This window comes from Sphingopyxis sp. HIX, from assembly GCF_001468285.1.
GTDB lineage: Bacteria > Pseudomonadota > Alphaproteobacteria > Sphingomonadales > Sphingomonadaceae > Sphingopyxis.
The window spans coordinates 1-57,671 of the sequence record NZ_LNSB01000032.1 but is presented as its reverse complement, the minus strand read 5'-3'; the positions used below and the strand labels follow the sequence as shown (position 1 = coordinate 57,671).

At 68.2% G+C, this 57,671-nt stretch carries 47 protein-coding genes (1 of these 47 running past the window's edge); 19 read left to right on the top strand and 28 right to left on the bottom strand.

The genetic code is table 11. The features are described 5' to 3' along the window. Together prfA and hisS are read right to left on the bottom strand one after the other, a co-directional pair. Positions 1-41 carry the 5' end (the start) of a peptide chain release factor 1 gene (gene prfA / locus ATE62_RS15465; RefSeq protein WP_058808229.1) on the bottom strand. It extends 1,027 nt beyond the left edge of the window, so only the first 41 of its 1,068 coding nucleotides appear in the window; the start codon lies at positions 39-41; its stop codon lies off the left edge, out of view. Beyond that, positions 41-1,288, bottom strand: a complete 1,248-nt coding sequence (gene hisS, locus ATE62_RS15460) for a histidine--tRNA ligase (RefSeq protein ID WP_058808230.1) — start codon at positions 1,286-1,288, stop codon at positions 41-43. The genes prfA and hisS overlap by 1 nt, the downstream gene beginning before the upstream one ends. Before the next feature lie 93 nt (positions 1,289-1,381). Between hisS and ATE62_RS15455 the strand changes: the two genes are divergently transcribed. Both ATE62_RS15455 and ppa read left to right on the top strand, forming a co-directional pair. After that, positions 1,382-3,307, top strand: a complete 1,926-nt coding sequence (locus ATE62_RS15455) for a M61 family metallopeptidase (protein ID WP_058808231.1) — start codon at positions 1,382-1,384, stop codon at positions 3,305-3,307. Positions 3,308-3,395: 88 nt separating this feature from the next. Then, complete coding sequence (gene ppa / locus ATE62_RS15450; protein WP_058808232.1) at positions 3,396-3,932, top strand: inorganic diphosphatase; 537 nt, start codon at positions 3,396-3,398, stop codon at positions 3,930-3,932. A gap of 34 nt (positions 3,933-3,966) precedes the next feature. Here ppa and ATE62_RS15445 read toward each other — a convergent pair whose 3' ends face one another. The 5 genes from ATE62_RS15445 to ATE62_RS15425 form a co-directional block, all read right to left on the bottom strand. Further along, the gene (locus tag ATE62_RS15445) at positions 3,967-4,896 is read right to left on the bottom strand and encodes a mechanosensitive ion channel family protein (RefSeq protein WP_058808233.1); all 930 of its coding nucleotides are present in this window, start codon (positions 4,894-4,896) and stop codon (positions 3,967-3,969) included. Continuing rightward, the gene (metC, locus tag ATE62_RS15440; protein WP_058808234.1) at positions 4,893-6,101 is read right to left on the bottom strand and encodes a cystathionine beta-lyase; all 1,209 of its coding nucleotides are present in this window, start codon (positions 6,099-6,101) and stop codon (positions 4,893-4,895) included. Before metC ends, ATE62_RS15445 begins: the two co-directional genes overlap by 4 nt. Positions 6,102-6,291: 190 nt before the next feature. After that, positions 6,292-7,623, bottom strand: a complete 1,332-nt coding sequence (chrA, locus tag ATE62_RS15435; RefSeq protein ID WP_058808235.1) for a chromate efflux transporter — start codon at positions 7,621-7,623, stop codon at positions 6,292-6,294. Between the two features lie 427 nt (positions 7,624-8,050). Beyond that, positions 8,051-8,890, bottom strand: coding sequence for a 3-mercaptopyruvate sulfurtransferase (sseA, locus tag ATE62_RS15430; RefSeq protein WP_058808236.1), 840 nt, complete (start codon positions 8,888-8,890; stop codon positions 8,051-8,053). Positions 8,891-9,065: 175 nt separating this feature from the next. Then, positions 9,066-10,409, bottom strand: coding sequence for a hypothetical protein (locus ATE62_RS15425; protein ID WP_058808237.1), 1,344 nt, complete (start codon positions 10,407-10,409; stop codon positions 9,066-9,068). A gap of 129 nt (positions 10,410-10,538) precedes the next feature. On the opposite strand from ATE62_RS15425, the gene queF reads away from it, so the two are divergent. Beyond that, complete coding sequence (queF, locus tag ATE62_RS15420; RefSeq protein WP_058808238.1) at positions 10,539-11,009, top strand: preQ(1) synthase; 471 nt, start codon at positions 10,539-10,541, stop codon at positions 11,007-11,009. A gap of 15 nt (positions 11,010-11,024) precedes the next feature. Here queF and ATE62_RS15415 read toward each other — a convergent pair whose 3' ends face one another. Then, positions 11,025-11,711: an N-acetylmuramoyl-L-alanine amidase gene (locus tag ATE62_RS15415; RefSeq protein WP_058808239.1), complete on the bottom strand. Its 687-nt coding sequence runs from the start codon at positions 11,709-11,711 to the stop codon at positions 11,025-11,027. 172 nt (positions 11,712-11,883) lie between these two features. Here ATE62_RS15415 and ATE62_RS15410 point away from each other — a divergent pair, with 172 nt between their 5' ends. Then, complete coding sequence (locus tag ATE62_RS15410; protein WP_058808240.1) at positions 11,884-12,294, top strand: acyl-CoA thioesterase; 411 nt, start codon at positions 11,884-11,886, stop codon at positions 12,292-12,294. On the opposite strand, the gene ATE62_RS15405 is transcribed toward ATE62_RS15410, so the two are convergent. The 9 genes from ATE62_RS15405 to hflK all read right to left on the bottom strand — a co-directional run bounded on the left by ATE62_RS15405 (position 12,291) and on the right by hflK (position 21,477). Next, positions 12,291-12,686, bottom strand: coding sequence for a hypothetical protein (locus tag ATE62_RS15405; protein WP_058808241.1), 396 nt, complete (start codon positions 12,684-12,686; stop codon positions 12,291-12,293). The two genes, ATE62_RS15410 and ATE62_RS15405, sit on opposite strands and share 4 nt — an antisense overlap. 97 nt (positions 12,687-12,783) lie before the next feature. Further along, positions 12,784-14,070: a cytochrome P450 gene (locus tag ATE62_RS15400; RefSeq protein ID WP_058808242.1), complete on the bottom strand. Its 1,287-nt coding sequence runs from the start codon at positions 14,068-14,070 to the stop codon at positions 12,784-12,786. 265 nt (positions 14,071-14,335) lie between these two features. Then, the gene (locus tag ATE62_RS15395) at positions 14,336-14,785 is read right to left on the bottom strand and encodes a hypothetical protein (RefSeq protein ID WP_058808243.1); all 450 of its coding nucleotides are present in this window, start codon (positions 14,783-14,785) and stop codon (positions 14,336-14,338) included. Between the two features lie 59 nt (positions 14,786-14,844). Then, positions 14,845-16,440: a helicase HerA-like domain-containing protein gene (locus tag ATE62_RS15390; RefSeq protein WP_058808272.1), complete on the bottom strand. Its 1,596-nt coding sequence runs from the start codon at positions 16,438-16,440 to the stop codon at positions 14,845-14,847. A 190-nt stretch (positions 16,441-16,630) separates the two neighbouring features. Beyond that, the gene (locus ATE62_RS15385) at positions 16,631-17,188 is read right to left on the bottom strand and encodes a methylated-DNA--[protein]-cysteine S-methyltransferase (protein ID WP_058808244.1); all 558 of its coding nucleotides are present in this window, start codon (positions 17,186-17,188) and stop codon (positions 16,631-16,633) included. Between the two features lie 58 nt (positions 17,189-17,246). Then, entirely contained in the window at positions 17,247-17,612 is a 366-nt protein-coding gene (locus ATE62_RS15380; protein ID WP_058808245.1) for a VOC family protein, read from the bottom strand. A gap of 230 nt (positions 17,613-17,842) precedes the next feature. Then, entirely contained in the window at positions 17,843-19,342 is a 1,500-nt protein-coding gene (locus ATE62_RS15375; RefSeq protein WP_058808246.1) for a trypsin-like peptidase domain-containing protein, read from the bottom strand. A 120-nt stretch (positions 19,343-19,462) separates the two neighbouring features. Continuing rightward, on the bottom strand, positions 19,463-20,311 hold the full coding sequence (hflC, locus tag ATE62_RS15370; RefSeq protein ID WP_058808247.1) for a protease modulator HflC: 849 nt from the start codon (positions 20,309-20,311) through the stop codon (positions 19,463-19,465). Continuing rightward, a complete protein-coding gene (hflK, locus tag ATE62_RS15365) occupies positions 20,311-21,477 on the bottom strand; it encodes a protease modulator HflK (RefSeq protein ID WP_058808248.1) in 1,167 nt (388 codons plus the stop codon). Before hflK ends, hflC begins: the two co-directional genes overlap by 1 nt. A 115-nt stretch (positions 21,478-21,592) precedes the next feature. Here hflK and ATE62_RS15360 point away from each other — a divergent pair, with 115 nt between their 5' ends. The 7 genes from ATE62_RS15360 (at position 21,593) to phbB (ending at position 30,153) form a co-directional block, all read left to right on the top strand. Further along, positions 21,593-22,567 (top strand): Mrp/NBP35 family ATP-binding protein, encoded by a 975-nt coding sequence (locus ATE62_RS15360; protein ID WP_058808249.1) that lies wholly within the window; start codon positions 21,593-21,595, stop codon positions 22,565-22,567. A gap of 35 nt (positions 22,568-22,602) precedes the next feature. Continuing rightward, positions 22,603-23,025 carry a CoA-binding protein gene (locus ATE62_RS15355; RefSeq protein ID WP_058808250.1) on the top strand — a complete coding sequence of 141 codons (423 nt, stop codon included), beginning with the start codon at positions 22,603-22,605 and terminating at the stop codon, positions 23,023-23,025. A 397-nt stretch (positions 23,026-23,422) separates the two neighbouring features. After that, on the top strand, positions 23,423-24,022 hold the full coding sequence (locus ATE62_RS15350; protein WP_058808273.1) for a hypothetical protein: 600 nt from the start codon (positions 23,423-23,425) through the stop codon (positions 24,020-24,022). A gap of 220 nt (positions 24,023-24,242) precedes the next feature. After that, a complete protein-coding gene (locus ATE62_RS15345) occupies positions 24,243-26,531 on the top strand; it encodes a xanthine dehydrogenase family protein molybdopterin-binding subunit (protein WP_058808251.1) in 2,289 nt (762 codons plus the stop codon). After that, the gene (gene hemH, locus ATE62_RS15340; RefSeq protein ID WP_058808252.1) at positions 26,528-27,523 is read left to right on the top strand and encodes a ferrochelatase; all 996 of its coding nucleotides are present in this window, start codon (positions 26,528-26,530) and stop codon (positions 27,521-27,523) included. Before ATE62_RS15345 ends, hemH begins: the two co-directional genes overlap by 4 nt. Positions 27,524-27,594: 71 nt before the next feature. Continuing rightward, on the top strand, positions 27,595-29,337 hold the full coding sequence (locus tag ATE62_RS15335; protein WP_058818554.1) for a DUF1963 domain-containing protein: 1,743 nt from the start codon (positions 27,595-27,597) through the stop codon (positions 29,335-29,337). Between the two features lie 93 nt (positions 29,338-29,430). Further along, complete coding sequence (gene phbB, locus ATE62_RS15330; RefSeq protein ID WP_058808254.1) at positions 29,431-30,153, top strand: acetoacetyl-CoA reductase; 723 nt, start codon at positions 29,431-29,433, stop codon at positions 30,151-30,153. Positions 30,154-30,398: 245 nt separating this feature from the next. Here the strand turns inward: phbB and ATE62_RS15325 are convergent, their stop codons facing one another. Continuing rightward, the gene (locus ATE62_RS15325; protein ID WP_058808255.1) at positions 30,399-31,148 is read right to left on the bottom strand and encodes a helix-turn-helix domain-containing protein; all 750 of its coding nucleotides are present in this window, start codon (positions 31,146-31,148) and stop codon (positions 30,399-30,401) included. 106 nt (positions 31,149-31,254) lie between these two features. Between ATE62_RS15325 and ATE62_RS15320 the strand changes: the two genes are divergently transcribed. Beyond that, a complete protein-coding gene (locus tag ATE62_RS15320; protein ID WP_058808256.1) occupies positions 31,255-31,482 on the top strand; it encodes a ribbon-helix-helix domain-containing protein in 228 nt (75 codons plus the stop codon). 139 nt (positions 31,483-31,621) lie between these two features. Here the strand turns inward: ATE62_RS15320 and ATE62_RS15315 are convergent, their stop codons facing one another. The 10 genes from ATE62_RS15315 to ATE62_RS15270 form a co-directional block, all read right to left on the bottom strand. Further along, positions 31,622-32,485 carry an ATP-grasp domain-containing protein gene (locus ATE62_RS15315; RefSeq protein WP_058808257.1) on the bottom strand — a complete coding sequence of 288 codons (864 nt, stop codon included), beginning with the start codon at positions 32,483-32,485 and terminating at the stop codon, positions 31,622-31,624. 117 nt (positions 32,486-32,602) lie between these two features. Continuing rightward, complete coding sequence (locus ATE62_RS15310) at positions 32,603-37,330, bottom strand: NAD-glutamate dehydrogenase (protein ID WP_082662848.1); 4,728 nt, start codon at positions 37,328-37,330, stop codon at positions 32,603-32,605. A 300-nt stretch (positions 37,331-37,630) separates the two neighbouring features. Then, complete coding sequence (locus ATE62_RS15305) at positions 37,631-38,956, bottom strand: hypothetical protein (RefSeq protein ID WP_058808258.1); 1,326 nt, start codon at positions 38,954-38,956, stop codon at positions 37,631-37,633. A gap of 272 nt (positions 38,957-39,228) precedes the next feature. After that, a complete protein-coding gene (locus ATE62_RS15300; protein WP_058808259.1) occupies positions 39,229-39,927 on the bottom strand; it encodes a glutamine amidotransferase in 699 nt (232 codons plus the stop codon). 170 nt (positions 39,928-40,097) lie between these two features. Next, a complete protein-coding gene (locus ATE62_RS15295; protein ID WP_082662847.1) occupies positions 40,098-41,597 on the bottom strand; it encodes a tryptophan halogenase family protein in 1,500 nt (499 codons plus the stop codon). Positions 41,598-41,607: 10 nt separating this feature from the next. Beyond that, on the bottom strand, positions 41,608-43,647 hold the full coding sequence (locus ATE62_RS15290; RefSeq protein ID WP_058818553.1) for a glycoside hydrolase family 97 protein: 2,040 nt from the start codon (positions 43,645-43,647) through the stop codon (positions 41,608-41,610). Further along, positions 43,647-45,293, bottom strand: a complete 1,647-nt coding sequence (locus tag ATE62_RS15285; RefSeq protein ID WP_058808261.1) for an alpha-amylase family glycosyl hydrolase — start codon at positions 45,291-45,293, stop codon at positions 43,647-43,649. The genes ATE62_RS15290 and ATE62_RS15285 overlap by 1 nt, the downstream gene beginning before the upstream one ends. Before the next feature lie 10 nt (positions 45,294-45,303). Beyond that, positions 45,304-47,127 (bottom strand): alpha-amylase family glycosyl hydrolase, encoded by a 1,824-nt coding sequence (locus tag ATE62_RS15280; protein WP_058808262.1) that lies wholly within the window; start codon positions 47,125-47,127, stop codon positions 45,304-45,306. Beyond that, complete coding sequence (locus tag ATE62_RS15275) at positions 47,124-48,623, bottom strand: tryptophan halogenase family protein (RefSeq protein WP_058808263.1); 1,500 nt, start codon at positions 48,621-48,623, stop codon at positions 47,124-47,126. The genes ATE62_RS15280 and ATE62_RS15275 overlap by 4 nt, the downstream gene beginning before the upstream one ends. A 75-nt stretch (positions 48,624-48,698) precedes the next feature. Then, positions 48,699-51,530, bottom strand: coding sequence for a TonB-dependent receptor (locus ATE62_RS15270; protein ID WP_058808264.1), 2,832 nt, complete (start codon positions 51,528-51,530; stop codon positions 48,699-48,701). A 325-nt stretch (positions 51,531-51,855) separates the two neighbouring features. Between ATE62_RS15270 and ATE62_RS15265 the strand changes: the two genes are divergently transcribed. The 7 genes from ATE62_RS15265 (at position 51,856) to rplA (ending at position 57,554) form a co-directional block, all read left to right on the top strand. Next, positions 51,856-52,890 (top strand): substrate-binding domain-containing protein, encoded by a 1,035-nt coding sequence (locus tag ATE62_RS15265; RefSeq protein ID WP_058808265.1) that lies wholly within the window; start codon positions 51,856-51,858, stop codon positions 52,888-52,890. Between the two features lie 114 nt (positions 52,891-53,004). Next, positions 53,005-54,351 (top strand): MFS transporter, encoded by a 1,347-nt coding sequence (locus ATE62_RS15260; protein WP_058808266.1) that lies wholly within the window; start codon positions 53,005-53,007, stop codon positions 54,349-54,351. A 182-nt stretch (positions 54,352-54,533) separates the two neighbouring features. Then, a complete protein-coding gene (gene secE / locus ATE62_RS15255; RefSeq protein WP_058808267.1) occupies positions 54,534-54,731 on the top strand; it encodes a preprotein translocase subunit SecE in 198 nt (65 codons plus the stop codon). Between the two features lie 29 nt (positions 54,732-54,760). After that, positions 54,761-55,297 (top strand): transcription termination/antitermination protein NusG, encoded by a 537-nt coding sequence (gene nusG / locus ATE62_RS15250; RefSeq protein WP_058808268.1) that lies wholly within the window; start codon positions 54,761-54,763, stop codon positions 55,295-55,297. Between the two features lie 40 nt (positions 55,298-55,337). Further along, positions 55,338-56,264 carry an acyl-CoA thioesterase gene (locus tag ATE62_RS15245; RefSeq protein ID WP_082662844.1) on the top strand — a complete coding sequence of 309 codons (927 nt, stop codon included), beginning with the start codon at positions 55,338-55,340 and terminating at the stop codon, positions 56,262-56,264. 155 nt (positions 56,265-56,419) lie between these two features. After that, positions 56,420-56,851: a 50S ribosomal protein L11 gene (gene rplK / locus ATE62_RS15240; protein ID WP_058808269.1), complete on the top strand. Its 432-nt coding sequence runs from the start codon at positions 56,420-56,422 to the stop codon at positions 56,849-56,851. A 4-nt stretch (positions 56,852-56,855) separates the two neighbouring features. Beyond that, positions 56,856-57,554, top strand: a complete 699-nt coding sequence (rplA, locus tag ATE62_RS15235; protein WP_058808270.1) for a 50S ribosomal protein L1 — start codon at positions 56,856-56,858, stop codon at positions 57,552-57,554. Positions 57,555-57,671 lie beyond the last annotated feature (117 nt).

Below are 57,671 nucleotides of genomic sequence, written 5' to 3'. Positions count from 1 at the left end.
TCGATGATGGCGTCGATCTGACGGGCGGAAACGGAGGTCATCAGAGCGTGCGAACGATCGCCTCGACCGCCTTCGCCCGCTCGCCGTCGCCGCGCACATTGATGTGCGGCGCGTCGTCGCGCGTGCCGACCGACACCAGCGCGTGCGCCGGAATCTTTGCGGCCTTGTCGAAACGCTTGCGCGGTGACCCCGTCGCGACGATCTCGGCCGAGCGGCCGGCACCGCGCAGCGCCGTCAGCGCCTGCATCGCCAGCGCGAGCCGCGCGTCGTCCTCGAGCGCGATCACCGCGTCGAGCCGCGTGTCGATCACGTCGTCGGAAAGCAGCATCGCCAGCCGCTCGATCCCCGCCGCCCAGCCGACGGCCGCGGTCGGCGGCCCGCCCAGCGCTTCGATCAGCCCGTCGTAGCGCCCGCCGCCGAGCACCGTGCCCTGCGCGCCGAGGCGGTCGGTGACGAATTCGAACGCGGTGTGGCGATAATAGTCGAGCCCGCGCACGAGCCGCGCATTGCGCTCCCACGCGACCCCCGCGGCGTCGAGGCCGGACGTGACCGCGCCGAAAAAGTCCTGCGCTTCGCTCGTCAGAAACGCGTCGATATCGGGCGCGCTGTCGGCGATCGGGCGGTCGCGCGGGTCCTTGCTGTCGAGGATGCGCATCGGATTCTTGTCGAGCCGCGCAAGGCTGTCTTCGCTCAAGCTCCCGCGGTGCGCCTCGAAATGATCGACGAGCGCGGTGCGCCAGGCATCGCGGCTTTCCGCATCGCCCAGCGTGTTGAGCGTGAGCGTCACCCCTGCGGCGATCCCGAGTTCCTTCAAGAGCTGGTCGGCGAAGACGAGCAATTCGGCGTCGGCGAGCGGGCTGTCGCTGCCGAGCACCTCGGCGTCGAGCTGGTGGAATTGGCGATAGCGCCCCTTCTGCGGCCGCTCGTAGCGGAACAGCGGCCCGTGCGTCGCCACCTTGAGCGGCGCGAACTGCTGCCAGCCGCCCGTGACATAGGCGCGCGCGATGCCCGCGGTGAATTCGGGGCGCAGCGTGATCGACTCACCGCCGCGATCGTCGAACGAATACATTTCCTTCGACACGACGTCGGTGGTTTCGCCGAGCGAGCGCGCGAACACCGCGGTCGGCTCGATCACCGGCACCTCGATGCGCTTGTAGCCGTAGAGCCGCCGCACGCGGTCGAAGGTGTCGACGACATGGCTAAAGCGGTCGGCGAAGTCGCCGAGCATGTCCTGCGTGCCCCGAACCGGCTGCGGCGTCGCGATCTTGGCGGATTTGTCCTTGCTCATGGCGGCGGCGTCTAGTCGCTTTTGGTCGAAAGGCAAAGCGCGCTTGCAGTGCCGCGGCTGGACCTCCCCGGCGATTCGCGGCAAAGAGCCGCCATGAAAAAAGCACCGTTCGTCGCAGCCGCCCTGATCGCTTTCACCGCCCCCGCGCATGCGCAGGAGGGCAACAGCCGCCCCGAGCCCGTGGTCCAGCCGCTGACCATTCCGCTGCCCGCCGACCGCCCCTATCCGGGGACGATGCAGCTACGCGTCGACGCCACCGACTTCGCGCGCGGCATCTTCCACGTCCGCCAGACGATCCCGGTCACCAAGGCCGGCAAATTTACCCTGCTCTATCCCGAGTGGCTGCCCGGCAAGCATGCGCCGCGCGGCGCGATCGCCGAGGTTGCGGGGTTCAAGGCCTCGGCCGGCGGCAAGCCGCTAAGCTGGACGCGCCAGCCGACCGACGTCTACGCCTTCGACATCGACGTTCCCGCCGGCGTGAAGAGCATCGACATCGCCTTCGACTTCCTGTCGCCGACGCGCACGGCGGAGGGCCGCGTCGTCGTCACCCCCGCGATGATGAACCTGCAATGGGAGCAGGTCAGCCTCTATCCCGCGGGATATTTCACCCGCCAGATCCCGGTGCAGCTCGAAGCCCTGCTGCCCGAGGGCTGGACCGGTGCCGCGGCGCTCGACGGGCTCAAGGTTTCGGGCAACCGCTACAGCTTCGGCGTCACCAGCTATGAAAACCTCGTCGACAGCCCGATGTTCGCGGGGCGCTGGTTCCGCCAATGGGCGCTCGGCAACGGCGTGACGCTCAATGTCGTCGCGGATGAGGAGAAATATCTCGCCGCCAGCCCCGACCATATCGCGCGCCACGCCGCGCTCGTCGCCGAAGCCGTCGCGCTGTTCGGGGTGCGCCATTTCGACCGCTACGACTTCCTGCTCGCGCTGTCGGACGAGCTCGGCGGCATCGGGCTCGAGCATCACCGCTCGAGCGAAAACAGCCGCAACCCCGATTATTTCACCAAATGGGACGACAACGACAGCGAGCGCGGGCTGCTCCCGCACGAGCTGGTGCACAGCTGGAACGGCAAATACCGCCGTCCCGACAAGCTCTGGACCCCCGATTATCGCACCCCGATGCAGGATAATCTGCTGTGGGTCTATGAGGGGCAGACCAGCTATTGGGACCTCGTCCTCGCGGGCCGCTCGGGCATGCAGTCGAAGGAGATGATCCTCGCCGAATGGGCGACCAACGCGGGCTTCTACACCGTGCAGGCGGGACGCGCCTGGCGCTCGGTCGAGGATACGACGCTCGACCCGATCATCGCGGCGCGCAAGGCGCGCGCCTTCCCCAGCGCGACGCGTACCGAGGATTATTACAACGAGGGCGGGCTGATGTGGCTCGAGGCCGACATGCTGATCCGGCAAGCAACCAATAATGCGAAGAGCCTCGACGATTTCGCCAAGGCCTTCTTCGGCGGGCGCGAAGGCGACTGGGGGCAGGACACTTATGATTTCGACGATGTCGTCGCGGCGCTGAACGCGGTGCATCCATACGACTGGGCGAAATTCCTGCGCGACCGCATGCAGGCGCCCGGCCGTCCCGCGCCGACGGGCGGCATCGAGGCCGCCGGCTACCGCCTCGTCTGGCGCGACGCGCCCAATGTCTATGACCGCGACCGCATGTCGCGCGCGAAGAACGCCGACCTGACCCACAGCCTGGGCCTCGTCATCGACAAGGACGGCGTCGCGGGCAGCATTTTGTGGGACGGGCCCGCCTTCAAGGCCGACATCGTCAACGGGACCAAGATCGTCGCGGTCGACGGCGTGACCTACAGCCGCGAGCGCATCGAGGCCGCGATCCGCGCCGCGACCGACGGCAAGACGCCGGTGAAATTGCTTGTCGAACGCGGCGGCCGCTATCGCACCGTCGAGATCGACTATCGCGGCGGGCTGCGCTGGCCGTATCTGGAGAAGACCGGCACCGGGCCCGACTGGTTCGACCAGCTGCTGGCGGCGAAACGCGCACTTTAACTCGCATTCCTGTGAAGCGAGGGGTTCCGCGCTGCGCCCGCGAGGGCTAAGGCGCGCGCGAATCAATAGATAAAGGACTGCATCTCCCATGCGCATCGACCTGATCCCGGCCGGCGACAGCCCGCCCGACAGCCTGAACGTGCTGATCGAAGTGCCGATCGGCGGCGAGCCGGTGAAGTATGAGTTCGACAAGGCGTCGGGCGCGCTCTTCGTCGACCGCTTCCTGCACACCCCGATGCGCTATCCCGCCAACTACGGCTTCGTGCCGCACACGCTGGGCGAGGACGGCGACCCGCTCGACGCCCTCGTCGTCGCGCGCTCGCCGATCGTCGCGGGCGCGGTGGTGAAGTGCCGCCCGATCGGCGTGCTTTTGATGGAAGACGATGCCGGCGGCGACGAGAAATTGCTCTGCGTGCCGGTCAACAAGACCTTCCCTTATTATGCCGACGTCGCGAGCTACACCCAGATGCCGCCGATCGTGCTTCAGCAGATCGAGCATTTCTTCACCCACTATAAGGACCTCGAACCCGGCAAATGGGCGAAGCTCAACGGCTGGGGCGACGTCGAGGAAGCCAAGCGCATCATCGTCGAATGCGTCGAACGCGCGAAGAAGGTGGGGTTCTGATTAAAACGTCGCCCCCGCGAAGGCGGGGGCGACGCTATTTATTCTCGGATGCGCCCTCGTCCGCCAACACCCGAACATCGGTCCGCGGATAGGGAATCCTGATCCCCGCGTCCTTGAAGCGGTCCCAGATCCCCAGGAACACCTCGCCCTGGATATTGCCCAGCCCCGCCTCGGGGTCGGAGATCCAGTAGCGGAGTTCGTGCTCGACCGCGCGTTCGCCGAACGCCGTGATCCACACCACCGGCTCGGGATCGGTCAGGATGCGCGGATTCGCCTTCGCGACGTCGACCATGATCGCCTGTGCTGCGCGCAGGTCGCAGTCATACGCCACCGGCACGCGCATCCGCACGCGGACGTCGCGGCTCGAATAGCTCCAATTCTCGACGGGCTGCGTCATCAAGAGTTCGTTCGGGATGAGGTGCTTCTTGCCGTCGCGCGTCACGACGCTGACCGCGCGCACCCCGATCTTGGCGACGCGCCCGACATTGGGCATGCCATTGAGCGTCGCCGATCCGCCCATGCTGCTGCCGTCGCCGACGACGATCACGTCGCCCGGCTTGATCGAGCGGTCCATCAGCAGGATGATCCCCGCGATCAGATTGCCGACGGTCTTCTGCAGCCCGAAGCCGATCGCGAGGCCCGCGGCGCCCGAAAAGACCGCGAGCGCGGTGAGATCGATGCCGAGCAGGTCGATGCCGAACAGCATCGCAAACACGAACAATGCGATCGCGATGAGCTTCTCGGTCAAGATGCGCTGGGTGTCGTCGATCTGCGTGTTGCGCCGCAGCAGCCATTTGATCGCGCGCATGCTGAGCTTCACGCCGACATAGAGCAGCACGCCCACGACGATCGTCGACGCCACGCTGTACAGCGACAGCCGATACTGGCCGACGTCGATGCCGATCGCCTGCATCGACGCGGCGACGCCCTCGGCGCCCTCGCGCAGGTCGGCCTTGACGCTCATGCCGCGCCCAGCGCGGCGAAACCGCGCGCAAGATCGGCGATCAGGTCGGCGGGATCCTCGAGCCCGATCGACAGCCGCAGCAGCGGGTCGGGGTCGCCCCAAGTCACGGCCGTTCGGATATCCGCCGGATTGCTCGGCACGACCAGGCTTTCATAGCCGCCCCAGCTGAAACCGATGCCGAAATGCGCCAGCGCCTCGATGAAGCGCGTCCGCCCCGCCTCGTCGGCGCCCTTCAGCGTGAAGCCGAACAGCCCGCTCGCACCGCCGAAGTCGCGCGTCCAGATTTCATGGCCGGGATCGCCGGGAAGCGCCGGGTGCAGCACGCGTCCGACCTCGGGCCTTGCCGCCAGCCATTTGGCGACCGCAATCGCGCTCGCCTGGTGCCGCGCCATCCGCACGTCGAGCGTCCGGAGCCCGCGCAGCATCAGCGCACAATCGTCGGGCGAGACCGCCTGCCCGAGCTGGTACGCCGCGCTGCGCAGCTTCGGCCACACCGCGCGCGTCGCGGTCAGCGACCCCATCATCGCGTCGCTGTGCCCGCCGATATATTTGGTGAGGCTCATCATCGTCACGTCGACGCCGTGCGCCAGCGCGGGAAAGAGCAAGGGCGTCGCCCAGGTGTTGTCGAGCATCGTCAGCACGCCGCGTTCGTGCGCGACCGCGGTGATCGCGGGAATATCCTGCACTTCGAAGGTCAGGCTGCCCGGCGATTCGAGGAAGATCAGCTTCGTCTCGGGGGTGATCAGGTCGGCGATCCTCGCCCCGACCAGCGGGTCATAATAGGTCGTGCGCACGCCCATCCGCGCCAGCATGCCGTTGCAGAAGGCGCGCGTCGGCTCATAGGCGCTGTCGACCATCAGCAGATGATCGCCCGGCGCGAGCAGCGCGAGCATGCCCGCCGAATTGGCCGCGACGCCCGAGGGATAGAGCAAGGTCCCTTCGGCGCCCGGCTCCATGTCGGTCAGCGCATCGGCGAGCGCCCACACCGTCGGCGTCCCGCGGCGGCCGTAATAGAGCTTGTCGTGCGTCGCATGCCCGCGCGCCTTCAGGTCGGCGATGCTGTCATAGAGGATCGTCGAGGCGCGCCACACCGGCGGATTGACGATGCTGCCGCCCAGCCGCGGGTCGCCGGTCCACTCGGGCCGCCGCCCGCCCTGCACCAATTTTGTCGCCGGGCGGAGGCTGTCGTCGTCGCTTTTGCTCATGCGCCCCTGTTAGCGGCGCGGGGCGCAAAATCCAGTGGCGGGCATGCTCCTGCCCGCGCAGCGGGCCATTCCTCATCTCACGCAAAGGCGCAAAGGCGCGAAGAGTTCAGGTCCACGGGCGCTGCTCCGCGCCAAAATCTTTTCGCCTTTGCGCCTTTGCGTGAGTCAAAATGGCGCTACGGGCGGGTTTTCAAACGAACGCCAGCAGGGCCCCGCCCGGCCCGATCAACAGGCCCAAGACCGAACAGATCGCGAGCATCGGGATGATCCCCAGCTTGAGGCGGAACAGCAGCAGCGCCGCGAGCAGCGCGAGCAGCACCGCGGCCCAGTCGACCGACGCCCACACCGGCACCTCGAAACCCCAGCCACTCGGTTCGAGCCGCCGGAACAGCACGTGCAGCGCGAACCACAAGGACAGGTTGGCGATCACGCCGACGACCGCCGCGGTCACCGCCGCCAGCGCGCCCTTCAGCCCCGCGGCGCGCTCGAGCCGGTCGATCCACGGCGCAAAGGCGAAGATCCACAGGAAACAGGGCGCAAAGGTCACCCAGAGAGTCAGACCCGCGCCGAGCAACGCCGCGACGAAGGGTGTGAAGGGCGCCGCGTCGCGATAGGCCGCGAGGAAGCCGACGAATTGCGTGACCAGGATCAGCGGCCCCGGCGTGGTCTCGGCGAGTCCCAGCCCGTCGGCCATCTCGCCCGGCCGCAGCCAGCCGTAACCCGACACCGCCTCCTGCGCCATATAGGCGAGCACCGCATAGGCGCCGCCGAAGGTCACCACCGCGAGCTGCGAGAAAAAGACCCCGATGTCCCAGAGCACATGCTGTTTGCCGAGCGTGACGAGGATCAGCAGCATCGGGGCCGCCCAGATTGCGCCCCAGCCGAGCACCGCCGAGAGGCTCTGCCGCCACGCCGACCGCGCAGGCGGGGCCGGCGTCGCCGCGGCGGGCGCGAGCTTCAGCCACTCGGGCCGCCAGCGCCCCGCCGCCCAGCCGACAAGCAGCGCGCCGAGGATCACGACCGGGAAGGGCAGGGTCAGGATTGCAATGGCGACAAAGGACGCGACCGCTATCCCTCGCTGGAGTGGCGTCTTGAGCGCCCGCCCCGCGATCCTGAGCAGCGCCTGCACGACGATCGCGAGCACCGCAGCCTTGATCCCGAGAAACAGCGCCGCAAACCAGTCGACCCCCGTCGCCATCACATAGAGCGCCGACAGGCCGAGCATGACCAGCGCGCCGGGGATGATGAACAGCAGCCCCGCGACCAGCCCGCCGCGCAGCCCGTGCAGCCGCCAGCCGATCCACGTCGCGAGCTGCTGCGCCTCGGGTCCGGGCAACAGGTGGCAGAAATTGAGCGCGTGGAGGAAGGTCGCCTCGTCGACCCAGCGCCGCTCGTCGACGAATTCGCGGTGCATCAGCGCGATCTGCCCCGCGGGGCCGCCGAAACTCAAACAGCCGATCCGCGCATAGGCGCGCACCGCTTCGGCAAAACTGGGGATTAAGGGAGGGGAAGATTCGGTCATCGGTCACGCTTCTCCAGCCGGCAGAGCCGGGTGAAAAAGCAACGCTTGGGCGGATGCCTGACCGGGAGGTTGCCTCGCCCCGATAGCGCTGGATTAACGCGGCGCAGCGGGAGCGGGCAAGCAAGAAAAAGCAGCGCAGTCCCAAAGCCGCGCTTGCGACTGCCCCCAGCGAGCTTCTAAAATATCTCGCACGAAGCCACAAAGATGGTTGCCGCCGGAAGCGACGCGCACTGGCTGCTCCCCTTTGTGGCTTCGTGGCTTTGTGCGAGTCAAAAACGCGACCGCCGGTCACCAAACCGCGGCCGGTTTCGAGAAGGTTTCGCGCAAAGACGCAAAGGCGCAAAGAGGGAGCGACCTCTTTGCGCCTTTGCGTCTTTGCGCGAAACGAAAATGGCGCTGCGCGCGGAGCCATGCCCGCGCGGACGGGTTACGCCGCGCCGGTCGCCTTCGGCGTCGCCGGATCGGCGCCCCATTCGGTCCAGCTGCCGTCGTAGACCGCGACATCGTCCTTGCCGAGCAGGTGCGCGCCGAAGGCGACGACGGTCGCGGTCATGCCGCTGCCGCAGGTGGTGACCAGCGGCTTGTCGAGGTCGACCCCCGCGGCGTCGAACGCCGCCTTGAGATCGTCGCCACGCTTCCAGGTGCCGTCGGCGTTGAACAGCTCGCCATAGGGCAGGCTCTTCGACCCCGGGATATGGCCCGGCGCGACGCCGGGGCGCGGGTCGCGCTCTTCGCCGGTGAAGCGCGCCGACGAGCGCGCGTCGACCAGCTGCTCGGCGCCGCTGTCCACATTCGCGAGCACTTCGTCCTTGGTGCGCACCGCCTTGGCGTCGCGCCACACGGTGAAGTGGCGGTGGCGGAGCGTCTGCTTGCCCATTTCGAGCGGGCGGCCCTCGGCCTTCCACTTGGCGAGCCCGCCGTCGAGCAGCGCGACGTCGTGCGCACCGAACAGCTTCAAGAGCCACCAGGCGCGCGCCGCGCTCTTCAGCGGGCTGTCGTCATAGAGCACGATGCGGCTGCCGTCGCCGAGGCCCAGCGACTGCATGCGGCTCGCGAATTTCTCGGCCGGGGGGGCCATATTGTCGATGCTGCTGTTCGCGTCGGTCAGCTCGGCCAGGTCCATGAACACCGCGCCGGGGATGTGGCCCGCTTCATATTCGCCCCGCGCGTCGCGGTCGGCCTCCAGGAATTTCGTCGCATCGACGACCCGCAGGTCCGATGCCCCCAGTTCGCGTTCCAGCCAGTCGGTTGAGACCAAGGCGTCCATGTCATGCTCCTGTTACGACCCGGCGGCGGACCTGTGCCTGTCCCCTCGCCAGCCAACCTGCTCTTTCCGGGGACGGCAAGCCTATGCCCCCACCGGCGCCTTTTCAAGCGCCGCGGTGTCCTGCCCGAGCAGATGCTGCACTGCAACAGAAAAGCGTGACGCGCGCGTGACGCCTCTATTGGGTGCGGCGCACCGCGGTCGCGCGCGAACCGGGGCGGTCGACCGCGTAGGACGGGCGGTCGAGCGGGAGCGGCGCGAGCTTCTCGCTGCCGCTCGCCCCCTGTTCGCGGCCGAGCACAAAGCTGCCGGCGTTCTGGCCGAAGGCGTCGGGGTCGTCGCTTTCCCAATGATAGGTGACGTCGAAGGCCATCACCGGGACCAGCATCGGCTTGCCGCCGATCATCAGCGGCTCGACGATCGCGCGCGGCAACATCGCCTCGGTCGTGAGCGATTCGCCCGCACCGACCTTGATCTCCATATCGTCGCGCAGCACGCTGCCGCCCGCGCCGTCGAAGAAACGCGCGAGCACGGGCTCGGGCATCGCCGATCCCTGGTTGAGCGCGATGCGTACCATCAGCCCGGTCGCATCGGCCGACCCCTGGTTGGCAAGGTCGAGCGCGAAGCCGACGACGACATGCTCGGGGGTCATGCGGATCGACACGACGTCGAGCGCGATCGATACGATGGCACGGCGCTCGGCGGCGGGGCGGGTGACGAGCGGCGAGGGTGCGCGCTGGCCTGCGACGGCGCCTTCGAGCACCGGCTGGCGTGCGGGCGCTACGGGCTGCGGCTGCGGGGCAGGCGGCGGCGTAACGGCGCGCGGCGTGGGCTGGGGCGCGGGAACCGGGCGCGGCGGCGGGGGCGCTTGCGGAACGGGCTCGACCGACGGGCCATCGGCGACCACCGGACGGCGGCGCCAATACCAGTAGCCGGCGCCCGCCGCCGCGAGCAGCGCGAGCAGCCAGGTCCAGACCGGCATGCCCCGGTCGGGCGCGGGCGCGGCGGCGGCGGCATCGACCACCGACGCATCGTCGGCCAGCGGATCGCTGGTCGTCGTCGCAGACGGCAGGCTCAGCCCGGGGGCCGCGTCGGACGCCGTCGGGAGCGTATCGGTGGACGCGGCGTCATCGGTCGGCGCTGCAGCGCGCGGCGCGGCGGCGGCCGGATCGCGCGGCGTCGCAGGGGTCGCGGCCGGACGCGTGGTCGTCGGCGCGGCGGGTTGCGGTTGCACCTGCGGCTGGGTCGGCGCGACGCGCGGCGGCGCGGGTGTGGGCGCGGGCGTCGGGCGCGTGTCGTTCGGGCCGGTCGGCGCGATGCCGTTGTTCGACGGTCCCTGCACGCCGGGCGCACGGCCGTCATTCTCGGCCGCGGGGGGCAGGCGGAAGTCGATCGAGCGCGGCGGCGCGGGCGCAGGGGTCTCGGCCTCTTGCGCGCCGACGGGCATGGTGAGCCCCGCCGCCAGCGCGAACGCCAGCACCGCCCGCGCGCTGCCCGTCATCCCGAAATGCCTGTGCGTCATTCTATCCGTACGATCCCGATCGTGCCTTTCGCGCCTCATCCGCTGAATTGGCGCTGAATGGCGCGCGCCCCGCCCAATCGTGGAGAGTCGACGGATGACAGCGGCCGCGCGCGTCCCTAGAGGGATTTCATGTCCGATTCCACCCCCCTGCCGCTCGCGCCCAAACATCTCGGCCAATCGAGCGAACTGCCTGCCTCACCGGAGGCGGCGCAGCTCGACTATGTGCCCAACCCGCGCGCGGGCGAGCTCTATCTCGTACGCTTCGCCGCGCCCGAGTTCACCTCGCTGTGCCCGGTGACCGGCCAGCCCGATTTCGCGCATCTGGTGATCGATTATGCCCCCGGCGACACGATCGTCGAATCGAAGAGCCTCAAGCTCTTCCTCGGCAGCTTTCGCAACCATGCCGGCTTCCACGAAGATTGCACCGTCGGCATCGGCCGCCGCCTGTTCGACGAGATGCAGCCCAAATGGCTGCGCATCGGCGGCTACTGGTATCCGCGCGGCGGCATTCCGATCGACGTCTTCTGGCAATCGGGCGCACCGCCCGCGGGGCTGTGGCTCCCCGACCAGGGCGTCGCGCCCTATCGCGGGCGCGGCTAGGGACCGCAGTTCGGCTTAGCCGCAGCAGGGCTGGCGGCTGTCGTCGGCCATCTCGTCGTCGTCGGGGACCGGGTTCACCAGCGGCAGCGGTGCCGGCGGCGCGGTCGCCGCAGTGACCAGCCCCGCGAATTTCGTCCAGGGGAATTGCTTGCCCGGGTCGGCGCGGCGGCGGGGATCGACCGAGGCGTGCGAGAAGACCCAGCGCAGATTGGGATATTTCGCCCAGCAATAGCGCACGATGTCGGCGGTCGCCTGCACCTGCCAGTCCGAATAGGGATCGGTGTAATCGTCGAGGTCCTGCCGGTTCACGATCTCGATCCCCAGCGTCCAGTGGTTGATCAGCGCCGCGCCGCCGTTGATCGCCCGGTTCGACTTGTCGTCGCGCACGTGCCGCGCCGCACGCGCTTCATAGACCGAAGCGATGACCTTGCGGCCATGCTCGGCCTCGCGCTCGGCGGGGACGATCCAGTGCGCCGACGCATTCGCCGCGGTGCGCCAGTGCTGCAGCGCGCCGCCCGAGGTGCTGCCCGCCGTCGCATGGATCACCACGCCCTTGATCCCCAACACGGGATCGAAGCGCCTTTTGCTCGCGCGGTTGGCGTTGAACCAGTCGATGTCGTGGACCACCGTTTCCGCGAGCGAACTGCGCGGCGGCCGCGTCTTGCCATTCAGATCGAGGATATAGGTTTCGGGATTCGCCATGATGCCCCCCATTTTGCCGAGGCTCTCCGTCGAGTCGGCACCAGCGGAGTGTCTCCCGGCGGCGGGGCGCGGTATTGGATCGAAACGACAGATGATTTCGCCAGATGATTCCGGGGGCGGCGCACCAATTTTCATCTTCCCGTCACACTTTGTTGACATTAGTGTCAACGATATGACCAAGGCCTCGCTCCCGCACGATCACGCCATCGCCGTCGGCGCCGACGCGATCGACTTCATGGGGCACGTCAACAACGCCCATTATCTGAGCTGGGTGCAGGACGCGGTGCTGTCGCACTGGCGCCACATCGCGCCGCCCGACGCGGTCGCGGCGCATCTGTGGGTCGCGCTGAAGCACGAGATCACCTATCGCCGCCCCGCCTTCCTCGACGACCAGGTCATCGCGACGGTGATCCTCGAAAAGGTGCAGGGCGCGCGCGCCTTTTACGAGACGATCATCAAGCGCGGCGAGGAAGTGCTGGCCGAGGTCAAGTCGAGCTGGTGCTGCATCGATGCCGAGACGCTGCGTCCCGCGCGCCTCGCGAGCGAGGTCGTCGCGCGCTTCTTTCCCGGCGAAAAGGCCTAGCTCGACCCCTCGAGCATCGCGTCGACGAGCGTTTCGAGAAATTTGCAATTCTCGTCGATATCCTTGACCTCCTTGACCATCGCGGGGTCGTCGGCCTTTTCGGCGATCCGCGCAAAGCGGTTCATCTGGGCGTCGAAGTCGGTCCTGATCTGCGCGTCGTCCTCGTCGGCGAGCACCGTCGCGATCGCCAGGAATTTCGTCCCCGATTCGACCATCTTCGGATCCTCGGCCGCGCCTTCGCTGCCGAGTCCGGCCATGATCCCGAAAAAGGCCATGCACTGGATGCTGTTGTCGTAAAGCTCGCGCTCGTCGGCGTCGATCGTCATCGCATGGGCCGCGGGCGCAGCGGCGGCGGCGAAAAGGAGAGCGGCGGCAAGGGTCGGATATTTCATGGTTTCCCCCGATATCGACCCGGGCGCAGCCTTGGCATGGTGCGGGGCTGGCGCAAAGCGGAAAATGCGGATGGCGCGCCGCGCCCCGACCGTCGCCCTACGCCGCCTCGAACCGGATCGGCAGCCGCTTCAGCCCGCCGACGAACACCGACTGTACCCGCGCCGGCTCGCCCGTCAGTTCGAGGCTTTTGATCCGCGGCAGCAGTTCCTCCATCATAATCCGCATCTCCATCCGCGCCAGATGCTGGCCGAGGCACACATGCGCGCCGAAGCCGAAAGCGAGCTGCTGGTTCTTCGGCCGGTCGGGGTCGAAGGCGAAGGGCGTGTCGAATATCCCCTCGTCGCGGTTCGCCGAGACATAGTTGAGCATCAGCCAGTCGCCGGCGCGGACCTGCTGCCCGCCGATCTCGACGTCCTCCCTGGCGCTGCGCATGAAATGCTGCACCGGGGTGGTCCAGCGGATCGCTTCCTCGATCAGCCCCGCCTTGTCGCTGTCGGCGGCTCGGAAGCGTTCGAACAGCGCGGGGTCCTTCGCCAGCTCCATGATCGCGCCCGCGGTCGACGCGCTGGTCGTGTCGTGCCCGGCGGTCGCGATGATCATATAATAGCCCGCGAGCTCGCGGTCGGGGATTTGCCCGCCGTCGATCGTCGCATTGGCGATCACCGTCGCGATGTCCTCGCGCGGATTGGCGCGGCGGTCCGCGGTAAGCGCGCCGAAATAATTTTCGAAATCGGCGATGACATAATGGAGCATCGCGATCGCCTGTTCGGCGCTGGTGATCGCCTCGCGGCTGCGGTTGAGGTCGGGGTCGGTCGATCCGAACAGCTGCTGCGTGAGCATCAGCATGCGCGGCTCGTCCTCGGGCGGCACGCCCAAAATGTCCATGATCACGCGCAGCGGATAATGCGCCGCGACGTCGCGGGCGAAATCGCATTCGGGGCCCGCGGCGAGCATCGCATCGACGGTCTCGCGGGCCAGCGTCCGGATGCGGTCTTCGACGATCTTCAAATTCTTGGGCATGAACCAGCTCTGGGTGAGCAGGCGGTATTTCATATGGTCGGGCGCATCCATCTGGACCAGCGAGCGGATCAGATGACCGTCGTTGTTCGGCGTCGCGGCGCGGGCGATCGCCTCGCCGTCGCGGTTGGTGAGCACCGTCGGGCGCAGGCCGCTGGCGAAGCGCTGCGGATCCTTGCTGATCGCCATGATGTCGGCGTGGCGGGTGACGAGCCAGAAGGGGTCGACCTCGACATTTTCGGCCACCGCCAGCGGCGCATTGGCGCGCGCCCAGGCGAGCTGTTCGTGCAGCCCGTCCCATTGCCCGTAAGCGACGGGATCGACGACGGCGGCGGCTACCTCTCCAGGCAATATCGGTTTTGTCATGAAACCCAAGCTGCCGCGATTCGACGGGGTTGTCGAGGGGGCAACAACCACCTTTGCCCCTACGCGTCATCCCCGCGAAGGCGGGAATCCAGCTTTTTCCTTCTTTGCGTTCTTTGCGCCTTTGCGTGCGATAAATTTGAATCACGCAAAGGCGCAAAGAACGCGAAGGGTTTTGGGATCATCCGTGGCTTTCAGCCTGACCGCTTCGCAAGAAGCTGGATCCCCGCCTTCGCGGGGATGACGAACAAGAACGAAACGAGGGAAGTTATTCCGCAAGCTGCGGCGCGCCGGCGGGCATCGCACCGGCCCATTTGGCGCGTGCCTTGCGGATCATCGCCTTCAGCGCGTCCGCGCTGCGCGCCCAGGCCGCGGCGGTCGCGTCGCTCCACGCCTCGCCCGCCGCGGCGCCGAGCTCGGCGACCGTCATGTCGATGAAGGCGTCATATTCCTCGATCGGCAGCGCGCCGTAGCTCCTGTGGGTGAACACCAGCTCGGCGACGAGCGGCCACACCCACGCCTCGCCCGACGCCAGCCCGACCATCATCTGCAGCGTCTCGTCGGTCATCCGCCGCGACGCGGCGTCGACCGAGATGAAGCTCGGCCGCCGTTCGGGAAAGGCCGCGAAGAAGCGCTCGAACAAGGGCAGGCGGACATCGATGCCGGCATCGGCGACGGCGATCAGGCTCGCCTCCATCAGTGCGACGTCGTCCGCCATCTGTCCCCCTCACGTCATCCCGGCGAAGGCCGGGATGACGGAAAGGAGGAACGGGAATATCATTTAAACAGGCTACCCAAAATGCCGCGCATCAGCTGGCCGCCGAACTTGCCCGCGACCTGCCGCCCGAGGTTGGTCGCCGCCGAGCGCGCCGCCGATTCGACCATCTTCTCGGCGAAGCTCGGCTTGGCGGCCTCGCGCGCCGCGGCCTTTTCCTGTTGCAGCCGGACCTTCTCCTCGGCGACCTTGCGCTTCGCCTCTTCCTTGGCGGCGATCGCCGCCTGTTTGTCGGCCTCCTCCTGCGCCTTGGCCTCGACCGCGGCGGCCTGCGCCTGCTCGGCCTTGGCGGCGAGCAGTTCCTCGGCGCTCTCGCGGTCGACCGCGGTGTCGTATTTGCCCTCGACCGGCGAGATCGACTTGATGATCGCGCGCTCCTTGGCGTCGAGCGGCCCGGCGCGCGAGCAGGGCGGCTTGATCAGGGTGCGCTCGACCGGCGACGGCGCGCCGTCGGGCATGAGCAGCGAAACGAGCGCCTCGCCGACCTTGAGCTCGGTGATCTCGCGCGCGACATCGACCTTGGGGTTGGGGCGGAAGGTGTCGGCCGCGGCCTTGACCGCCTTCTGGTCGCGCGGGGTGAAGGCGCGCAGCGCGTGCTGGACGCGGTTGCCGAGCTGGCCCGCGACATCCTCGGGAATGTCGATCGGGTTCTGCGTGACGAAATAGACGCCGACGCCCTTAGAGCGGATCAGGCGGACGACCTGCTCGATCTTCTCGGCGAGCGCGGGCGGCGCGTCGTCGAACAGCAGATGCGCCTCGTCGAAGAAGAAGACGAGCTTGGGCTTGTCGGGATCGCCGACCTCGGGAAGCGTCTCGAACATCTCCGAGAGCAGCCAGAGGAGGAAGGTCGCGTAGAGCTTGGGGCTCGCCATCAGTTTGTCGGCGGCAAGGATGTTGACATAACCGCGGCCATTGTCGTCGAGCCGGATCATGTCCTGGATATCGAGCGCGGGCTCGCCGAAGAAATGGTCGCCGCCCTGGCTTTCGAGCGTCAGCAGCTGGCGCTGGATCGTGCCGACGGTGGCCTTCGACACATTGCCATATTTGACCGTCAGCTCGTCGGCATTCTGCGCGCACCAGGCGAGCATCGCCTGCAGATCGCCCAAATCGAGCAGCAGCAGATTCTGTTCGTCGGCGACGCGGAAGGCGATCGCGAGCACGCCCTCCTGCACCTCGTTGAGCCCCATCAGCCGCGCGAGCAGCAGCGGGCCCATTTCGGAAATGGTGGTGCGGATGGGGTGCCCCTGCTCGCCGAACAGGTCCCAGAAGATCACCGGATTGTCGCGGTACGTCCATTCGGCATCGCCGATCTCGGCGGCGCGCTTTGCAAAAATCTCGTGCATCTTCGACGTCGGGCTGCCCGCCATCGCCATGCCAGCAAGGTCGCCCTTCACGTCGGCGACGAACACCGGGACGCCGACCGCCGAGAAGCCCTCGGCGAGCCCCTGCAGCGTCACCGTCTTGCCGGTCCCGGTCGCGCCCGCGATCAGCCCGTGGCGGTTCGCGCGCTTGAGGACGAGCGACTGGCGCGGTCCGTCCGCCGCCCCGCCGCCGCCGAGCCCGATATAGATTTCGCTGGCCGTGCTGCCGTCGCTCACGCTGTTTTCCTCCACTGGTCACAATTCGCCCAAGGTCTAGAACGCGGCGATTGCACAGGCAATCGGCAAGAGGGGGGGGCTGCTTTGGGGTTGGAGCGGACGTTCGTGGTCCCCGGCGAAAGCCGCGGCCCATGAACGGCAGCTTCCCACCCCTAAGCGCCCTGCCACCACCCCGGGCAAGCACCGCCGCCTAAAATTCGAACCCGCGCTGCGTCGGCGCCACGGCCGCCGGCACCACGCCCTCGAGCTCCAGCATCGCCGCCTTCGACTGCGCGCCGCCGGGGGCCGAGAAGCCGCCGATGCGGCCGCCGGCGGCGGTGACGCGGTGGCAGGGGACGATGAGGGGGACGGGGTTGCGCGCCATCGCCTGGCCGACGTCGCGCGCATATTCGGGGCCGTGGCCGAGCGCCTGCGCGACCGCGCCATAGGTCGTCGTCTCACCCCAGCCGAGCGCGCGCACCAGGCGGTAGATGCCGGCGAAGGCCGGGTCCTGCACCGCGGGGTCGACGGGGACGCCGGTGAAATCGATCCGCTCGCCCGCGAAATAGCGGACAGCCATGTCGATCACCGCGCGCACCTCGGGCGGCGGCGCGACGCGCGCCGCGCCGGGCAGGCGGTTCAGGAGCGAGCGCTCGCTTTCGCGCGCATCCGGCGCGGGCAGGCGAAAGCTGGTGACGCCCACGCCGTTCCAGCCGATCGCGGCGACGCCCGCGGCGGTCTCGAACAGCTGGTAGAAATCACGCGCCATCGCCCGGCCTCCCTGTCGGTGGGACCGATATGGGGCGGCCGCCGGACGAAGCCAAGCTTCACCCCATGATGAAGGCGTTGAGCTTGTTGCCGTCGGGGTCGCGAAAATAGCCCGCGTAAAAACCCTCGCCGCGCGGTCCCGGAGGGCCTTCGCAGGTGCCGCCGTTCGCCAGCGCGAGGTCGTAGAGGCGGTGGACCTGGTCCTTGTCCTTCGCCTCGAGCGCGACCATCACGCCGTTGCCGACGCTCGCGACATTGCCGTCGAAGGGCTTGGTGAGCCCGATCCCCGCGGCGCCCGGCTTGCCCCAGGCGATGAAGGTGTCGAATTCCATCATCCGCGGCGTTTCGAGCTCGCCCGCGATGGCATCGTAGAAGACCGCCGCCTTGGCGAGATCCTGCGTCCCCAGCGTCACATATCCGATCATCGTCTCTCTCCCGACTCGTGGAGAGAACATAATAGGAACAATGACCGCGAAGGGCAAAGACTTTCAAACCCCTCCCGCCTGCGGGAGGGGCAGCGAGACTTGCTCCGGCGGCAGCCGGAGTTAGTCGCAGCGGGGTGGGCCAGCGGCGTGGCAAATGCCCACCCCGCTGCGGCTAACGAACAAGTTCGTAAGCCTCGCTCCCCTCCCGCAAGCGGGAGGGGATAGAGAAATCATTTCTTCAACCGCAGCGCGACATCGGCCGAGGGGCCGCCGCGGCGCAGGATTTCGACGAGCACCGCGTCGCGGCCCGCCGCCTTGGTGTCGGCGACGACCTTGGCCAGCGCGTCGGCGGTGGTCACCGGGGTGCGGGCGTTGCCCGCGCTCAGGATCACGTCGCCGCGGCGGATGCCCTTGCGGCCCGCGTCGCTCGTGCCCGAAGCGGCGGCGATCACCAGGCCCTTGGTCGATGCGTCGACGCCGACCGACCGGGCGATGTCGGGGGTCAGCGGCATCACGGTCAGGCCGAGTTCGGTCTGGATCGCGGCGTCGGCGGCGCCCGCCGGATCTTCGGTCGGGGCCTCGTCCTCGGGGTCGAAGGTCGAACCCGCGAGCTGTTCCTCGGGCGGACGCTTACCGACCACCGCCTGGATCGTCATCGTCTTGCCGTCGCGGATCACCTCGAGCGGGATGCGCGTGCCGGGTTTGACGCGCGCGACGATGTAGGAGAGCGTCTGCTGCGGCGTGACTTCCTGGCCGTTGACCCTGGTCACGACGTCGCCGCGCTTCAGCCCCGCCTTGTCGCCCGCCTCGCCGGGTTCGATGCGGCCGATGCGTTCGCCGCGGTCCTTGGGCAGGCCGAGCGCCGCCGCCATATCCTCGTCGACCGGGGTGATGCCGATGCCGAGGTAACCGCGCTCGACCGCCTGGCCGGCGCGCAGTGCCTCGATCACCGGGATCGCGGCGTCGGCGGGGATGGCGAAATTGACGCCGATGTTCGCGCCGACGGGCGAGATCAGCATGTTGTTGATGCCGACGACATTGCCCTGCAGGTCGAACAGCGGACCGCCCGAATTGCCGCGGTTGATCGCGGTATCGGTCTGGATATAGCGGTCGTAGGCGCCGCCCTGGCCGAGGTTGCGCTGCACCGCCGAGATGATGCCCGCGGTCACCGTCGAGCCGAGGCCCAGGGGATTGCCGATCGCGACGACCCAGTCGCCGACGCGCGCGTCGCTGCCGGTCGCGAATTTGACGAAGGGCAGGCCGGTCGCCTCGATCTTGAGCAAAGCGAGGTCCGACGCCGGGTCGCGGCCGACGATCTTCGCCTTATATTCCTTGCGGTTGGTGAGCGTGACCGTGACCTCGTTCACCGCCTCGCCGCGCGGGCCGCCCGAGATGACATGGTTGTTGGTGACGATATAGCCGTCGGCCGAGATCAGGAAGCCCGAGCCGCCGCCCTGCTGTTCCTGCGTGATCGGCTCGCGCGTGCCCGCGAAGGGATTGAGGCGGACGCCGAGGGTCACTTCCTGCTTGGTCGAGATGTTGACCACCGCGGGCTGGAGCTGCTCGACGAGGTCGGCGAAGCTTTCGGGCGCGCCCGAGCGGGGGACGACCTTGGCGATTTCGCTCGATTCATTCTGCGCGACCTGCGCGCCGACGGGGGACTGGGTGACCAGCGCCAGCGCCGTGCCACCCGCCAGCAGAGCCGAAGTGATGCCATAAACATAACGCACGATCGAAATTCCTCTTCTGTACACGAAAAACGCTCACCCCGGCGGCGGTTGTCTGCTTCGCCGCGGCTGAACGGCGATTGAACATGAACGACGCCTGCAGGCCCCGTTCAGCCGCGGGGATCAGTCGCCGCGGAAGCGGCGCAGATATTCATTGTCGGGCGACAGGATGATCGACGTTCCGCCCTCGTTGGTCGGCCGGAAGGTCTGGTCATAGCTCTGCATCGCGCGCCAGAAGTCGTAGAATTCGGGATCCTTGCCATAGCTTTCGGCATAGATGCGCGCGGCCTCGCCGTCGGCGGCGCCGCGGATGATCGCCGCTTCCTTCTGCCCCTCGGCGCGGATCGCGGTCGCGACCTGCTGGCGCGCGGTGCGCATGCGGTTGAACGCGAGCTGCAGCGTCTCGCCCTCGGGCAGGTCGGCGCGCTTGATCCGCACGTCGATGACCTCGGCGCCATATTTGTTCGCCTCGCGGTTCAAGGCGACCTGGATATTGTCCATCACCGCGCCGCGCTCGGGCGACAGCAAGGTCGCGAAGGTGCGCTTGCCGAGCTCGTTGCGCAGCGACGAACCGAGGATCGTCGCCAGCTGCTGCTGCAGCCGCTCCTCGGTGCGGATCGCGGTGTACATGCGCACCGGGTTGGTGATGCGGAAGCGCGCGAAGGCGTCGACCTGCAACCGCTGCTGGTCGGTCGAGAGCACCTGCTGGCGCTCCATGTTCACGCCGAGCACGCGCTTGTCGATATATTGGATGCCGTCGGTGAAGGGCACGCGCAGCACGAGGCCCGCGCCCGACCGGCCGAAATCCTCATTGGGCTTGTAGCGGTTCACCGTGCGCTCGATCTCGCCGAAGCGCAGGATCAGCGCCTGCTTGTCCTCGGGCACGATCGCCAGCGACTGCGACAGGATGACGAGCAGGACGATGATGCCGATGAGCAGGCGCATCGGGCGCTGGGTCAGATTCTCGAACATCACTGGCCTCCCTTCGTAGCGGGGGCGGGCGTGGCCGCGGGCTCCTGCATGCGGCGCTGCACCTCGGGAAGCGGCAGATAGGGGGTGACCCCCCGCGCCTCGACGATCGTCTTGTCGACGTTCGACAGCACGCGCTCCATCGTCTCGTAATAGAGCCGCTGGCGCGTCACCTGCGGCGACAATTTATACTGCTCGTAGATCTTGTCGAACGCCGCGGTCTGGCCGCGCGCGCCTTCGAGCACCTGCGCCTCATAGGCGCGCGCCTCGTTGATCGCCGATTCGCGCTGCTGCTGCGCGGCGGTCACGGCCTTGAAGGCCTCGTCGACCTCGCTCGGCGGATCGACCTGGCGGATCGCGATGCCCTGGATCGTCACCCCGGCGCGATATTCGTTGAGCAGCGCCTGCATGCGCTGCTGCACCTGCGCCTCGATGTCGACGCGTCCCGGGCCGATCGCCGACACGAGGTCGAAATTGGCGACGGTGGCGCGCATCGAGGTTTCGGCGACCTCGCGGATCGTGCCCTCCGGATCGGCGAGCTGGAAGAAGAAGAGTTCGGGATCGCGCACCGACCAGCGCACTTCATAGGCGAGGTCGACCAGGCTCTGGTCGCGCGTCAGCACGAAATTCTCGTCGGTGGCGTTGGGCGAACCGATCGGCATGGTGCGGATCGCGCGCACGTCCTCGAGGCGCATCGTCTCGATCGGCGCGGGCCAGGTGAGTTTGACCCCGGGACCGACGGTGCGCGAATAGCTGCCCAGGCGGACGACCACCCCCTCCTTTTCGGGGGGGACGATGTGGAAGGAGGAAAAGATCGCCCAGATCGCGATGAGCGCGAGCACGCCCCATTTCCAGAGCTTCGCCGAATCGGGCAGGTTCATGCGCCCGCCGCCGCCGTTGCCACCGTCTCCGCCGCCGAAGCTGCCGCGACCCTTGCGCAGCAGTTCGTCGAGCGCCGAGGGGCCGCGCGGCTTGCGGCCGCGGTTGATGTCGACCGGATCGGGGCTGACCCACGGGTTGCGCGGGCCGGGCTTCCTACCGCCGCCCTCACCGCTGCCGCCGTCGCCTTTCCCGTCGTCGCCGCCCTTGGGGCCCCAGGGATTGTTCGCCATCGCGGTCGCGATCCGGCTCAAAAAATGCCGCACACCCGAAAGGGCGCGGCGTCCCATAACGTCGCTATTCTCGTTGCTCATATCGCTTTTATAGGGGCGAGCCGCGCGATTAACAGGGGGTGCGCACGAAAATGGCTGGCAATCGGTTCGCGCAACCCTATCTGCCACCGACATGACCGACACCGCTCCCCTCGCCAGCATCGCCACCGACCTCAGCGGCGGTCGCACCTCGGGCCTCCGCTTCCTCGACGGCGAGGGCACGCTCGCGATCGTCCTCGACGTCACCGGGCTCGCCGAGGAGGAGCGCCAACCGCTCGAGGAAAAGATTCGCGCCGGGCTGCTCGCGCGTCCCGGCGTGACCAGCGTGCGCGTCGCGATGACCGCCGAGCGCAAGGGCCTCACGATCATCGCGGTGGGCAGCGGCAAGGGCGGGGTCGGCAAGTCGACCCTCGCCGCGAACCTCGCGGTCGCGCTGCAGCGCCGCGGGGTCAAGGTCGGGCTGGTCGACGCCGACATATACGGCCCGTCGCAGCCCCGGCTGATGGACAGCGAGGGCGTGAAGCCCGAGGCGCGCGGATCGAAGCTCGCCCCCGTGCCCAACGCCTATGGCGTGCCGATGCTCTCGACCGGGCAGATCGCGGCGCCCGGCCAGGCGATCGCGTGGCGCGGCCCGATGGCGGGGCGCGCGCTCGAACAGCTGGTCGATGCGAGCTGGGGCGACATCGACACGTTGGTCGTCGACCTGCCGCCCGGCACCGGCGACGTCCAGCTGACGATGATCCAGAAGCACAAGCCTGCGGGAGCGATCATCATCTCGACCCCGCAGGACCTGGCGCTGATGGACGCGACGCGCGCGATCACCTTCTTCGAGCAGGCCGACGTGCCGCTGATCGGCCTCGTCGAGAATATGGCGGGTTATGCCTGCCCGCATTGCGGCGAGACCAGCGATCCCTTCGGCAGCGGCGGCGCCGAGGCCGCGGCGAAAGTGATGGGGCTCGATTTCCTGGGCCGCGTGCCGCTGTCGATGGGCATCCGCCTCGCGAGCGACGGCGGTGTGCCGCCCGCCGCCGGAACCGATCCGCAGGGCGCGCCGTTCCACGCGATAGCGGCGAAGGTCGCCGACTGGCTCGCGGCGAACAAAAAATAGGGAGGCGCAGCCCCCATTTATCTCAGGAGAGGCTCATGGCGATCAACGACGACAGCGAAATCCGCGAGTTGCTGGGCCAGCCGCGCCGCATCGCGGTCGTCGGCGCCTCGCCGAACCCGGCGCGCGATTCGAACCATGTGCTCGCCTTCCTGGTCGGCCAAGGCCATGACGTGATCGCGGTGAACCCCGGCCACGCCGGCAGCACGATCCACGGCGCGCCGGTGGTCGCCAACCTCGCCAATGTCGAGCCGCCCGCCGAGATCGTCGACATCTTTCGCAGCAGCGATGCCGCCGGCGCCGCGGTCGACGAAGCGATCGTGCATGGCGCGAAGGCGGTGTGGCTGCAGATCGGGGTGATCGACGAGGGTGCGGCGAAGCGCGCCGAGGCGGCGGGGCTGACCGTGGTGATGGATCGCTGCCCCGCGATCGAGATTCCGCGCCTCGGTTTGCGGCGGTGACAGAACAACGCTGAATTTCACGCCGAATATTTTGGCGATCCTATCGATCGCAAACGCGCACCGATGGCGGTTTTGGGGTGGTTTCCAGACCGTCCCCTGGTTCGGTTAGTGTCGAGCGAAGTCGAGACACGCTTGGGCAGCGCCAGCCTTCACGTGTCTCGACTTCGCTCGACACTAACGGGATTTATAGGTCGGCTTGTCCAGTTAACGACCGAAAGCGACCGAACCGCATCTGCCATATTTATTCGCGCAGAGGCGCAGAGGCCGCAGAGAAGAAAGATCATCCTCTCTGCGGCCTCTGCGCCTCTGCGCGAATATTATGATAGCCTGCGGCAGCTTCCACCCGATACCGGACGATATCTGGATTTCGCCCCCGATTTCCGACAATGAGGGCACGATGAAACACGCCCTTCCCCTTCTCGCCGTCGCCGTCCTCACCGCCTGCGCCGCCACCCCCGCGCCGCCGGACCCGCAGGACGCCTTTTTCGCCGCGCTCACCGCGCGCTGCGGGCAGGCCTATGCCGGGCGGATCGAGACGAATGACGCCGCGGACGCGAACATGCAGGGCAAGGCGATGGTGATGCACATCCGCCGCTGTACCCCCGAGCGGATCGAGATTCCCTTCCACATCGACGGGCTCGGCCCGAAAGGCGGCTGGGACCGGTCGCGCACCTGGGTCGTGACCCGCACCGAAACCGGCCTGCGCCTCAAGCACGATCATCGCCACGCCGACGGCACGCCCGACGAGGTGACGATGTACGGCGGGGATACGGCGAGCGAAGGGACGGCGACGCGGCAGCTATTCCCGGTCGACGCCGAATCGATCGCACTCTTCACGCGCACCGGGCGCAGCGTGTCGAATACGAACATATGGGCGATGGAAGCGACGCCGCTGGGTTTCGCCTATGAGTTGCGGCGCGAGGGGCGGCACTTCCGGGTGGGCTTTTCGTGGAACCGCTCGGTGAGCCCGCCGCCGCCCGCGCCGTGGGGGTGGTGATCCCGTCATTGCGAGGAGCGAAGCGACGCGGCAATCCAGAGTAGCGCAAACCAGCTCTGGATTGCTTCCCCCGGCTTTCGCCGGGGTCGCAATGACGAAGCAGGTTAATCGCCGCCGCCCCTCCACCATGCTTCGCATGGCCCCCCTCCCCACGGCTTCGCCGTAGGGAGGATTAATAAGCCTTTGCCTCGCCGACTCGCCCCGCCTATCAGCATCCCCGATGGCGGGCATTCGCGACAGCATCGATAAAAAGAAGCGGCGCCTGCCGCCCATCAGCCGCCGCTCGCTGCTCGTCGGCGCGACCGCCGCGGGGGGGCTGGCGCTGGCGTGGAGCCTCTGGCCGCGCGACTATGCGCCCAACCTGACCGCCGCACCCGACGAGCATATCTTCAACGCGTTTTTGAAGATCGGCGACGACGGCCATGTCAGCGTCATCGTCCCGCAGTGCGAGATGGGGCAGGGCGTCACCACCCTGCTGCCGCAGATCATCGCCGACGAGCTGGGCGCCGACTGGCGCACGATCGCCGTCGAGACCGCGCCGATCAGCCCGCTCTATACCAACACGCTTTTGGTGGACGAGGATAGCGCGGCCTTCACCCCGCGGTCGATGGTACCCGACGCGGTCGCCGACGTGCGCAGCTGGGCGCGGCGCGAATGGGCGGTGCGCCACGCGGTGATGCTGACCGCCAATTCCTCGTCGGTGCGCATGTTCGAGCGCCCGTGCCGCGACGCCGCGGCGCAGGCGCGCGCGCTGCTGATGATGGCGGCGGCGCGGCGCTGGGACGCCGATTGGGAAGAGTGCGACACGGCGAACGGCTTCGTGACGCACGGCCGAAAGAAGCTCCGCTTCGCCGAGGTCGCCGCCGCCGCGGCGCTGCTCGAACCGCCCGCCGAGCCCGTCTATCGCGCCGCGAGCGCCGACCCGCTCTATGGCCAGGAACTGACGCGGCTCGACCTGCCCGCGAAGGTCGACGGGTCGGCCAACTATGCCGGTGACATCCGCCTGCCCGACATGGTCTTCGCCTCGATCCGCCAGGGACCGCTCGGCGCGACGCGGCTGAAGAGCATCGACAAGAAGGCGGGGCTCGCCTCGCCGGGCATGCTCTATGTCGTCGAGCAGGCGCATTGGGTCGCCGCGGTCGCGCGCAACTGGTGGGCCGCGAACCGCGCGCTCGACAAATTCGCCCCCGTGTTCGAGACCGCGGGCGCCCCGATCTCGTCCGACGGCATCGACAAGGCGCTGAAGGCCGCGCTCAAGGCCGACGGCCACCGCATCGTCAAGCGCGGCGACCCCGGCGAGGCGATGGAGGGCCGCGCGAGCCTGGGCGCGACCTATGCGGTCGCCCCCGCGCTCCACGCGCCGATCGAGACGCGCACCGCGACCGCGGCGCCCGACGGGGCGAGGCTGCGCGTCTGGACCGCGACGCAGGCGCCCGGACAGTGCCGCGCCGCGATCGCCGCCGCGACGGGGCTGTCCGAAAACGACGTCACGCTCTTCCCGATGATGGCGGGGGGCTCGTTCGACGCCTGCCTCGACCACGAGGTCGCGGTGCAGGCGGCGCTGATCGCGCGCACGATCGGCCGCCCCGTCCAGCTCGCCTGGTCGCGCGCCGAGGAGATCATGCGCGACATCCCCCGCCCGCCGGCGCGCGCGCGCATGGTCGCAACGCTCAACGCCGCGGGGGGCATCGACGCACTCGTCGCGCGCATCGCGGTGCCGTCGACGACGCACGAGGTGCGCGAGCGCCTCTTCGAGCACAAGGCCCCCGATGCCGCGCAGCGCGCCGCCGCGGGGGCGTCCGACGCCGCCGCGGTCGAGGGCGCGGCGAGCGTCTATGCCATCCCGCACCTCGCGGTCGATCATTGCCCCGCCGACATCGGGCTGCCCACCGGGCGCTGGCGCGGCAATGCCGACAGCTACACCGCCTTTTTCACCGAATGTTTCGTCGACGAAATGGCGGCGAAGGCGGGACTCGACGCGCTCTCGTATCGCATGGCGATGCTGGGGCAGCAGCCCCTGCTCGCGCGCTGCCTGCTCACCGCGACGAGCATCGGCGGGTGGGAGGGCATGCTCTCGGGATCGGGACAGGGGCTCGCGTGCCACAGCATGCGCGGCAGCCATATCGCGCTGATGGCGACCGCGCGCCCGAGCGACCGGGGACTGCAGGTCGAGCAACTGGTGGCGGTCGTCGACGCGGGGCGGCTCGTCAATCCGGCGATCGCGCGCCAGCAGGTCGAGGGCGGGCTGATCTTCGGCCTCGCCGCCGCGGTGGGCGCGACCACCGACTATGCCGGCGGGGTCGCGACCGCGCGCAAGCTGGGCCAGCTCGGGCTGCCGCGGCTCGCGCAATCGCCCGAGATCGTCGTCGAATTCGTCGAGAGCGACCGCGACCCCGGCGGGCTCGGCGAGATCGGGGTGCCCGTCGTCGCCCCGGCGATCGCCAACGCGCTCTACGCCGCGACCGGGCGCCGCATCCGCCGCATCCCGCTGAGCCCCGAGCTTGCATGAGCCGGCCCGCCGATCATCCCGCCACTGCGCCGCCGCGCGTCGGCGTGCTGCTGGTCAACCTCGGCACGCCCGACGCGCCCGACGCGCCGTCGGTGCGCCGCTATCTGGCCGAGTTCCTGTCCGACCGCCGCGTCGTCGAAATCCCGCAAATCCTGTGGCAGCCGATATTGCGCGGGATCATCCTGACCACGCGGCCGAAAAAGTCGGCGCATGCGTACAGCCAGGTGTGGACCGACGAAGGCTCGCCGCTCGCCGCGATCACGCGGCGCCAGGCGGCGGCGCTGCAGGCCGCGCTCGGCGACGATATCCGCGTCGCGCATGCGATGCGTTATGGTCGGCCGGCGATCGCCGCGACGCTCGATGCGATGTTCGCCGCGGGCTGCCGCCGCATCCTGGTCGCGCCGCTCTATCCGCAATATTGCGGCGCGACGACCGCGACGGTGACCGATGCGGTCAATGCGCATCTCGCCGGGCTGCGCTGGCAGCCGAGCCTGCGCTTCCTGCCCCCCTATGCCGACGACGACGCTTATGTCGATGCGCTCAAATCCTCCGTCGAGACCGGCCTCGCCTCGCTCGACTTCGTCCCCGACGTGCTGCTCGCCAGCTTCCACGGCATGCCCGAACGGACGCTGCACCTCGGCGACCCCTATCATTGCCAGTGCCGGAAGACCGCGCGCCTGCTTTCGGAAGCGCTCGGCCGCCCGGTCGAGGTCGCCTTCCAGTCGCGCTTCGGGCGCGCGAAATGGCTCGAACCCGCGACCGACGCGGTGCTGGCGCGGCTGGGCGGCGCGGGCAAAAAAGTCGCGATCTTCGCGCCGGGCTTCGCCGCCGACTGCCTCGAAACGCTCGAGGAACTCGCGATCCGCGGCAAGGAACAGTTCGAAGCGGCGGGGGGTACGCATTTCGCCTATATCCCCTGTCTGAACGATAGCGCCCCGGGGCTTGCGATGCTCGAAGCGCTGATCCGCCGCGAACTCGCGGGCTGGGCCTGAGCGGGGCGTTCGCTTACCTCCTGTTTAACCTATTCCCCTAGGCTGGTCCGCGAGTCTCCAGGAGGTCCGCGATGAGTCAGGTGCAATCGGCGATGCTGATGCTGGGGGGCGGTACGCTCGCCTATCTGCTCATCGTCTATTTCGTCTGGCAGCGCCGCCGCGGCCCCGCGCTGCCCAAGGCGCCCAAAGCCGCGCGCGTTCCCGGCGCGCCGCGCGAGAGCCGGATGCCCGGCCTGCCGCGCCGCGACCGCGCGCGCGAGCGGATCGCCGAGGAGCCCGTCGAAATCTCGGCCTCGCGGCTTGCGCGCGTCAGCGGCCGCGCGCCGCTGGAAACCGCGGCCGAAACCGCCTTCGAGGCACCCGCTCCGGCCCAAGCCGATATCCTCGTCGACGAGCGCGAACCGCTGCCCCCCGTGCCCGCCGAGCCGACCGAGGCCGACCGCGCGATGGTCACGCAGATGCTCGAATCGATGGTCGCTGAGGTCGAGCACGAGGCCGAGCTGATCGAGCGCCGCTGCAGCGAGCCCGTCGCGGTGCGCCTCGCGCCGCAAATCCCGCCGCGCACGGGCGAAGCGCGCACCAGCTGGCTCGGCGGGCGTCCGCGGCTCGACCCCGGCGCGGACTGGCCGCAGATCCGCGAGGTCCCCGGCCAGTTCATCGCGCAGATCGCCTGTGCCGACCTTCCCGCCGATATCTGGGACGGGCTCGGCCCGCGCCGCGGCAGCCTCGCGCTGTTCATCCACCCGCGCGACGGCGACGCCGCGTTGGTCCATGTCCATGCGGCGGGCGAGCCGGTCGATCCGCCGCACCCGCTCGACCCCGGCGGCAGCTTCTTCGCGCCCTATGGCGGGCTGCGCTTCGGCGACCTGATGCCCTTCGCGCGCGCCGCCTTTCCCGAATGGCCCGTCGACCTGGTCGCGGTGCGCCCGGGCGAGGCCGATCCGCGCGATGCGAACGGCGAAGACGGCGACGGTCCCGGGCTTCGCCTCTATCGCCTCGGCTACGATATCGCCGATCCCGCCTTCCATCCCTTCGACTGGCCTTCGATGCTCGCGATGGTCGACATCCTCGCGATGCGCATCGACCGTTACTGGAAAGAGGTCGACGGCCCCTCGCCGATCGACACCCAGCTCGCCGGCGTCGAGCGCCGGCTGATCAAGCACGACGACGGCGAAAAGGACCCGCTCGGCCGCGAGGGGCTGATCAACATGCGCGCGGCGCTGCAGGAGTTGCAGGCCGCCGCCGCCGCCGCGCGCGCCGCCAACCATGTCGCGCGCTTCCGCGCCGAGGAGATTATCGAGATCGTCCGCGAAAGCGCCACCAAAATGGCCTTTACCGCGACCGATTCGGCCGCGGTGATGGAGGCGCTGCAAGCGATCGAGTGGGTCAAGGTGCTGCGCAGGAAGGACCCGCAGGAACGCCCCGGCGCCGAGCTGATCGAGAGCCTGACGCTGCCGCTGACCCAGCATCATCCCGACGCGCCCTTGTGGGTCCACGACTATCACAGCATCTGGTTCGACCATGCCAAGCACGCCTATGCCGCGGACCCAGAGACGCTGTCGGAGGCGGCACGCGCGGTGTTCGAACCCTATGCACAGGAGCTCGCGGCGCGCGAGATGCCCAGCATCGGCCACATCCCCTTCCGCTACGTCCACGACTATGACGAGGAAAGCCACGCGACCCTGCTCGAACTGCCGACCAGCGGGCTGATGAGCTGGATCTTCGGCGACGTCGACCATCTGGTGCTGACGCTGCGCAAGGCCGACCTCGCCGCCGGCCGCTGGGACCGCCCGATCGTCCAGCTCAGCAACTGAAAATAGCTATGCGCTTGACGTAACGGTCAACTTGCGAGGCACTCCCGCGCGACCTAATCAGGAGCAAACCGGCCCTGTGGGAGAGCATAGAATATGGCACGCGTAGCAATCGTCACCGGCGGCAGCCGCGGTATCGGCGAGGCGATCAGCCTCAAGCTGAAGGAACAGGGCGTCACCGTCGTCGCCAATTATGCGGGCAACGACGACAAGGCGCGCGAGTTCAGCGAGCGCACCGGCATCGCCGCGCGCAAATGGGACGTCGGCGACCATCAGGCGTGCCTCGACAATTGCGCGGCGATCGCCGCCGAATTCGGCCCCGTCGACATCGTCGTCAACAACGCCGGCATCACTCGCGACGGCACCCTCGCCCGCATGAGCTACGACGACTGGGACGATGTCATGCGCGTCAACCTCGGCGGCTGCTTCAACATGGCGAAGGCGACCTTCGGCGGCATGGTCGAGCGCGGCTGGGGCCGCATCGTCAACATCGGCTCGATCAACGGGCAGGCGGGGCAGTACGGCCAGGTCAATTATGCCGCGGCGAAATCGGGCATCCACGGCTTCACCAAGGCGCTGGCGCAGGAAGGCGCCAAGAAGGGCGTCACGGTCAACGCGATCGCGCCGGGCTATATCGACACCGACATGGTCGCCGCGGTCCCCGCGCCGGTGCTGGAAAAGATTGTCGCGAAGATTCCCGTGGGGCGGCTGGGTCAGGCCGACGAGATCGCGCGCGGGGTGGCGTTCCTGTGCAGCGAGGATGCGGGGTTTGTGACGGGCTCCACGATGAGCATCAATGGTGGTCAACACATGTATTGACGGAGGCAGGGAGGCCCGATCGGACCTCCCCGTACCCTTTATTCGTCATCCCCGCGAAAGCGGGGATCCCGCTTTTTCCTTCTTCGTGTCTTTGCGTCTTCGCGCGAAATAATTTGGTTCGCGCAAAGGCGCAAAGAACGCAAAGGGTCTTAGGGTCGACCGTCCGCGCGTCCCTGCTCGCCCAGCAAGAAGCTGGATTCCCGCCTTCGCGGGAATGACGATGCAATAGGGGCGGGGCGTTTGGCTTACTCCACCGTCACCCCGACAACGCGCCAGCTTCCGCCCTCGCGCACCAGCGACAGCGTTTCGATCGCCCCCGGCTTGTTCGCATAATCGGTGCGGAACTTGACCATCTGATAGCCATAGGGCGGCGCGGGGACGGTCTCTTCGCCGAGCAGCACGCGCGCCTTCACTGTGCCGAGCGGGCCCTGCACCTGGCGCGCGACGCGGGCCCAGGTCTCGGCGGTGTTGAGCGCCTTGAACGACTGGCCGGTCGCTTCCCAGCTGGCGTTCCAGTCGCCCCGGTCGACCAGCGCGAGCCAGTCGCGCGCCGCCGCGACCGAAGGGCTTTCGGCGGAGGCGGTAGCGGGCGGTGCGGCGGGAGTATCGGCACTCCCCGACATCGAGGCGAAAGCGAGCAGGGCGAGAGCAAAGGACATGAACAAACCTCCGGCTATCCAGCCGGGCCGCCGCCCCATGCGGCGCGCCTCGGCTGATGCCATCGTCTGTTCCACGCCGGGGGCCGGCGCGGCTTCCCCCAAAACCTTGTCCCCGAGGATTTGGGGGTCCCGATGCTCGATCTCGCGCAGCTGGCGCGCCGCCTCGCGGCTGCTCGACACCGCCATCTTGCGCCGTGCGTCGCGCAGCCGTTCGTTGACCGTGTGCACCGACAGCCCCAGGTGGCGCGCCATCGACTTGGCGTCATAGCCGCTGACCAGCAGGCGCAGCGTCTCCTTCTCCTTTTCGGTGAGCGCCTGGATTCCGGCTGTCGTCACTTGGTTCGATCCTTGTCCGTCGGACGATAATCTAGGCCCCGCCCGAAACCCGGTCACCCCCAAATAAATCGTACCTCTTCAAGGGCGCCGGGGGTAAGATCACGCGATGGCCGCCCCCTATCACCCCCCGGTCAAACGCTCGGTGACGATCGCCGGCCACCCGACCTCGATCAGCCTCGAGCCGGTGTTCTGGGACGCACTCGAAGCCGAAGCCGCGCGGCAGGCGCTGCCGATCAACGCGCTGGTCGCACGCATCGACGTCGAACGGATGGAAGCGGAGGATCCGCCGAATTTGACCTCGGCGATAAGGCAATGGTTGTGGCGGGGGCGCTAATCCTCCCCGTGGCGAAGCCATGGGGAGGGGGACCGTTCGCGGAGCGAATGGTGGAGGGGCCTTGCGACGGTCGCACCATTGCCCCTCCGTCAGCGGCTGGCGCCGCTGCCACCTCCCCATCGCTACGCGACAGGGAGGATTATCGGCTGATCGCCCCGGCCACCGCTTTCCCGAACGCCGCGCCCTTGTCGGCGGCGAAGTGCAGGAACAGCGACGGCTCGATCAGCTCGAGCTCCATGATGTGCAGCTTGCCCGCCGCATCGCCGACCATGTCGACGCGCGCATAGACCGGCGGGGCGGGCGCCGCCGCCAGCGCCGCGGCGGCGAGCGCCTGCGCTTCGGCGCTCGCGTCCCATGCGGTCTCGCGGCCGCCGAACTGTTCCTGCACGCGGAAATCGCCCGCCGCGGGGCGCTTGACGATCGCGTGGCTGAATTGGCCGTCGAAGAAGAAGAGCGAGAACTCGCCGTCGGTCAAAATCCCCGGCATCAGCGGCTGCACCAGCCGCCTCTGCCCCAGCGCGTCGGCGGGCACGCCCGCGCCCGCCGCGATGCGGTGCGTGCCGTCGGCGCCGCCCGAGATTGCGGGCTTTATCACCACCTCATCAGCCCCGAGCCGCGCACGCGCGTCGGCCAGCCTGGCGTCATCGAGCGCCGCGACCTCGACGGTCGGCACCACCGCGACGCTTTTCGCCGCGAGCTGCGAGAGATAGGCCTTGTCGCTGTTCCAGCGCAGCACCGCGACGGGGTTGACCACCGGCAGCGCCTCGGCCTCGAGCCGGTCGAGCAAGGCGTACCAGGCCGGCACGTCGCGCTGATAGCCCCAGGAGAAGAGCGGCAGCACGAGGTCGAAGCCCCTGAGGTCGCCGGGGTCGCCCCAGACGCGCTGCTCGACCGCCAGCCCGGCACCCGCCAGCGCGAGCGCCTTGCGCGCGAAGGCGGGCTGCCATTTCTCGTAATAATCGGCCGCCGGAACGAGGATCGCGACGCGGGGTTGAAAGGGCAAGGAAGCTCTCCCGATAAATAGGGACAGTCCCTATTTAATTTCATCGACCGACAGATCGGAAACGGTGCGCGCGATTAAATAGGGACTGTCCCTATTTATCGCCCGCGGCGTCGCCGATTACCGCCCCAGCAGCCCGCGCGCTTGTCCGGCGATATGCGAGAGCATCGCGCCGTTCGGGTTCGGGATCGTCCGCGCGCGGTCGACCGTGGCGCGGAATTGCGCGACGCGCGGGCCGTTGTCGGCGAGCCACTTGGTCACCGCCGCGTCGAGGTCGCCCGCGGGCAGGCCGGCGAGGAAGGTCAGCCGCATCTGCTGGAAATCGCGCGCGAGGCTGTTGACCAGCAGGCGTTCCCACGGATCGGCGGGGCTCATATGCGCCGCCAGCGTCTGCGCCCAGTCGAGCCCCAGGGCTTCTCCCAAATGGGTGAAGGCGTGCGTCACCGCGATCTCGTCGTCGCCGCGCCGTTCGGCGAGGTCGACGATGCCGATCGCGCCGTCGGTCTTGAACAGGCGGACGACCGACGAGGCCAGCGCCTCGGGCGCGCCCGCGTCGAGCAATTGCTGGCTCAGCATGTCCCACTGGCGCTTGACCGAGGGGCTCAAGAGCCCGTCGACCCCCGCCATCAGGCGGTCGACCCCGGGTTCGAGCCGCGCGACGAGCGGGCCCGGATGCGTGCTGCCCGGCGCCGCGCGCAGGAGGTCGGCGATCTGCGAGGCCATCGCCGACGCCGCCTGGCTGAACAGCGACAGGCGGATCGCCTCGTCGATCTTCGCGGTGTCGAGCGACATCCAGATGTCGTGCATGCCGAGCAGGCGCTCGACCGCGACGAAGGCCGCGGCGACGTCGCCCAGCGAACAGCCTTCCTCCTCGACGAGTTCGAAGGGATGGACGACGCCCATGCGGTTGACGATGCGGTTCGCGAGCTTGGTCGCGATGATCTCGCGGCGCAGCTGGTGATCGGCGATCGCAGCCGCGAAATCGCGCTGCATCTCGACCGGGAACGCCGCCGCGAGGTCGCTCGCCAAGGCTGGATCGTCGGCAAGATCGCTATGCTCGATCGCATCCTGCAGCGCGAGCTTGGCGGTCGACAGCAGCACCGCGAGTTCGGGCCGCGTGAGCCCACGCCCCTCGGCCGAGCGGCGCAGGAGCTCGTCGTTCGCGGCCAGCCCCTCGACCTTGCGGTCGAGCCGGCCCGCGGCCTCGAAGGTCTCCATCACGCGCACCAGCGAAGGCACCGCCGCCGAGCCGCCCTTTTCGGCGATCGACAGCGCGAGCGCCTGGAGCCGATTATCCTCGAGCACCAGCGCCGACACATTGTCGGTCATCCGCACGAGCAGCGCGTCGCGGTCGTCCTGCGACAGGCGGCCTTCGGCCATCTCGCGGTTGAGCGCGATCTTGATATTGACCTCATTGTCCGAGCAGTCGACGCCCGCCGAATTGTCGATGAAGTCGGTGTTGATCCGCCCGCCATGCGCCGAGAAGGCGATGCGCGCGGCCTGCGTGACGCCGAGGTTCGCGCCCTCGCCGACCGCCTTGACGCGCAGATCCTCGGCATCGATGCGCAGCGCGTCGTTGGCGGGGTCGCCGACCTCGGCATTGTTCTGGCTCGCGGCCTTCACATAGGTGCCGATGCCGCCGAACCAGAGGAGGTCGGCGGGCGCCTTCAGGATCGCCGAGATCAAGGAGCCGGGGTCGATCTCCGCCTGCGACAGGCCGAGCGCGGCCTGCACCTCGGGGGTCAGCGCGATGCTCTTCTGGCTGCGCGGGAAGATGCCGCCACCCTTCGAGATCAGCTTGGCGTCGTAGTCGGCCCAGCTCGACCGCGGCAGCGCGAACATGCGGTCGCGTTCCTTCCAGCTCTTCGCCGGATCGGGGTCGGGGTCGAGGAAGATATGGCGGTGGTCGAACGCCGCGACGAGCTTGATCGCCTTCGACAGCAGCATGCCGTTGCCGAACACGTCGCCCGACATGTCGCCGCAGCCGACGACGCGGATCGTGTCGGTCTGGACGTCGACGCCCAGTTCGGCGAAGTGGCGCTGGACCGAGATCCACGCGCCCTTGGCGGTGATGCCCATCGCCTTGTGGTCATAGCCTTTCGACCCGCCGCTCGCGAACGCATCGCCCAGCCAGAAGTCGCGCTCCATCGCGAGCGCATTGGCGACGTCGGAGAAGGTCGCGGTACCCTTGTCGGCGGCGACGACGAAATAGGGATCGTCGCCGTCGTGGATCACCACGCCCTTCGGATGCACGACCTTGCCGCCCACGAGATTGTCGGTGATCGACAGCAAGGAGCGGATGAAGATGCGGTAGCATTCGGTCCCTTCCGCAAACCACGCATCGCGGTCGAGCGCCACGTCGGGCAAAGCCTTGGGATAGAAGCCGCCCTTCGCGCCGGTCGGCACGATGACGGCGTTCTTGACGCGCTGCGCCTTCATCAGCCCGAGGATTTCGGTGCGGAAGTCGTCGCGGCGGTCGGACCAGCGCAGCCCGCCGCGCGCGACCGGGCCGGCGCGCAGGTGGACGCCCTCGACGCGCGGCGAATAGACCCACACCTCGCGCCAGGGCAAAGGCTTGGGCAGGCCCGGGACGAGGCTCGAATCGATCTTGAACGCCAGCGCTTCCTTCGCCGCGGGGGCGAAGGCGTTGGTGCGCAGGGTCGCGCCGATCACCGCGTGGAAGAGGCGGAGGATGCGGTCGTCGTCGATCGACTTGATCGCGGCGAAACCCGCCTGGATCTCGGCATCGAGGAAGGCCGCGCGGTCGGCGTCGTGCTTCGCGGGATCGTGGAGCGCGCAGAAGCGCTCGACCAGCGCCGCGGTCAGGTCGGGCGCGTGGCGCAACGCCGCGACGACCGTGTCCATGCCATAGCTCGACCCGCCCTGGCGCATGTAGCGGAACCAGGCGCGCAGCCAGACGATCGCCTGCGGGTCGGTCTGGGTGACGATCACCAGCTCGTTGAAGGCGTCGTTCTCGGCCTTGCCGTCGAGCACCGCAGCGATCGCATTTTCGATCGTCTCGACATGCGGCAACAGCGCGGTCTCGTCGACGTTGGCGGGGACGCGGAGCGTGAAGTCGTGGATGACCACGGGCAGCTCGGCTTCGCCCTCTTCGGGCAGGCTGCCGGGCGCGCGCGCGGGATTCAGCGCGGTCGGGATTTCCTCGAGCACCTCGAAACCGAAATGTTCGAGCGCAGGGACGACGTCGGACAAGGCGAGCGGGCCGACGGCGCTATAGACCTTGAGCCGCAGCCGGTCGTCGCCGTCGAGGCTCTTCTTCGCCAGCCGCACGCTGCGCGGCTTGTCGGCGTCGAGGTCGCGCAGCCGCAGGATATCGCGCGCGGCCTCCTCGGGATCGTAGAGGTTGCGGTAGTTCGCCGGGAAGAGCGGCGCGAAGCGCGACGCCAGCGCCGCGGCACGCCCCGGGTCGCCGCGCTTGGCGAGCGCCGCCTCGACCTCGGGCTGCCAGCCGCGCACCATCTGTTCGAGCTGGGCGTTGAGCTTGTCGGCGTCGGGGACCACCCCGCCGCTGCGGAGGTCGAGCGTGTAGCGCAGGAGCGCCGCGCCGCCGTCCTCGAGCACCATCGTCCAGCCGATCACGCCCGCGCGCGCCTCGCGCACGAGCATCGCCTCGACCGCGATACGACGCCCGGTCGACACCTCGTCGCGCGGCAGCCAGACGAAGGCGAAGAGGTGGCGGCCGAGCGCGCTGCGCACCATCACCAGCTTCGGCCGCGGCCGGTCGGTGATCGACATCGAGGTGAGGACGAGGTCCTCGAGCGACGCCGCGTCGAAGGCGATGAGCAGGTCGTGCGGCAGCGCGGTCAGCGCATGCGCCAGCGCCTTGCCGGCGTGGCCCGTCGGATCGAAGCCGAATTTCGCCATCAGCGCGTCGAGCTGCGCGCGCAGCATCGGGACCTTGGCGGGCGGGGTCGATAGCGCCGCGCTGGTCCAGAGGCCGGCGTGGATCGAGAGCTTCTCGACGGTCTTGCCCTTCATCTCGGGCACGATGACGAGGTCGAGGAGCACGCGGCGGTGCACCGCCGACAGCCGGTTCGACTTGATCAGCAGCGGCGAATGCCCGCCGCCGTCGAACCAGGCGAAGGCGGCTTCGAGCGCGTTGGGCGACAGGAGTTGCCCGCTGCTCGACGCGCTGATCCCCAGCGGCTGTTCGACGTCGCCGCTGCGCGCGCGCCATTCGTGGCCGAGCTGGGTCATCGCGCCGCCCTCGAACCAGCGGAGCAGTTCGGCGCCCTCGCCCTCGACGCGCATCGCGGCGTCGGCGAGCATCGCGGCGCGCATCGCCTTCCAGTCGGCGACCGCGGCGCGCACGTCGGCGAGCGCGCCTTCGAGCCCGTCGAGCAGGCGCCGGCGCGCGCGCGCGTCGCCGCGCTCGAGCTCCATATAGATCACCGATTCGCGGCCTTCGCAGCCCGGGGTCGCGGCGGCGGCACCGGTCAGCGCGCCCTTGGCGTCGCGCGTCGCGGCGACCACGGGGTGCAGGATGCGGTGGATCACCAGCCCCTGCGCGCCGACGATCTGCGACACCGAATCGACGAGGAAGGGCATGTCGTCGTTGACCACCGCGAGGCGCATGCGGCGGTCGGTGCCGTCGGCGGCCATCGGCTCGAGCAGCAGCGACGGGGTGCCCGGGGTGCGGCCGAGCGAGGCGCGCGCGGCGAATTCGCCCGCATCCTTGAGCGCCGCGGCGTCGAGGTCGTCGCCCTCGCCGGGCAGCGCGCTGTCCTTCAGCGCGGCCTGATAGGCCTTGGAAATCTTCGCGGGAACGGGGGCGGGCGCCGCGGCCTCATGGTCGGCTTCGGCGGTTTCGGCAATCTTCTGGGGCATAGGGTTCAGGCTTCCCACTGAGGCGGGCCTGTGCCGGGGGGTGGCTGGCCCGTTCGCTGCCCGCCCCTATGCGCCTGTCGCGCGCGCGGCTCAACCCCCCGTGCGGGGGCCGCGTAAATATATTTCAATTTTTGGTTTGTCTGTTGCGCAAAGATCCTCCCCATCGCGAAGCGTTGGGGAGGGGGACCGCCGCCGCAGGCGGTGGTGGAGGGGTTTTGCGTCAGCGTTATTACCCCTCCGTCAGCGCTTCGCGCTGCCACCTCCCCATCGCTTCGCGTGGGGAGGATCTTGAACGAAATCCTACGACGTAATCACCACCGCCTTGCGCGCCAGCTTCGCCAGCAGCGCGTCGTCGTCGTCGGCCTTGGCGACGATGCCGATGTGGCCGCCGGGCATCGCCTTGGCGATCAGCACGACGAATTCGGCCTCGCCGGCGTCATGCTCGAGGATCACGGCGGGCTGCGCCGCGCGCAGCGTGTCGAACACCGGGTCGCGCTTCGCCTTCGCCGCGCCCGCGGGTTTGCGCTTCGCGCGCTCGTCCTTGACCAGTCCCTTGAGCCCGCCCGGATAGGCGTCGAGATAGCGCGCGAGGTCGCCGCGCCCGACGCCTTCTTCGCGCGCATGGCCGAGCACGCAGGCATATTCGGCGACGCGCGTCTTGTCGTAATTGGCGCCGAACACCAGCTTGACCAGCGGCGTCATCGGCGCACGTTCCTGCGCCTTCAGGCCCGCGTCGGCGAGCAGTTCGGCAAATTCTTGCGGCGCTTCCTCGGCGGCGAGCGCGAAATCCCATGCCTGGCCGACCGCCTGGTACAGCGCGCTGCGGCTGCGGCTGTCGGCGGCGAGCGCGCGTTCGGCGGTGTCGCGCGCCAGCGCCAGCCAGTCGGCGAGCGCGGCCCCCGCGCCAAGTTCGGCACCGGCGTCGAGCCCGTCCTCGACCGGCAGCACCAGCGCAGCGTCGACATCGGCAAAGGCGCCGAAGCCCGGCGCGGGTTCGTCGTCGATATGTTCGCTGTCGGGGCCGTCGGCCCACACCGGCACGGGCGCGGTCAGCGGCGCGGCGGTGCGCAGCGCCTGTTCGACCGACAGCTGCAATTCCTCTTCCTGCGCGGCGGGCGCGGCTTCCTTCCAGTTGATCACCCCCATGATGAAGTCGATCGTGTCGTCGTCGGACGAGAAGGGCAGCAATATGCCGCGGTACATGATCGTCACGCCGCGATCGTTGACGAATTCGGCCTCGAAGCCGATCGGCGCGCGGTTGGCGATGATCTGGAGATAATGGTCGGTCAGCCGCGACAGCAAAGAGCGGCCCGGGACCTCGCGGATATATTGGACATCCTCGTCGATCTGCGATTCGGCGCGCAATTTGTCGCCGAGGAAGGACAGGCCGGGATTCTCGATCCCGGCGGTGAAATCGAGCAGCACCGAAAAGGGGCCGAAATCGTCGAGATGGTCGAGGTCGAGATCCTCGACCGAGGGATAGGCGCGGTCGGACAGCAGCGACGCCCAATAATTATAGGCGCGCACCTGCATCCGCCGTTCGTCGACCCCGACGGAGGGCGGCGAATCGATCGCACCATCGTCCTGGCCGTGGCTGCCCGAAAGCAGTCCGCGCATGCTGTCCATCATTTATCCCCAGTCGCAAACATTGGTAAATGTCATGCAACAACACTGGTAAAGGTGGCGTAAACGATGGTGCGTGGGGCTGTTTGCTAGCGGGAGGCGGACCTTCTTAATCCTCCCTGCGGCGCAGCCGTGGGGAGGGGGACCACCCGAAGGGTGGTGGAGGGGTCGATGAGCGAAACCTCTGCGTTAGGCCGCCGCCCCTCCACCATGCTTCGCATGGTCCCCCTCCCCATCGCTTCGCGACAGGGAGGATTAAGAAAGGGCGCCACCCCCTACCCCGCCAACTCCTCCAGCCACTGCGCGATCATCCGCCGTCCCGCCGCGACCGCGCCCGGGCCCAGCCGCGCGTGGTCGGCGCGCATCGTCTCCGGCGAACTGCCGACCTCGGCGAGCGCCTCGGGCCATTGGTCGACCCAATGGTCGAAGCGCGGGTCGAGGCCCATTTCGGCGTGGAATTGCAGCGCGAGGATGTTGGGTCCGCGGCGGAAGGCCTGGTGCGGATAGGCCGCGCTCGATGCAAGCAGCTCGACGTCGGCGGGCAGGTCGAAGGTGTCGCCGTGCCAGTGGAGCACCGGCACCTCGGCGAGATGGCCGAGCGGGGATGCGGGATCGAGGATCGTCAACGCGTCGAAGCCGACCTCCTTCGCGGGGCCCGGATAGACGGACGCGCCGAGCGCGGCGGCGATCATCTGCGCGCCGAAGCAGACGCCGAGCGTCGGCCGCCCCGCCTCGAGCCGGCGCGCGAGGCGGCGGAGCTGGCAGGCGATCCACGGATGCTCGGCCTGCTCGTAGACCCCCATCGGGCCGCCCATCATGATCAGCAGGTCGGGCGCGCCGAGGTCGAGCGCGCCGAAATCCGGATCGCCGACATCGATGCGGTCGAGCCTGTAGCCCGCGGCCTCGATCGGTTCGCGGAAACCCGCAATTCCCTCGTGCGGCACATGGCGGATGATGAGACCGGTGTTGGTCATGGGCCTGAACTGACTCGATAAATCTGGCGACGAAGCGAGTATTTGCCGCGCCGTTTCGAACGACTCGCATCTAGCCAGAATCGATACCCGCTGTCACTCTACCAAAGCAGTAGAGATACTGTGGCGGCCCGTAGCTGAGCTTGGCTTCCCTCAGCTACGGGCCGCCATTCCTATCGGGCCGGCGGCCGGTGCTCGCCGAAGTTGAGCGCCGCGCGCCGCAGGAAATCGCCGATCATCGCCATGTCCGCCGCGCCGTCGCCCGCCGCCGCCGCGCGCATCCGCGCCGCATCGGGGAAGACGCCATAACCCGCGAACAGGCAGTGCCAGCTGATGCTGCCATAATAGGTGCCGATGCCGCGCTCGGCGATCACCGCGTCGATGTCGCCGCGGGTGAACCAGGCGGTGATCATCGCCTTGAGGTCGTCGGACAGCGCCTCCATCGCCGCGGCGTCGCGCCAATAGTCGCCGGCGTCGGCGCGCCGGTTCATGCGATAATGCGCGACGATATAGTCGCGGATGCCCTCGTAGCGCGCGGCGATGCGCTGATTGAACACCACGCGGTGCTGCGGGGTGAAGCCGCCGCTTTCGAACGCCGCGATAAATTCCTGCGCGGTGGCGATGACGATGTGCAGCGCGGTGGCTTCGAGCGGCTCGACGAAGCCCTGCGCGAGCCCCATCGCGAGGCAATTGCCCGTCCAGCTCTCGGCGAGGCGCCCGACCTTCATCGGGAGGTGCCGCGCGACGACCTCGTCGCCGACGCCGAGCGCGGTGCGGAGTTCGGCCTCGGCGGCGTCGGCATCGAGATAGCGGCTCGAAAAGACATAGCCGTTGCCGACACGCGTGGTCAGCGGGATCGTCCAGCACCACCCGGCCGCCATCGCGCTGCTGCCCGTGGCGACCGGCAGCGGTGTGTTTTCGCGGTGCGGCGTCGGCATCACCACCGCGCGGTCGTTGAAGAGATTGTCCGCGAAGGGCAGGAATTTCGCGCCCAGCGCTTGCTCGGCGATCAGCGCGCGAAAGCCCGAGCAGTCGACGAAGAAGTCGCCTTCGACCGCTTCGCCATCGTCGAGGAGCAGCGCCTCGACCAGGCCTTCGTTGCCGACGCGCACATGTTCGACCTTGCGCGGCCGATGCGCGACGCCGAGCCCGGCCGCATGGTCGCGCAGGTACGCGCCGACCTTGTAGGCGTCGAAATGATAGCCGTAGCTCAGCTCGAAGGGGAAATTCTCCGCCGGGTGCGGCCCCTGCCCCGCCGCTGCGAGCCGCGGCGCGAGATAGAAGGCGTCGGGGTGCGCGGGCACGTCGACGCCGCCGCGGCGCAGCGCCGCATTATGGACGAAGGCCGGCTGGCTATGGACGTCGAGCGGCGCCGGAAAGGGATGGAAATAGCCCGGCGCGCCGGCGCCGCCCCAGCCCTCGAACCCGATGCCGATCTTGTAGGTCGCGTCGCACGCGGGCATCCAGTCGCTTTCGGCGATGCCGAGCGTGTCGAAAAAGGCTTTGAGCTGCGGCGTCGAACCTTCGCCGACGCCGATGATGCCGATCTCGGGCGATTCGATCACGGTGACGCTTGCGCGCCCCGCCCATTGCTTCGCGAACAGGCACGCGGTCATCCACCCCGCCGTCCCGCCGCCGAGTATGACGATGCGGAAGGGCGGGTTGTCGCTCACTTCGCGCGCCTCATTTCGCCGGCGCGAGCCGGATCGCCGCGCCGGCGCCGGGCGCGAGCCATAATTTGTACGTATCGCCTTTCTTCACCTTGATCGTCTCATAGGCGATCTTGTGCCGCGCATCGGTGAGATAAGTGGCGCCCTCGCCGTCCTTGTAGATGGTCGCGGTGTAGGTCTTGCCGGGCTCGAGGAAATCGAAGGCGAGGTCGAGCGTCCGCGCGGTTCCGTCGTTGACTCCGCCGACATACCAGTCGGCGCCCCTGCGGTCCTTGCGCGCGAAGATCGCATAGTCGCCGACCGCGCCCGCGATCAGCCGGCTCTCGGCCCAGTCGGCGGGAACGCGTTTGATGAAGTCGAGCTCGCGCGGATGCGCGGCGAGGCTTTCGGGGAAATCGGCCGCCATCTGGATCGGCGAATAGATGGCCAAGTACAGCCCGAGCTGCTTCGCCAGCGTCGATGCGAGCGGCGCCTTGTTCGCGCCCTCGAGGCTGAGCACGCCGGGGGTGAAGTCCATCGGCCCCGACAGCATGCGCGTATAGACGAGCGTCGGCTCATGCTCGGGCCCGTTCGCGAAGGCGCCCCAGGCGTTATATTCCATGCCGCGCGCACCCTCGCGCGCGACCCAGTTGGGGTAGGTGCGGCGGAGGCCGGTGTCCTTGACCGGCTCGTGCGGGTTGACCGCGACCCTGTATTTCGCGGCGGTCTCGACGACCTTCAGATGGTGCTGCACCTGGCGCTGGCCGTCGTGCCACTCCATGCGCGTCTCGCCCGGCGTATCGCCCGGCGCGATGATGCCGCCGGCGTCGGCGACATAGCCGGTCTTGACCGTGCCGACGCCGAGCTGGCCATAGAGCTTCATCGCATCGTCGAGCTGCGCCTCATACACCGCGATATTGCCGCCGGTCTCGTGATGCCCGATCAGCTGCACGCCCTTTTTGCGGGCATAGTCGGTCACGCCCTTGAGGTCGAAATCGGGGGTCGCCTGGGTGAAGCTATATTCGTCGCCATGGCCGAACCAATTGCCGTTCCAGCCCTTGTTCCAGCCCTCGACGAGCACGCCGCCGAAGCCGTGCTTGGCGGCGAAATCGATCGTCGCTTTGGTGCGCTCGGTCGTCGCGCCATGCTTCGGCCCTTCGGCCCAGCTCCAGTCGCCGCGGATCATCCCCCACCAGATGCCGACATATTTCATCGGCTTGAACCAGCTGGTGTCGCCGAGCTTGTTCGGCTCGTTGAGGTTGAGTTCGAGGTCGCTCTCGACCAGCCCGGCGGCATTGTCGGTGATGCGGATCGTCCGCCACGGCGTCGCGAAGGGCAGGTCGCGCACGACGCGCGGCCCCTGCGACGAGGGCGAGAGCGTCGCGCGGAACTTGCGCCCCTCGGCGCGCTTCAGCCACATGCCGGCATAGTCGACCAGCGCCGCCTCGTGGAATGCCATATGCGTGCCGTCGGCGAGCCGGATCGTCATCGGGGTGTGCGCGGTGGCGACGCCCTCGATCGGGGTTTCCTGATAGACCTGCTCGTAGCGGTTCCACTCGCCGCCGGGGATCCACCAGGCGGTGCCCGCGGGGGCGATGTCGAATTCGGTGAGCTCGTCGGCGATGTTCGCGGTGGTCAGCCCCGGCTGCTCGGGCAGTTCGTAGCGAAAGCCGATGCCGTCGTCGAACAGCCGGAAACGGACGTTCATCAGATGCCCGCCCCAGCTTTCGTTCTGGCGGAAGCGCACCAGCAGCTCCTCGTGCCGGTCGCGCACGAAGCGGCGTTCGCCCCACGGCAGTTCCCAGGTTGCGTCGCCGGTGGCGCGCTCGACGCTCTCGATCGCGAAGCCGCGCTGCAGCCCGATGCGGTCGGTGAGGATGAAGCCGAGCTTCGACGGTGCGATAAGCAGCTGGCCCTTGCGCGACAGCGACCAGGTCGGACGCTGGTCGTTGTCGGTCGCGACGGTCAGCACGAGTGCGCCATCGGGTGACGCCACAGTCGTTGGTGCAGGCGCCGGCTGCGCGAGGGCGGGAACCGCCGCCGCGACGGCGGTGAAGAACATCAGGCTACGCATCACTTCGTCTCTTCCATTTCCAGCCACAGCACGCCCGCGGGCGGCAGCTGTTTTTCGTTGGCGCCATTTAGCGCGAGCAGCACGCGGCCATCGCCCTGCCCGGCCACATCGATCGGCGCCGCGCCGAGGTTGAACAGGCAGCGCAGATGCTGCCCTTCGCCGACGCGGTCGAAGCCGAGCAAATCGCCCTGCACCACCCAGCGCGCATTGGCGCCGAGCCGCAGCGCCGGGCTCGCCGCGCGCAGCGCGAGCAGCCGGCGCGTCAGCGCGAGCATCGAGGCCGGATCGGCCTCCTGCCGGTCGACCGCGAGCGCGTCATGCGCTTCGCCCAGCGGCAGCCAGGGGTCGCCGTCGCTGAACCCCGCGTGCCGCGCGCCCGCGACCCACGGCAGCGGGGTGCGCGCGCCGTCGCGCGACAGCGTCAGCGGCCAGTTCTTGAGCGCCTCGGGATCCTTGACCAGCTCGAAGGGGATATCGACCTGCCCCAGCCCGAGCTCCTCGCCATTGTAGAGGATGATATTGCCGCGCAGCGCGCAAAGCAGCGCCATCTTCATCGCGGCATAGGCCGCCGCATCGACCCCCTCGACCGCCCAGCGCGACAGCGCGCGCGGCGCGTCGTGATTCTCGAATGCCCAGCTCGGCCAGCCGATGCCCGGCGCGTCGGGCCACTGGTCGGCGGCCTCGCGCACCAGCCGCGGGGTCAAAGCGTCGGCGTAGAGGAAGTTGAAGCCATAGGCGCTGTTCAGCCGGCGCTCGCCCGCGGTGAACAATTTCATCTCGCGCTCGGCGTCCTCGCCGCCGACCTCGGCGACGGTGAAGGCGCCCTCATATTGGTCGGTCAGCGCGCGGATGCGTTCGAGGAACAAGGCGATGTCGGGGTGCGACTGGTTGTAGATCTTCTGCTGGAAATCGAAGGGCCGGGTGCGCGGCTTGTTCGACGGCGGCGCGGGCGGATTGTCGCGCAGCAGCGGGTCGTGCATCGAGAAGTTGATCGCATCGATGCGAAAGCCGTCGACCCCGCGGTCGAGCCAGAAGCGCACCGCGTCGAGCAAGGCGTCCTGCACCTCGCGATTGTGGACGTTGAGCTGCGGCTGGCTGCTCAGGAAGTTGTGCATATAATATTGGCCGCGCCGCGCGTCCCACGTCCACGCCGGGCCGCCGAACACCGACTGCCAGTTGGTCGGCGGCGAGCCGTCGTCCTTCGCGTCGGCCCAGACATACCAGTCGGCCTTGGCATTGGTCCGGCTCGCGCGGCTTGTCGCGAACCAGGCGTGCCGGTCCGAGGTGTGCGCGAAGACGAGGTCGGTGGTGACCTTCAGCCCCAGCGCATGCGCCTTCGCCACCAGCGCGTCGAAATCGGCGAGTGTGCCGAAGATCGGATCGACGTCGCAATAGTCGGCGACGTCGTAGCCGAAATCCTCCATCGGCGAGGGATAGAAGGGCGACAGCCAGATCGCATCGACGCCGAGCGACGCGACATAGTCGAGCCGTGCGGTGATGCCGGCAAGGTCGCCGATGCCGTCGCCGTTCGAATCGGCGAAGCTGCGCGGATAGATCTGATAGATGGCGGCGCCCTTCCACCACGGCAGGGCGGCGGCGGGCGCCGGGGCGAAATCGGGCTTCGGGAGGGACTGGTTCGTCGTCACTTGGCGTCGCTTATTCGCTGGCCTGGCAGATGATCGTGCCGAAGGCGGGGAGGGAAAGGCTAAGGCTGCCCGGCGCCGCGGGCGCCGCCGGACAATCGCCATGGAGCGCGGTAAAGCCCGCGCTTTTCATATCGATGGCAATATTGGCGGTGACCGGCGCCGCGGAGGTGTTGAACGCGACCACCGTCTCGCGCCCGCTGTCGGGGTCGAAGCGCGACAGCGCGAGCAGCCCCGGCTTCTCCGAAAAGGCGCGCAGCGTCGTGGTGCCGCGCGACAGCGCCGGGCTCGCGCGGCGCACCGCCGCGAGCTCGGCGATATGGCGGTAGAGCGGGTGGCCGGTGTCGAAATTGGCGGCCGCGGTCGTCGCGTCGCTGCCGATGAGGTCGTTGTCGTTGTAGACCGCGACCTGCGAGGCGAACATATCCTCGCGGGCGAGCTGGTCGTTACCGTCGGAGACGAAGCCCTGTTCGTCGCCATAATAGATCACCGGCACCCCGCGCAGCGCCAGCAACATGCTGTGCCCCAGCTTCACCCGCGCGAGCAGTTCGGCCTCGCTCGCGCCGGGGTTCGCCTGTTTCACGAACATCGCGAAGCGCCCCATGTCGTGGTTGCCGAGGAAGGTGGGCAGTTCGAGCGCGGCGCTCGCCCCGCCCCTGTAGAGCAGGTCGCCGTCGAACAATCGCGCGAAGTCGGCGGTGCCCCTGGTGCCGCTCACCGCGTCGATGGTGGCGCGCGCGAAGGCGAAGTCGAGCACCGCGGGCAGCCCCGCCGCATGCGTGTGCCAGGCGAGCCCGCCGGGGTCGACGGCGTCGATATAGACTTCACCGAAGATGTGGAAATTGGGGATGCCCTTTGCCTTGGCGCGTGCCTGCATCGCGGGGACGAAGGCCTGCCAGAATTCGGGGTTCACATGTTTGGCGGTGTCGATGCGGAAGCCGTCGATGCCGAATTCGTCGATCCAGCGGCCGTAGATGTCGATGAAACCCTGAACGACCTTCGGGCTCTCGGTCGCGAGATCGTCGAGCCCCGCGAAGTCGCCGTAGAGCGCCGATTCGCCGACCCAGTCGCTGTTGCCGCGGTTGTGATAATGGATCGGGTCGTTGAGCCAGGCTGGGACCTTCACCTCCTCCTCGCCCTTGGGCACCACCGGGGTGTAGGCGAAGGACGGATCGGTGAGCTTCGCCCAATTGCTGGCGCTCGGGTCGTGGTCGCCGGCGAAGCCCGGGTTGATCGGCGCACCCGCCACCCCGCCGCGCCGCGAATAGGGATAGTCGGCGAGGCCGCGATATTTATAGCCCTCGGCCTCGCCCTCGGCGTAGCGGATGACGTCGGCGGTGTGGTTGGTGATGATGTCCATATAGACCTTCATCCCGCGTGCATGCGCCGCGTCGACGAAGGCCTTGAACTCGGCGTTGGTGCCGAAATGCGGATCGACCTGGGTGAAGTCGGTCACCCAATAGCCGTGGTAACCCGCGCTCTCGTCGCCCTTCGGCCCCTGCACCGGCTTGTTCTTGAAGACCGGCGCGAACCAGATCGCGGTGGCGCCCAAACCCGCGATATAGTCGAGCCGCGTCGTCAGCCCGGCGAGGTCGCCGCCGTGGTAGAAGCCCTTGGCGGCGGGGTCGTAGCCCGTCGCGAGCCGGTCGCCCTTCAGCCCGCCCCGGTCGTTCTTCGCATCGCCGTTCTCGAAGCGGTCGGGGAGCACAAAATAGACGAGCTCGTCGGTCGGCGCGCGGGCGCGTACCGCGGCGATATCGGGCTCCTGCGCGGCGGCCGGCAGCGGTGCCAGCAGCAGCGCGAGCGGGGCCCAAAGGCGATGGACGCGGCGGATCATGCGGCAACTCCGGTCGGGGACAGGCTTTTCAGGAAAGCGTCGTAGGGCGGCATCGCCGCGACCTCGCGTTCGATGACCAGTCTGTTGGTATCGAGAAAGCCCTTGAGGTCGCTCTCGCTCAGCGTGTCGGCGAGCGGGTGCCAGCTGCGCGGCATCACGCCCTGCCCGACCAGCACCTGCAGCCAGCCGGGCTCGGTGAACAATTCCTCATGCTCGCGCACGATCAGCCCCTGCGCGCGGAACTGGTCGAGCTTCGCGGCGAGCGTATCGGGGATCTCCATCGCCGCGCGCTCGCGCCAATAGGGCGTGTCGGACCGTTCGGTCGCTTTGTAATGCAGGACGATGAAGTCGCGGATGCGCTCCCATTCGAAATCGCTCTGCCGGTTGTACTCGGCGACGATCGCGGGGTCGGGTGCGCCCGCGGGGAGCAGGTTCAGCAGGCGCGAGATGCCCGACTGGACGAGATGGATGCTCGTCGATTCGAGCGGCTCCATGAACCCCGCCGCGAGCCCCAAGGCGACGACGTTGCGGTTCCACATCTTCTGCCTTTTGCCGCTGGTGAAGCGCAGCCGGTTGGGCGCCGCCTGCGCCGGGCCGTCGAGGCTGGCGAGCAGCGCCGCCTCGGCTTCATCGTCGCCCAGGAAGCGCGAACAATAGACATAGCCGTTGCCGATGCGGTGCTGGAGCGGGATGCGCCACTGCCACCCCGCGTCGCGTGCGATCGCGCTTGTATAGGGTTGCTGCGCGGCGTCGCCATGGCCGCAGGGCACCGCGACCGCGCGATCGTTGGGGAGCCAGTGCGACCAGTCCTCATAGCCGGTGGCGAGCGCGCCCTCGATCAGGAGCCCGCGGAAACCCGAGCAGTCGACGAACAAGTCGCCCGCGACGCGCCGTCCGCCTTCGAGCCGCACCGCAGCGACATCGCCGTTCTCGTTCTGCTCGACCGAAACGACCTTGCCCTCGACGCGCGTCACGCCCCAACCCTCGGCGCGCCGGCGCAGGAAGGCGGCGTAAAGCGCAGCGTCGAAATGAAAGGCATAGGGCATGGCGGGCGCATGCGCCGACACGCCGGCGCCGCGCCGGAAGCGCGCGGCGTGGGCCGCGCTTTCGTTGAGCGAATAGGCGTCGAGGCTGCCCGCGATGCCGAGGCTCCGCCCGCGCAGCCAATAGTGGTGGAAGGGCAGCAGCCCCAGCCCGCGCCCGATCGCGCCGAAGGCGTGCATGTAGCGATGCCCCGGCCGCGCCCAGCCGTCGAATAAGATGCCCTGCTTGATCGTACCTTGGGTGGCGCGCAGGAACTCGTCCTCGTCGATGCCCAGCGCTTCGTTGAACAGGCGAATCTGCGGGATCGTCGCCTCGCCCACACCGACGGTGCCGATCGCCTCGCTCTCGACCAAAGTCACCGACCAGCCCTGCGGCAGGAAGCGGCGCAGGCACGCCGCGGCCATCCAGCCCGCCGTGCCCCCGCCGATGATGATGAGCCGCATGGGGGTCATTTGATCGAACTCAGGCCTCGGGTGCAAACAAAAGTGCGGGGGCGACCGCAGGGGCCGCCCCCGCAGGGGAGGGTATCAGAATTTGAACGAGGCGCCCGCGAGGAAGCGGCGGCCATAGACCTGATAGTCGACCACCGCGCGCGCGTCGCGCGGATCGTCGGTGACGAAGGGTTCGTCGGTCAGGTTCTGGCCCTGGATGAACACCGACAGCCCCTCGAGCGCGCTGCCCGGCTGAAAATCATAGCCGATCTGCGCGTCGATGATCGTCTCGGCGCGCGCGCGGCGCCGCACGCGGTTGCCGCCGAAGCCCGACAGCTCGCCGACGAAGCTCGACCGGTAACGCGCGCTGGCGCGGGCGTTGAAGCCCCATTTCTCGAAATAGGCGGTGCCGTTGGCGACCCATTTCGAATAGCCGGGGATATCCTCCGACGGCGCGCCGGGGGTCGGCTGGATATTGGTCTTGGTATAGGAGGCGCTGCCGGTCACCCCGAAGCCGTCGAGCGCCGAGGTGAAGGTGCTGAACGGCAGCGTCGCGGCGAATTCGGCGCCATAGAGCTTGCCGCCCTCGCCGTTGATCGGCGCGTTCACCGTGCCCATGTAATTGACGATGATCGGGTTGCCGTTGATGTCGTTGCCGACCGGCGCGATCGGGAAGCCGGTGAAGTCGTAGGGGATCGCCTGGTTGTAGATATAGCTCTTCAGCTGCTTGTAGAAGAGCTGCACCGCGACATAGCCCGACCCGCCGAAATATTTCTCGAAGGTGAGGTCGGCGGCATTGGCGCGCCACGGACGCAGGTCCGGGTTGCCCGAATCGCCGCGCACCACCGCGCACTGGCGCCCGGTCGGGCACACCATGCCGCCCGGATCGCCGATCGTCGTGCCATAGCTCAGCGACGCGCGCATGTCGTCGAGCCGCGGGCGGATGATCTCGCGCGCGAGACCCAGGCGGATCACGAAATCGCTGTCGGTGCGCAGCGACAGGTTCAGGCTGGGCAGGACGTCGAGATAGTCGGTGCTGCGGCGCTGCGGAATGCCCTGGATGTTCGGCGAGCCATTGGGGTTGGTCCCGATGAACGAACCCGACGCGCCGTTCGAATTCTGGTCGGTGAAGATCGCCTGGACGCCGATATTGCCGGTCAGCACCGACGAGCCCATTTCCTGGTCGATATTCGCCTGGAGATAGGTGGTCATCAGTTTCTCGGAGACGTCATAGGCCTTGACCACGACGTCGCCATAGGGGTTGGGCACCAGCCGGTAGATGCCCGCCGCGAGCAGGTCGCGCGGGTCGTAGCTGACCACCGGGCCGAGCCCGAGGTACGATAGGTTCGTCGTGCCGCGGCGGAACTGTTCGGGGATGGTGACGCTGGTCAGCCCGTCGGTGTTCGCGACCAGCCCGACGAACGCCTCGTCGGGGGTCAGGCTCTTCTTGCGGTCGGTGTAATTGACGCCGAACTGCACCGATTTCAGGAAGCCGTCGAGTTCGCGTTCGACCTCGACGCGATACTGCCACAGCTCGTCCTCGATGATGCGGTTGTTGTAATAGCCGTCCTGGCCGCCGCGGATGCGGTCGCCGTTCACGCCGGTCTGGTCGCCGCCCCAGCCGAGCGGGCTGGTCAGCCGGATGAGGTTGTAATCGCCATAGTTGAGCCCCGGGCTGAACACCGTGCCGTTGATGTCGCTGGTGAAGCCGATCGTGTCGCGCGCGCCGACGCCCGCGCCGCGCCCGGTGCCGGCGTTGCTTTCGAGGATCAGCTCGTTGCGGTCGGTCTTCGACAGGCTGATGTCGGCGCTGACGTTCCAGCCGTCGTCGCCTTCCCATTTGTTGTTCCAGCCGAAGCTGTAGAGCTTGGCGTTACGTTCGAACACGTCGTTGCGCACGACGCCCTCGACATTGGTGAAGGTGCCCGCGCGCGCGAAGACGAACTGGCCGCTGCTGTCGACGTCGGTGACGTTGACCCCGACGCTGCCGTCGAAGCCCAGGGGCAGTTCGATGCCGCGCTTGATCTGGTCGTCGCTGAAATCCGAATAGAAGGCGTCGAAGGTCGAGGTGAAATTGGGATGCGGGCGCCACTGCACCGTGCCCTGCAGCCCGAGGCGCGTGAGCTGGGTCGAGGTCGCATAGCTTTTCGACCCGCCGATCACCACCGGGCTCGCCGCGGTGCCATTGCCGGCATAGCCCCAGGCGTTGAATTCCTGGATCTGGTAGGGCTCGTCGACATAGCTCGCCGACAGCGCGATGCCGAGCGTGTCGTTCGCGAACTGGTCGACGAACACGCCGTTGACGCGGTAGCCATATTTCTTCGACCCGACGTTCAGCTTGCCGAGGTCGGCCCAGGTGCCGCGCCCGCCGATCGAGATCACGCGCTTGCCGTAATCGAGCGGACGGATGGTGCGCAGGTCCACGGTGCCCGACAGGCCCTGCCCGACGATCGACGCCATCGGCGTCTTGTAGACGAGCACCTGGTTCACGACTTCGCTGGGATATTGGTCATATTCGACCGCGCGGTTGTCGCCGGTCGAGGTCTGCTCGCGGCCGTTGAGCAGGGTGGTCGAGAAGTCGGGCGCGAAACCGCGGATCGAGATCGCGTTCGAGCGCCCCGAGACGCGCTGCGAGGTGAGGCCGGGCAGGCGCGCGATCGCCTCGGCGATCGAGGCGTCGGGCAGCTTGCCGATATCCTCGGCCGACACCGATTCGACGATCTGGTCGCGGCTCTTCTTGGCGTTCACCGCGCTCTGCAGGCTCGCGCCATAACCGGTGACGACGATCTCGTCCTCGCCGGCGTCGTCGGCGACGGGCGCCGTGTCCTGCGCGAAGGCGTGCGGCGCAAAGACGGACATCGCGAGGCCCAGCGCGAGGACGCTGGCGCTGCGGCGCAGTTGCGGATGGCGATTGGTCGGCTTGCTCATTTTTTTACCCCTGGTGCGACGGGGTGGTCTGGCCACGCGTCGGCAAAGGGGGCGGCGCCCGTCGGCCGCACGGCATCCTCACCTTCCGCGTGGGTTGATCCCATCGTCTGCCCCCGCAATTGGAACCAATCGCCCGGCGCCACCATAGGGTATACGTATACGCATATTATGCGCGGGCGCCGACTGTCGCCGAAAAGCCACGCTTTCCGACAATCGACCATGCGCCGCGCGATGGACCCTTCGGACATTGCATCGACCGGACCAATCGCTAGGCTTATGCCCTGCAAGGCGCCGGAAACAGGCGCCCGCCCGACAGGAGAGGAGCATGGGGCGCCCGCCCTCCGCCAAGCCGACCAGCTTCGACATCGCCTATCTCGCGGGCGTATCGCAACCGACGGTGTCGCGTGCGCTGCGCGGCAGCAAATCGGTGAGCGCCGCGACGCGCGCCAACATCGAACGCATCGCGCGCGAGCTCAACTACACCGTCGACAAGAACGCCTCGAGCCTCCGCTCGCAGCGAACGCACACGCTCGCCCTGCTCTTCTTCGAGGATCCGACCCCCGACCAGTCGATGATCAACCCCTTCTTCCTCTCGATGCTGGGGTCGATCACGCGGCAGTGCGCGCTGAGGGGCTACGACCTGCTCATCAGCTTCCAGCAGATGCACAACGACTGGCACGTCGCCTATCAGGACAGCCACCGCTCCGACGGCATCATCCTCCTGGGCTACGGCGACTATCAGACCTATCGCGCGAAGCTCGAGCATCTGGTCGAAATGGACACGAAGTTCGTGCGCTGGGGCTCGGTGTCGGACGACAGCATCGGGCTGACCGTCGGTTCGGACAATATCGGCGCCGGCGTGCAGGCGGGCGAGCATCTGGTCGCGATCGGGCGCAAGGCGATCGCCTTCCTCGGCGACGCGTCGGACCATGCCCCCGAATTCCAGGACCGCTACACCGGCCTCTGCCGCGCGATGGCCGCCGCGGCGCTGACCGCGGACCCCGCGCTCCAGCAGGATGCGGTCTCGTCCGAGGAATCGGGCTATGCCGCGGCGCAGGCGCTGCTCGCTTCGGCGAAGCCCTTCGACGCGATCTTCGCCGCGAGCGACCTGATCGCGATCGGCGCGATGCGCGCTTTGACCGAGGCGGGGCTCAGACTGCCGCACGACGTCGCGATCATCGGCTTCGACGACATCCCCGCCGCCAGCCTGACCAGTCCGACGCTGACGACGGTGATGCAGGATCTGAAGGGCGCGGGCGAACTGCTGGTCGACGCGCTGCTCGCGCGGATCGGCGACGCGCCGGTCGAGCGGAGCGTGCTGCCGACAAGGCTGATCAAAAGGCAGAGCACGGCGGTTTAGACGAACGGGATCGATAGGGCGGATCGGCCGTCACGGTTCGCCAGCCGACCACCCCTGTTGACACCCATGTCAATTGCTGAAACTCTCCGCGCCTGGTATCGGAGACAAGGCGACGTGGCAGAACAGCAAGCAACGGCGCCGACCGGCCTCGCGCCCGCCTCCCGATCCACCGAAGACGCCGCCCTCCGCCCGCGCAGCGTCGCCGCCTTTGCCGCGACCGCGGGACCGACGGCGATCCTCGGCCTGCCGTTCAGCGTCTACCTGCCGCCCTATATCGCCGAAGGCGGCGTGATCGCGGTCGGGCTCGTCGGGCTGCTCTTTTCGCTCACCACCATCTGGGACGGGGTGGTCGACCCGCTGATCGGGACGATGATCGACCGCGTGCGCACCGGGCTCGGCGCGCACCGCCGCTGGATGCTGGCCGCGCTGGTGCCGCTCGCGCTGCTGCTGGCGATGATAGTCACCGTCGGCGACAGCCTGCCCTTCGCCGCGCTCTTCCTGGTGATGGTGCTCTTCTATTCGAGCTTCAGCCTCTACGAGGTCGCGCAATTGTCGTGGGGCTCGGCGCTGGTGCGCACCCCCGCCGACAGCGCCTTGCTCTATGGGATGCGCGACTGGTTCGCGAAGATCGCGCTGCTGATCGCCTTTGCCGCGCCCGCGGCGGCGCAGCTCGCGATCCCCGGGCTCGACCTCCAGGGGCGCATCCTCGCCTATGCCGCGATCTTCCTGATCATGGCGCCCGTCGCGCTCGTCGCGATCGCGCGCGTGCCGCTGCGCGCCGTCGTTGCCGAGCCCGGGATCGGCTGGCGCCACGAGATCCGCGCCTCGCTGGGCTTCCCGCCGCTCATGCTGCTGTTCGGGGTGCAATTCCTCAACAGCTTCGCCTTCGGTTCCTTGACCTCGCTCTTCGTCTTCTTCGCCGCCGCGGTGCTCGGGCTCGACGGACAGAGCGCGGTGCTGCTCTTCGCGAGCTTCATCGGCGGCGCGATCGCCTCGCCGCTCTGGACCCTGCTCGCGCGCCGCTTCGGCAAGCCGCGGACGATGATCGCGATGGGGCTGCTGATCGCCAGCCTGCTGCTCGCGACGCTGGCGCAGGAGCCGCGCGGCCTCGGCCAGGCGACGGGCTTTTCGCTGCTGCTCGGCACGGGCTTCGTCGGATTGCTCTTCACCCAGTCGATGCTCGCCGACCTGATCCCGCGCGACGCCGAACGCTGCGGGCGCAGCCGCGCGGCCTTCCTCTTCGCGCTTTTGAACCTGATGCAGAAGTTCGGCGTCGCCGCGGCGATCGCGGTCAGCTACGCGCTGCTCGACCTCGTCGGCTTCGATCCCAAGCATGGCGCGGCGGCGGCGCGCGCGCTTCATCTGCTCTTCGCGCTCCAGCCGACGGCCGCCTGGGCGCTGATGATCGGGCTGCTCCTTTCGATGCGCCGCCATATGCCGCACCGCGTGGCCAGCCTATGACTTGCAATCGCGCCAAGGCACCGGTAAAGGCCGCTCCATTCGGACAGATGCGCCGTTTTCCCTCCGCCTTTGGCCGGCATGCTCGGCAAGGGTGGGCGGACTATTGCCCGAAGCGCGGTTGACGCGCGGGGGGCCGCAACCCATCTGGCCGGATATTGGACGCTTACGAGGACAGCAGGATCATGGCGAAGACGAGCCCGAGCCAATTCATCAATCAGGTGAAGGATGAAGCGCGCAAGATCGTGTGGCCCACGGGCCGCGAAACGGTGCAGACGACGATCCTGGTGCTCATCATGACCACGATCCTCGCCTTCTTCTTCCTCGGCGTCGATTCGGTCTTCAACGCGGTCGTCACCTGGCTGACGTCGCTCGCGCGCTAAGCCGCGCAACTAACAGGAACAGGACAGACATGGCGCGCTGGTACATCATTCACGCCTATTCGGGTTTCGAGAACAAGGTCCGCGACTCGGTGATCGCCGAGGCCGAACGCATGGGCCTGTCGCAGCTCGTCGAATCGGTCGAGGTGCCCGTGGAGACGGTGACCGAGGTCAAGCGCGGCAAGAAGGTGCAGGCCGAGCGGAAATTCTTCCCCGGTTACGTCCTCGCCAAGCTGACGATGACCGACGACGTCTATCACCTCGTCAAGAACACCCCGAAGGTCACGGGCTTTCTGGGCTCGATGGGCAAGCCGCAGGCGATCAGCGAGGCCGAGGCCGCGCGCATCCTGAACAGCAAGGAAGAGGCCGCAGCGCGTCCGAAGACCGAGATCCGCGTCGATTACGAAATCGGCGACCAGGTCAAGGTGCTCGAGGGCCCGTTCGCGAGCTTCAACGGCCTTGTCGAGGAACTCGATTTCGACAAGGCGCGCGTCAAGGTCAGCGTGTCGATCTTCGGCCGCGCGACCCCGGTCGAGCTCGACTTCGAGCAGGTCGAGCGGATGAAGTGACGGCCCGCGCCGTCCTCTCCCATCAGTTGCGGGCGATTTTATGAGCCTGAGTCCCGAGCAGATTCAGGCCCGCATCGCGCGCGCCCGCGAAATCAACGCCAGCGTCGATGCCGGACCGGTCGTCGCCGCGGTCGCGCGATTGTTCGACCTCGAGCCCGCGGGCGAGCCCGACGAATTCCTCTTCCCCGCGCTCGCCACCACGGCGCGCGAGCGCATCTTCGGCGGGCAGGTGATCGCGCAGGCGATGGTCGCCGCCGCGCGCACCGTCGATCCGGGCAAGCAGGTCCATTCGCTCCACGCCTATTTCCTGCGCGGCGGCGACGAGACCAAGCCGCTGCATTTTCGCGTCCACCGCGACTTCGACGGGCGCAGCTTCGCCAACCGCCGCGTCGTCGTGCGCCAGGACGGCAAGGTGATCTTCAACCTCACCGCCTCGTTCCAGCTGCCCACCCCGGGGCTCGCGCACCAGGTGCCGATGCCCGACCTGCTGCCGCCCGAGGAATGCCGCGATTTCCTCGAGACGATCGCCGCCGATCCGAACGTGTCCGAAGATACCTTCTTCCATATGGCGCGCCGCCGCCCGTTCGAGCTGCGCAACCATCGCCCGCCCGCCTCGGCGAAGGCGACCCAGCATTATCAATGGTTCCGCGTCGCCGCGCCGATCGGCGACGACCCGCTCGTCCACCGCGGCTTCCTCGCCTTTGCGTCGGACATGGGGCTCCTGTCGTCGGCGATGCTGCCGCACGGGCTCAACTTCATGACCCCGGGGCTCTTCTCGACCAGCCTCGACCATGCGATGTGGTTCCACGATGATGTGCGCGTCGATCAATGGTTCGTCTATGTCATGGACAGCGACTGGACCGGCGGCAGCCGCGGGATCAACCGCGGCTCGATCTATCGCCAGGACGGCACGCTCATCGCTTCGGCGGTGCAGGAAGGGCTGCTGCGGCTGGCGCCGCAGGGCTGAGAAGCCTTGCTTTCCCGCGAATTTGCGGCTAACGGCGCCGCTTCGCGTCAGATACGGGCGTGATTCCGCGCGGGAGGAGGGCTGATAACCCTCTGCTTGACCGCTTATTTTGAGCCCCGGATCCGTCCGGGGCGACAGAAAGAAAGGAGGCCGTCATGGCCAAGAAGATCAGCGGCTATATCAAGCTGCAGGTGCCCGCCGGCACCGCCAACCCGTCGCCGCCGCTTGGGCCGGCGCTCGGTCAGCGCGGTGTGAACATCATGGAATTCTGCAAGGCGTTCAACGCCGCGACCGATTCCATGGAAAAGGGCACCCCGACCCCGACCATCATCACCGTCTTCGCCGACAAGAGCTTCTCGTTCGTCACCAAGACCCCGCCCGCGACCTACCTCATCAAGAAGGCCGCGAACCTCAAGTCGGGCTCGAAGGAACCGGGCAAGATCAGCGGCGGCAAGATCGCCCGCTCGAAGCTCGCCGAAATCGCCGAGATCAAGATGAAGGATCTCAACGCGAACGATATCGAACAGGCCACCAAGATCATCGAGGGCAGCGCGCGCTCGATGGGCCTCGAAGTGACGGAGGGCTGAACCCATGGCCAAGCTGACCAAGAAGCAGAAGGCGCTCGAAGGCAAGGTTGATGCGCTGAAGCTGCACACCGTCGACGAAGCGCTGAAGACCGTCCGCGAACTCGCTTCGGCGAAGTTCGACGAAACGCTCGAAATCGCGATGAACCTGGGCGTCGATCCGCGCCATGCCGACCAGATGGTCCGCGGCGTCGTCACGCTCCCCGCCGGTACCGGCAAGGACGTCAAGGTCGCCGTGTTCGCGCGCGGCGACAATGCCGAAAAGGCGCTGGCCGCCGGTGCCGACAAGGTCGGTGCCGAAGACCTGATGGAAGACATGCTCGCGGGCAACCTCGACTATGGCCGCGTCATCGCGACGCCGGACATGATGGGCATCGTCGGCCGCCTCGGCAAGACGCTGGGTCCGAAGGGCCTGATGCCGAACCCGAAGCTGGGCACCGTGACCCCGAACGTCGCCGAAGCCGTGAAGGCCGCCAAGGGCGGTCAGATCGAATTCCGCGTCGAAAAGGTGGGCATCATCCACGCCGGCCTCGGCAAGCTGTCGTTCGGCGAGGAGAAGCTCCGCCAGAACTTCGACGCCTTCGTCGACGCGATCGTCAAGGCCAAGCCGGCCGGCGCGAAGGGCAAGTACGTCCGCAAGATCGCGCTGTCGTCGTCGATGGGCCCGGGCGTCAAGGTCGACACCGCCGACGTCACCGGCGCCTGATTTCAGGCACTGCGATTTAGGGAAGGGCCGGGGGAAACTCCGGCCCTTTTCTTGTGCCCGCTTTGGGGCGGGGGGCTGCCGTTGACCTCCCCTCCCGCAGGCGGGAGGGGTTGGGGG

Excerpts from the sequence above, each read along its gene's own strand:
- ATE62_RS15265 (WP_058808265.1), top strand. The coding sequence starts at position 51,856 with ATGGGGCGCCCGCCCTCCGCCAAGCCGACCAGCTTCGACATCGCCTAT.
- ATE62_RS15405 (WP_058808241.1), bottom strand. The coding sequence starts at position 12,686 with ATGAAATATCCGACCCTTGCCGCCGCTCTCCTTTTCGCCGCCGCCGCT.
- ATE62_RS15385 (WP_058808244.1), bottom strand. The coding sequence starts at position 17,188 with ATGGCGCGTGATTTCTACCAGCTGTTCGAGACCGCCGCGGGCGTCGCC.
- metC (WP_058808234.1), bottom strand. The coding sequence starts at position 6,101 with ATGAGCAAAAGCGACGACGACAGCCTCCGCCCGGCGACAAAATTGGTG.
- phbB (WP_058808254.1), top strand. The coding sequence starts at position 29,431 with ATGGCACGCGTAGCAATCGTCACCGGCGGCAGCCGCGGTATCGGCGAG.
- ATE62_RS15445 (WP_058808233.1), bottom strand. The coding sequence starts at position 4,896 with ATGAGCGTCAAGGCCGACCTGCGCGAGGGCGCCGAGGGCGTCGCCGCG.
- ATE62_RS15350 (WP_058808273.1), top strand. The coding sequence starts at position 23,423 with ATGAAACACGCCCTTCCCCTTCTCGCCGTCGCCGTCCTCACCGCCTGC.
- ATE62_RS15320 (WP_058808256.1), top strand. The coding sequence starts at position 31,255 with ATGGCCGCCCCCTATCACCCCCCGGTCAAACGCTCGGTGACGATCGCC.
- ATE62_RS15270 (WP_058808264.1), bottom strand. The coding sequence starts at position 51,530 with ATGAGCAAGCCGACCAATCGCCATCCGCAACTGCGCCGCAGCGCCAGC.
- chrA (WP_058808235.1), bottom strand. The coding sequence starts at position 7,623 with ATGACCGAATCTTCCCCTCCCTTAATCCCCAGTTTTGCCGAAGCGGTG.
- ATE62_RS15305 (WP_058808258.1), bottom strand. The coding sequence starts at position 38,956 with ATGGACAGCATGCGCGGACTGCTTTCGGGCAGCCACGGCCAGGACGAT.
- hemH (WP_058808252.1), top strand. The coding sequence starts at position 26,528 with ATGAGCCGGCCCGCCGATCATCCCGCCACTGCGCCGCCGCGCGTCGGC.
- ATE62_RS15290 (WP_058818553.1), bottom strand. The coding sequence starts at position 43,647 with ATGCGTAGCCTGATGTTCTTCACCGCCGTCGCGGCGGCGGTTCCCGCC.
- rplK (WP_058808269.1), top strand. The coding sequence starts at position 56,420 with ATGGCCAAGAAGATCAGCGGCTATATCAAGCTGCAGGTGCCCGCCGGC.
- ATE62_RS15300 (WP_058808259.1), bottom strand. The coding sequence starts at position 39,927 with ATGACCAACACCGGTCTCATCATCCGCCATGTGCCGCACGAGGGAATT.
- ATE62_RS15415 (WP_058808239.1), bottom strand. The coding sequence starts at position 11,711 with ATGGCGAATCCCGAAACCTATATCCTCGATCTGAATGGCAAGACGCGG.
- ATE62_RS15310 (WP_082662848.1), bottom strand. The coding sequence starts at position 37,330 with ATGCCCCAGAAGATTGCCGAAACCGCCGAAGCCGACCATGAGGCCGCG.
- secE (WP_058808267.1), top strand. The coding sequence starts at position 54,534 with ATGGCGAAGACGAGCCCGAGCCAATTCATCAATCAGGTGAAGGATGAA.
- sseA (WP_058808236.1), bottom strand. The coding sequence starts at position 8,890 with ATGGACGCCTTGGTCTCAACCGACTGGCTGGAACGCGAACTGGGGGCA.
- ATE62_RS15345 (WP_058808251.1), top strand. The coding sequence starts at position 24,243 with ATGGCGGGCATTCGCGACAGCATCGATAAAAAGAAGCGGCGCCTGCCG.
- hflC (WP_058808247.1), bottom strand. The coding sequence starts at position 20,311 with ATGTTCGAGAATCTGACCCAGCGCCCGATGCGCCTGCTCATCGGCATC.
- nusG (WP_058808268.1), top strand. The coding sequence starts at position 54,761 with ATGGCGCGCTGGTACATCATTCACGCCTATTCGGGTTTCGAGAACAAG.
- ppa (WP_058808232.1), top strand. The coding sequence starts at position 3,396 with ATGCGCATCGACCTGATCCCGGCCGGCGACAGCCCGCCCGACAGCCTG.
- queF (WP_058808238.1), top strand. The coding sequence starts at position 10,539 with ATGTCCGATTCCACCCCCCTGCCGCTCGCGCCCAAACATCTCGGCCAA.
- ATE62_RS15410 (WP_058808240.1), top strand. The coding sequence starts at position 11,884 with ATGACCAAGGCCTCGCTCCCGCACGATCACGCCATCGCCGTCGGCGCC.
- ATE62_RS15395 (WP_058808243.1), bottom strand. The coding sequence starts at position 14,785 with ATGGCGGACGACGTCGCACTGATGGAGGCGAGCCTGATCGCCGTCGCC.
- rplA (WP_058808270.1), top strand. The coding sequence starts at position 56,856 with ATGGCCAAGCTGACCAAGAAGCAGAAGGCGCTCGAAGGCAAGGTTGAT.
- ATE62_RS15455 (WP_058808231.1), top strand. The coding sequence starts at position 1,382 with ATGAAAAAAGCACCGTTCGTCGCAGCCGCCCTGATCGCTTTCACCGCC.
- ATE62_RS15280 (WP_058808262.1), bottom strand. The coding sequence starts at position 47,127 with ATGATCCGCCGCGTCCATCGCCTTTGGGCCCCGCTCGCGCTGCTGCTG.
- ATE62_RS15275 (WP_058808263.1), bottom strand. The coding sequence starts at position 48,623 with ATGACCCCCATGCGGCTCATCATCATCGGCGGGGGCACGGCGGGCTGG.
- ATE62_RS15335 (WP_058818554.1), top strand. The coding sequence starts at position 27,595 with ATGAGTCAGGTGCAATCGGCGATGCTGATGCTGGGGGGCGGTACGCTC.
- hisS (WP_058808230.1), bottom strand. The coding sequence starts at position 1,288 with ATGAGCAAGGACAAATCCGCCAAGATCGCGACGCCGCAGCCGGTTCGG.
- ATE62_RS15400 (WP_058808242.1), bottom strand. The coding sequence starts at position 14,070 with ATGACAAAACCGATATTGCCTGGAGAGGTAGCCGCCGCCGTCGTCGAT.
- ATE62_RS15355 (WP_058808250.1), top strand. The coding sequence starts at position 22,603 with ATGGCGATCAACGACGACAGCGAAATCCGCGAGTTGCTGGGCCAGCCG.
- ATE62_RS15245 (WP_082662844.1), top strand. The coding sequence starts at position 55,338 with ATGAGCCTGAGTCCCGAGCAGATTCAGGCCCGCATCGCGCGCGCCCGC.
- ATE62_RS15425 (WP_058808237.1), bottom strand. The coding sequence starts at position 10,409 with ATGACGCACAGGCATTTCGGGATGACGGGCAGCGCGCGGGCGGTGCTG.
- hflK (WP_058808248.1), bottom strand. The coding sequence starts at position 21,477 with ATGGGACGCCGCGCCCTTTCGGGTGTGCGGCATTTTTTGAGCCGGATC.
- ATE62_RS15360 (WP_058808249.1), top strand. The coding sequence starts at position 21,593 with ATGACCGACACCGCTCCCCTCGCCAGCATCGCCACCGACCTCAGCGGC.
- ATE62_RS15380 (WP_058808245.1), bottom strand. The coding sequence starts at position 17,612 with ATGATCGGATATGTGACGCTGGGGACGCAGGATCTCGCCAAGGCGGCG.